This is a genomic window from Sandarakinorhabdus sp. AAP62 (assembly GCF_000331225.1).
In the GTDB taxonomy this organism is placed as follows: domain Bacteria; phylum Pseudomonadota; class Alphaproteobacteria; order Sphingomonadales; family Sphingomonadaceae; genus Sandarakinorhabdus.
This window is the reverse complement of record NZ_ANFY01000011.1, coordinates 108,913-162,981: the sequence shown is the minus strand read 5'-3', so window position 1 is coordinate 162,981 and position 54,069 is coordinate 108,913. Positions and strand designations below refer to the sequence as shown.

At 66.5% G+C, this 54,069-nt stretch carries 58 protein-coding genes, 1 tRNA gene and 1 pseudogene (2 of these 60 cut by a window edge); 40 read left to right on the top strand and 20 right to left on the bottom strand.

The window, feature by feature from the left end; genetic code table 11:
• The 3 genes in view from D619_RS0112425 to D619_RS0112415 are tightly spaced (each overlapping or abutting the next) and all read right to left on the bottom strand, a layout consistent with a single transcriptional unit that may run on beyond the window.
• On the bottom strand, positions 1-945 hold the 5' portion of the coding sequence (locus D619_RS0112425) for a DHA2 family efflux MFS transporter permease subunit (RefSeq protein WP_017668925.1). It extends 600 nt beyond the left edge of the window; only the first 945 of its 1,545 coding nucleotides appear in the window; it begins with the start codon at positions 943-945; its stop codon lies beyond the left edge, outside the window.
• Positions 942-1,973: an HlyD family secretion protein gene (locus D619_RS16600; RefSeq protein ID WP_081587152.1), complete on the bottom strand. Its 1,032-nt coding sequence runs from the start codon at positions 1,971-1,973 to the stop codon at positions 942-944. The genes D619_RS0112425 and D619_RS16600 overlap by 4 nt, the downstream gene beginning before the upstream one ends.
• Positions 1,970-2,452: a MarR family transcriptional regulator gene (locus D619_RS0112415; RefSeq protein ID WP_017668923.1), complete on the bottom strand. Its 483-nt coding sequence runs from the start codon at positions 2,450-2,452 to the stop codon at positions 1,970-1,972. The genes D619_RS16600 and D619_RS0112415 overlap by 4 nt, the downstream gene beginning before the upstream one ends.
• 174 nt (positions 2,453-2,626) lie before the next feature.
• Between D619_RS0112415 and prsK the strand changes: the two genes are divergently transcribed.
• The 4 genes from prsK to D619_RS0112395 all read left to right on the top strand — a co-directional run bounded on the left by prsK (position 2,627) and on the right by D619_RS0112395 (position 6,799).
• Positions 2,627-4,750, top strand: coding sequence for an XrtA/PEP-CTERM system histidine kinase PrsK (gene prsK, locus D619_RS16595; RefSeq protein ID WP_017668922.1), 2,124 nt, complete (start codon positions 2,627-2,629; stop codon positions 4,748-4,750).
• 9 nt (positions 4,751-4,759) lie between these two features.
• The gene (gene prsR, locus D619_RS0112405) at positions 4,760-6,121 is read left to right on the top strand and encodes a PEP-CTERM-box response regulator transcription factor (RefSeq protein WP_017668921.1); all 1,362 of its coding nucleotides are present in this window, start codon (positions 4,760-4,762) and stop codon (positions 6,119-6,121) included.
• 56 nt (positions 6,122-6,177) lie between these two features.
• Positions 6,178-6,254, top strand: a tRNA-Pro gene (locus D619_RS0112400).
• A gap of 131 nt (positions 6,255-6,385) precedes the next feature.
• Positions 6,386-6,799 carry a holin family protein gene (locus D619_RS0112395; protein ID WP_017668920.1) on the top strand — a complete coding sequence of 138 codons (414 nt, stop codon included), beginning with the start codon at positions 6,386-6,388 and terminating at the stop codon, positions 6,797-6,799.
• A gap of 3 nt (positions 6,800-6,802) precedes the next feature.
• Here D619_RS0112395 and D619_RS0112390 read toward each other — a convergent pair whose 3' ends face one another.
• Genes D619_RS0112390 through argC form a run of 3 tightly spaced genes read right to left on the bottom strand, consistent with a single transcriptional unit; the run spans position 6,803 to position 8,873 of the window.
• Positions 6,803-7,318: a gamma carbonic anhydrase family protein gene (locus D619_RS0112390; RefSeq protein WP_017668919.1), complete on the bottom strand. Its 516-nt coding sequence runs from the start codon at positions 7,316-7,318 to the stop codon at positions 6,803-6,805.
• On the bottom strand, positions 7,315-7,839 hold the full coding sequence (locus D619_RS0112385; RefSeq protein ID WP_017668918.1) for a GNAT family N-acetyltransferase: 525 nt from the start codon (positions 7,837-7,839) through the stop codon (positions 7,315-7,317). The genes D619_RS0112390 and D619_RS0112385 overlap by 4 nt, the downstream gene beginning before the upstream one ends.
• Complete coding sequence (gene argC, locus D619_RS0112380) at positions 7,836-8,873, bottom strand: N-acetyl-gamma-glutamyl-phosphate reductase (protein ID WP_017668917.1); 1,038 nt, start codon at positions 8,871-8,873, stop codon at positions 7,836-7,838. Before argC ends, D619_RS0112385 begins: the two co-directional genes overlap by 4 nt.
• Positions 8,874-9,082: 209 nt before the next feature.
• Between argC and D619_RS16590 the strand changes: the two genes are divergently transcribed.
• Both D619_RS16590 and D619_RS16585 read left to right on the top strand, forming a co-directional pair.
• A complete protein-coding gene (locus D619_RS16590) occupies positions 9,083-9,634 on the top strand; it encodes a hypothetical protein (RefSeq protein WP_020480480.1) in 552 nt (183 codons plus the stop codon).
• Between the two features lie 9 nt (positions 9,635-9,643).
• Entirely contained in the window at positions 9,644-10,120 is a 477-nt protein-coding gene (locus D619_RS16585; RefSeq protein ID WP_017668915.1) for a GNAT family N-acetyltransferase, read from the top strand.
• 60 nt (positions 10,121-10,180) lie between these two features.
• On the opposite strand, the gene D619_RS0112365 is transcribed toward D619_RS16585, so the two are convergent.
• The 3 genes and pseudogenes from D619_RS0112365 to hemB all read right to left on the bottom strand — a co-directional run bounded on the left by D619_RS0112365 (position 10,181) and on the right by hemB (position 13,316).
• The gene (locus tag D619_RS0112365; protein WP_017668914.1) at positions 10,181-10,435 is read right to left on the bottom strand and encodes a YjhX family toxin; all 255 of its coding nucleotides are present in this window, start codon (positions 10,433-10,435) and stop codon (positions 10,181-10,183) included.
• 167 nt (positions 10,436-10,602) lie between these two features.
• Positions 10,603-12,264 (bottom strand): annotated as a pseudogene (locus D619_RS18365) (amidohydrolase).
• Positions 12,265-12,320: 56 nt separating this feature from the next.
• A complete protein-coding gene (hemB, locus tag D619_RS0112350; RefSeq protein ID WP_026091015.1) occupies positions 12,321-13,316 on the bottom strand; it encodes a porphobilinogen synthase in 996 nt (331 codons plus the stop codon).
• 100 nt (positions 13,317-13,416) lie between these two features.
• Here hemB and D619_RS17400 point away from each other — a divergent pair, with 100 nt between their 5' ends.
• The 3 genes from D619_RS17400 to D619_RS0112335 all read left to right on the top strand — a co-directional run bounded on the left by D619_RS17400 (position 13,417) and on the right by D619_RS0112335 (position 16,604).
• Positions 13,417-14,241 carry a hypothetical protein gene (locus tag D619_RS17400; RefSeq protein WP_017668910.1) on the top strand — a complete coding sequence of 275 codons (825 nt, stop codon included), beginning with the start codon at positions 13,417-13,419 and terminating at the stop codon, positions 14,239-14,241.
• 69 nt (positions 14,242-14,310) lie between these two features.
• Positions 14,311-15,669 (top strand): NCS2 family permease, encoded by a 1,359-nt coding sequence (locus D619_RS0112340; RefSeq protein ID WP_017668909.1) that lies wholly within the window; start codon positions 14,311-14,313, stop codon positions 15,667-15,669.
• Positions 15,666-16,604 carry a 5'-methylthioadenosine/S-adenosylhomocysteine nucleosidase gene (locus tag D619_RS0112335; protein WP_017668908.1) on the top strand — a complete coding sequence of 313 codons (939 nt, stop codon included), beginning with the start codon at positions 15,666-15,668 and terminating at the stop codon, positions 16,602-16,604. Before D619_RS0112340 ends, D619_RS0112335 begins: the two co-directional genes overlap by 4 nt.
• A 99-nt stretch (positions 16,605-16,703) precedes the next feature.
• Here D619_RS0112335 and D619_RS16575 read toward each other — a convergent pair whose 3' ends face one another.
• The 4 genes from D619_RS16575 to D619_RS0112315 form a co-directional block, all read right to left on the bottom strand.
• Complete coding sequence (locus D619_RS16575; protein ID WP_193743310.1) at positions 16,704-17,423, bottom strand: DUF3047 domain-containing protein; 720 nt, start codon at positions 17,421-17,423, stop codon at positions 16,704-16,706.
• A gap of 153 nt (positions 17,424-17,576) precedes the next feature.
• Positions 17,577-18,902, bottom strand: coding sequence for an MFS transporter (locus tag D619_RS0112325; RefSeq protein ID WP_017668906.1), 1,326 nt, complete (start codon positions 18,900-18,902; stop codon positions 17,577-17,579).
• A gap of 60 nt (positions 18,903-18,962) precedes the next feature.
• On the bottom strand, positions 18,963-19,847 hold the full coding sequence (locus D619_RS16570) for a lysophospholipid acyltransferase family protein (protein WP_017668905.1): 885 nt from the start codon (positions 19,845-19,847) through the stop codon (positions 18,963-18,965).
• Positions 19,848-19,880: 33 nt separating this feature from the next.
• The gene (locus D619_RS0112315) at positions 19,881-20,729 is read right to left on the bottom strand and encodes a PEP-CTERM domain protein (protein WP_026091012.1); all 849 of its coding nucleotides are present in this window, start codon (positions 20,727-20,729) and stop codon (positions 19,881-19,883) included.
• A gap of 222 nt (positions 20,730-20,951) precedes the next feature.
• Here D619_RS0112315 and murI point away from each other — a divergent pair, with 222 nt between their 5' ends.
• The 3 genes from murI to D619_RS0112300 are packed head-to-tail and all read left to right on the top strand — an operon-like array spanning position 20,952 to position 23,210.
• Positions 20,952-21,713 carry a glutamate racemase gene (gene murI, locus D619_RS0112310; protein ID WP_017668904.1) on the top strand — a complete coding sequence of 254 codons (762 nt, stop codon included), beginning with the start codon at positions 20,952-20,954 and terminating at the stop codon, positions 21,711-21,713.
• A gap of 7 nt (positions 21,714-21,720) precedes the next feature.
• A complete protein-coding gene (locus D619_RS0112305; RefSeq protein WP_017668903.1) occupies positions 21,721-22,173 on the top strand; it encodes a PaaI family thioesterase in 453 nt (150 codons plus the stop codon).
• A complete protein-coding gene (locus D619_RS0112300; protein ID WP_017668902.1) occupies positions 22,170-23,210 on the top strand; it encodes an enoyl-CoA hydratase/isomerase family protein in 1,041 nt (346 codons plus the stop codon). The genes D619_RS0112305 and D619_RS0112300 overlap by 4 nt, the downstream gene beginning before the upstream one ends.
• Before the next feature lie 15 nt (positions 23,211-23,225).
• On the opposite strand, the gene D619_RS0112295 is transcribed toward D619_RS0112300, so the two are convergent.
• Together D619_RS0112295 and D619_RS0112290 are read right to left on the bottom strand one after the other, a co-directional pair.
• Positions 23,226-24,047 carry an OmpA family protein gene (locus D619_RS0112295; protein ID WP_017668901.1) on the bottom strand — a complete coding sequence of 274 codons (822 nt, stop codon included), beginning with the start codon at positions 24,045-24,047 and terminating at the stop codon, positions 23,226-23,228.
• A gap of 303 nt (positions 24,048-24,350) precedes the next feature.
• Positions 24,351-24,779: a nuclear transport factor 2 family protein gene (locus D619_RS0112290; protein WP_017668900.1), complete on the bottom strand. Its 429-nt coding sequence runs from the start codon at positions 24,777-24,779 to the stop codon at positions 24,351-24,353.
• A 125-nt stretch (positions 24,780-24,904) separates the two neighbouring features.
• On the opposite strand from D619_RS0112290, the gene D619_RS0112285 reads away from it, so the two are divergent.
• From D619_RS0112285 to D619_RS0112260, 6 genes are read left to right on the top strand one after another with little or no spacing between them, the layout of a single operon-like run.
• On the top strand, positions 24,905-25,597 hold the full coding sequence (locus tag D619_RS0112285) for a VIT family protein (RefSeq protein ID WP_017668899.1): 693 nt from the start codon (positions 24,905-24,907) through the stop codon (positions 25,595-25,597).
• 39 nt (positions 25,598-25,636) lie between these two features.
• On the top strand, positions 25,637-26,065 hold the full coding sequence (gene rpiB, locus D619_RS0112280) for a ribose 5-phosphate isomerase B (protein WP_017668898.1): 429 nt from the start codon (positions 25,637-25,639) through the stop codon (positions 26,063-26,065).
• Positions 26,066-26,076: 11 nt separating this feature from the next.
• Positions 26,077-27,381 carry a serine hydroxymethyltransferase gene (gene glyA, locus D619_RS0112275; RefSeq protein WP_017668897.1) on the top strand — a complete coding sequence of 435 codons (1,305 nt, stop codon included), beginning with the start codon at positions 26,077-26,079 and terminating at the stop codon, positions 27,379-27,381.
• Between the two features lie 31 nt (positions 27,382-27,412).
• Positions 27,413-27,793: a hypothetical protein gene (locus D619_RS0112270; RefSeq protein WP_017668896.1), complete on the top strand. Its 381-nt coding sequence runs from the start codon at positions 27,413-27,415 to the stop codon at positions 27,791-27,793.
• Positions 27,793-28,266, top strand: coding sequence for a transcriptional regulator NrdR (nrdR, locus tag D619_RS0112265; protein WP_017668895.1), 474 nt, complete (start codon positions 27,793-27,795; stop codon positions 28,264-28,266). The genes D619_RS0112270 and nrdR overlap by 1 nt, the downstream gene beginning before the upstream one ends.
• Positions 28,267-28,310: 44 nt before the next feature.
• Entirely contained in the window at positions 28,311-29,081 is a 771-nt protein-coding gene (locus D619_RS0112260) for an RNA methyltransferase (RefSeq protein WP_017668894.1), read from the top strand.
• A gap of 60 nt (positions 29,082-29,141) precedes the next feature.
• Here D619_RS0112260 and D619_RS0112255 read toward each other — a convergent pair whose 3' ends face one another.
• Together D619_RS0112255 and D619_RS16565 are read right to left on the bottom strand one after the other, a co-directional pair.
• Positions 29,142-29,846, bottom strand: a complete 705-nt coding sequence (locus D619_RS0112255) for a response regulator transcription factor (RefSeq protein WP_017668893.1) — start codon at positions 29,844-29,846, stop codon at positions 29,142-29,144.
• Positions 29,847-29,994: 148 nt separating this feature from the next.
• Complete coding sequence (locus D619_RS16565) at positions 29,995-30,276, bottom strand: DUF1153 domain-containing protein (protein ID WP_243442645.1); 282 nt, start codon at positions 30,274-30,276, stop codon at positions 29,995-29,997.
• A 183-nt stretch (positions 30,277-30,459) separates the two neighbouring features.
• Between D619_RS16565 and mnmA the strand changes: the two genes are divergently transcribed.
• The 18 genes from mnmA (at position 30,460) to fliD (ending at position 45,970) form a co-directional block, all read left to right on the top strand.
• A complete protein-coding gene (mnmA, locus tag D619_RS0112245) occupies positions 30,460-31,572 on the top strand; it encodes a tRNA 2-thiouridine(34) synthase MnmA (RefSeq protein WP_026091008.1) in 1,113 nt (370 codons plus the stop codon).
• Positions 31,573-31,738: 166 nt separating this feature from the next.
• A complete protein-coding gene (locus tag D619_RS0112240; protein ID WP_243442644.1) occupies positions 31,739-32,932 on the top strand; it encodes a sigma-54 dependent transcriptional regulator in 1,194 nt (397 codons plus the stop codon).
• Positions 32,932-33,294, top strand: a complete 363-nt coding sequence (gene fliE, locus D619_RS0112235; RefSeq protein ID WP_033373561.1) for a flagellar hook-basal body complex protein FliE — start codon at positions 32,932-32,934, stop codon at positions 33,292-33,294. Before D619_RS0112240 ends, fliE begins: the two co-directional genes overlap by 1 nt.
• A gap of 4 nt (positions 33,295-33,298) precedes the next feature.
• Complete coding sequence (fliF, locus tag D619_RS16560; RefSeq protein ID WP_017668888.1) at positions 33,299-35,029, top strand: flagellar basal-body MS-ring/collar protein FliF; 1,731 nt, start codon at positions 33,299-33,301, stop codon at positions 35,027-35,029.
• Positions 35,026-36,042 (top strand): FliG C-terminal domain-containing protein, encoded by a 1,017-nt coding sequence (locus D619_RS0112225; protein WP_017668887.1) that lies wholly within the window; start codon positions 35,026-35,028, stop codon positions 36,040-36,042. Before fliF ends, D619_RS0112225 begins: the two co-directional genes overlap by 4 nt.
• On the top strand, positions 36,039-36,656 hold the full coding sequence (locus D619_RS17395; protein ID WP_017668886.1) for a FliH/SctL family protein: 618 nt from the start codon (positions 36,039-36,041) through the stop codon (positions 36,654-36,656). The genes D619_RS0112225 and D619_RS17395 overlap by 4 nt, the downstream gene beginning before the upstream one ends.
• Positions 36,653-37,993 carry a FliI/YscN family ATPase gene (locus tag D619_RS16550; protein ID WP_017668885.1) on the top strand — a complete coding sequence of 447 codons (1,341 nt, stop codon included), beginning with the start codon at positions 36,653-36,655 and terminating at the stop codon, positions 37,991-37,993. The genes D619_RS17395 and D619_RS16550 overlap by 4 nt, the downstream gene beginning before the upstream one ends.
• Positions 37,990-38,328: a hypothetical protein gene (locus D619_RS0112210; RefSeq protein ID WP_017668884.1), complete on the top strand. Its 339-nt coding sequence runs from the start codon at positions 37,990-37,992 to the stop codon at positions 38,326-38,328. The genes D619_RS16550 and D619_RS0112210 overlap by 4 nt, the downstream gene beginning before the upstream one ends.
• Positions 38,322-39,905 carry a flagellar hook-length control protein FliK gene (locus D619_RS0112205; RefSeq protein ID WP_026091006.1) on the top strand — a complete coding sequence of 528 codons (1,584 nt, stop codon included), beginning with the start codon at positions 38,322-38,324 and terminating at the stop codon, positions 39,903-39,905. Before D619_RS0112210 ends, D619_RS0112205 begins: the two co-directional genes overlap by 7 nt.
• Before the next feature lie 10 nt (positions 39,906-39,915).
• Positions 39,916-40,440, top strand: coding sequence for a flagellar basal body-associated FliL family protein (locus D619_RS0112200; RefSeq protein ID WP_017668883.1), 525 nt, complete (start codon positions 39,916-39,918; stop codon positions 40,438-40,440).
• On the top strand, positions 40,437-41,168 hold the full coding sequence (locus tag D619_RS0112195) for a hypothetical protein (protein ID WP_017668882.1): 732 nt from the start codon (positions 40,437-40,439) through the stop codon (positions 41,166-41,168). Before D619_RS0112200 ends, D619_RS0112195 begins: the two co-directional genes overlap by 4 nt.
• Positions 41,165-41,476 carry a FliM/FliN family flagellar motor switch protein gene (locus D619_RS16545; RefSeq protein WP_017668881.1) on the top strand — a complete coding sequence of 104 codons (312 nt, stop codon included), beginning with the start codon at positions 41,165-41,167 and terminating at the stop codon, positions 41,474-41,476. Before D619_RS0112195 ends, D619_RS16545 begins: the two co-directional genes overlap by 4 nt.
• 5 nt (positions 41,477-41,481) lie before the next feature.
• Positions 41,482-41,763, top strand: coding sequence for a flagellar biosynthetic protein FliO (locus D619_RS16540; protein ID WP_152417437.1), 282 nt, complete (start codon positions 41,482-41,484; stop codon positions 41,761-41,763).
• The gene (gene fliP, locus D619_RS0112180; protein WP_017668879.1) at positions 41,760-42,413 is read left to right on the top strand and encodes a flagellar type III secretion system pore protein FliP; all 654 of its coding nucleotides are present in this window, start codon (positions 41,760-41,762) and stop codon (positions 42,411-42,413) included. Before D619_RS16540 ends, fliP begins: the two co-directional genes overlap by 4 nt.
• Positions 42,410-42,694, top strand: a complete 285-nt coding sequence (locus D619_RS0112175; RefSeq protein ID WP_017668878.1) for a flagellar biosynthetic protein FliQ — start codon at positions 42,410-42,412, stop codon at positions 42,692-42,694. Before fliP ends, D619_RS0112175 begins: the two co-directional genes overlap by 4 nt.
• The gene (locus D619_RS16535; RefSeq protein WP_017668877.1) at positions 42,691-43,413 is read left to right on the top strand and encodes a flagellar biosynthetic protein FliR; all 723 of its coding nucleotides are present in this window, start codon (positions 42,691-42,693) and stop codon (positions 43,411-43,413) included. Before D619_RS0112175 ends, D619_RS16535 begins: the two co-directional genes overlap by 4 nt.
• Positions 43,413-44,516 (top strand): EscU/YscU/HrcU family type III secretion system export apparatus switch protein, encoded by a 1,104-nt coding sequence (locus tag D619_RS17390; protein WP_017668876.1) that lies wholly within the window; start codon positions 43,413-43,415, stop codon positions 44,514-44,516. Before D619_RS16535 ends, D619_RS17390 begins: the two co-directional genes overlap by 1 nt.
• Positions 44,517-44,533: 17 nt before the next feature.
• On the top strand, positions 44,534-45,970 hold the full coding sequence (gene fliD / locus D619_RS0112155) for a flagellar filament capping protein FliD (protein WP_017668875.1): 1,437 nt from the start codon (positions 44,534-44,536) through the stop codon (positions 45,968-45,970).
• Positions 45,971-45,983: 13 nt separating this feature from the next.
• Here fliD and D619_RS16525 read toward each other — a convergent pair whose 3' ends face one another.
• Positions 45,984-47,000, bottom strand: coding sequence for a sigma-54 dependent transcriptional regulator (locus D619_RS16525; RefSeq protein ID WP_017668874.1), 1,017 nt, complete (start codon positions 46,998-47,000; stop codon positions 45,984-45,986).
• A 220-nt stretch (positions 47,001-47,220) separates the two neighbouring features.
• Between D619_RS16525 and D619_RS17385 the strand changes: the two genes are divergently transcribed.
• A complete protein-coding gene (locus D619_RS17385) occupies positions 47,221-47,982 on the top strand; it encodes a hypothetical protein (RefSeq protein WP_152417436.1) in 762 nt (253 codons plus the stop codon).
• On the opposite strand, the gene D619_RS16515 is transcribed toward D619_RS17385, so the two are convergent.
• Positions 47,983-49,014, bottom strand: coding sequence for an alpha/beta hydrolase (locus D619_RS16515; RefSeq protein WP_017668872.1), 1,032 nt, complete (start codon positions 49,012-49,014; stop codon positions 47,983-47,985).
• Entirely contained in the window at positions 49,014-50,387 is a 1,374-nt protein-coding gene (locus tag D619_RS0112135; RefSeq protein ID WP_017668871.1) for a cytochrome P450, read from the bottom strand. Before D619_RS0112135 ends, D619_RS16515 begins: the two co-directional genes overlap by 1 nt.
• Before the next feature lie 301 nt (positions 50,388-50,688).
• On the opposite strand from D619_RS0112135, the gene crtY reads away from it, so the two are divergent.
• The 3 genes in view from crtY to D619_RS0112120 are tightly spaced (at most 55 nt apart) and all read left to right on the top strand, a layout consistent with a single transcriptional unit that may run on beyond the window.
• Positions 50,689-51,855: a lycopene beta-cyclase CrtY gene (gene crtY, locus D619_RS0112130; protein ID WP_017668870.1), complete on the top strand. Its 1,167-nt coding sequence runs from the start codon at positions 50,689-50,691 to the stop codon at positions 51,853-51,855.
• Positions 51,852-53,345 (top strand): phytoene desaturase, encoded by a 1,494-nt coding sequence (locus D619_RS0112125; protein ID WP_017668869.1) that lies wholly within the window; start codon positions 51,852-51,854, stop codon positions 53,343-53,345. Before crtY ends, D619_RS0112125 begins: the two co-directional genes overlap by 4 nt.
• A 55-nt stretch (positions 53,346-53,400) precedes the next feature.
• Positions 53,401-54,069 carry the 5' portion of a phytoene/squalene synthase family protein gene (locus tag D619_RS0112120; RefSeq protein WP_017668868.1) on the top strand. It continues 264 nt past the right edge of the window, so 669 of the gene's 933 nt are visible here — the first part of the coding sequence; it begins with the start codon at positions 53,401-53,403; the stop codon falls past the right edge of the window.

Genomic DNA, 54,069 nt, shown 5'->3' with positions numbered 1-54,069 from the left:
GCGCGGCATCATCAGCGCGCCTGCCGATACCACGGGATAGCCATAGAGCGTTTGCAGCATCGTTGGCAGCAGCGCGGTGGTGGCCACCAGCAGGAAGCCCACCAGCGTGATGAACACCATGCCGGTGAGCGCGTTGCGATCGGTGAGCAGTTCGCGATCGACGATGCCGCCGGGCGTGGCCAGCGCATGCACGCCAAAGGCCCACAGGCCGGCGATGGCGATGCCGAATTCGGCCCGCACTTCCCAGCTTTCCAGCCAGTCCAGTTGCTGGCCGCGATCCAGCCCCAGTTGCAGCGCCGCCATGCCAACGGCGAGCAGGGCAAAGCCGGTCATGTCGAAGCGCCGTTGTTCAAGCCGGGGCTCCGGCAGCACCGCAGCGGCCCAGGTCAGGCACATGATGCCGAACGGCAGGTTGATCAGGAACACCCAGCGCCAATCGAAACTGTCGGTGAGCCAGCCGCCGATCACCGGGCCCAGGATTGGCCCGACCATGATGCCAACCCCCCACCAGGCCATTGCCGGCCCGTGTTTTTCCGGCGGCCAGACATCCAGCAGATAGGCCTGGCCCAGTGGCGCGATGAAGGCGCCGGCCGCCCCCTGGATCATGCGGAACAGCACCATCTCTTCCAGGCTGGTGGCGACGCCGCACAGCACCGAGGCGGCGGTGAAGGCTGCCACGCTCCACAGAAACAGGGTGCGCCGGCCGATGCGCGCCGAAAGCCAGCCGGTGAGCGGTGTGGCGATGGCGGTGGCGACGATATAGCTGGTCAGCACCCAGGTGATGCTGTCGGCCGCCGCGTTCAGGCTGGGCTGCATGTGCGGCAGCGCCACGTTGGCGATGGTGGAATCGAGGATGGTCATGAAGCTGCCCAGCATCACCACCAGCGTGACGGTGACGGGCGAGGCTCCGGATGCAGGCGCCACAACCGGGGCAGCGCTGCTCACCTGGTGATCACCTTCACTTCGGCCGAAAGCCCGGCGATCAAGGGCACCGATGGCTTGCCGTCCAGCTTGATGCGCACCGGCACGCGCTGCACCACCTTCACCCAGTTGCCGGTGGCATTCTGTGCCGGCAGCACCGAAAATTCGCTGCCGGTGCCGACACCGATCGATTCCACATGGCCGCGCAGCACATGATCGGGGAAGGCATCCAGCTGCACCTCGGCACGCTGGCCCACCCGCATGTCCTTCAGCTCGGTTTCCTTGAAATTGGCTTCGACATAGGCGCTGTCGGTCACCATCACGCTGAAGGCGGCCACACCCTGCACCATCACCTGGCCCGGCAGCACCCGGCTGGTCTGGGTGGCGATGCCGTTGGCGGGCGAGATCAGCTTGGTGCGCGCCAGTTCAAACGCCGCCTTGTCGCGCACCGCAGCGGCGGTCATCACCAGCGGGTGCTGCTCCACGTCCTGCACGCCATTGGCGGCAGTGCGGGCGGCGGCGTCGTCAGACAGGGCACGGTTCAGTTCGGCACGGGCATTGGCCACGGCATATTGTGCCTGTTGCAGCCGGGCACGGGTGGCAAAGCCGCGATCCAGCAAGGTCTGCTGGCGCTCCATCTCGGTGAGCGCATAATCCAGCGCCTCGCGCTTGGCGGCGACATCGGCGGCACTGCCACCAGTATCATTGCGCAGTCCCCGCACCTGGCGGCGCGCATCGGCCAGCCGGGCTTCGGCCTGGGCCAGCGCGATGCGGAACGGCGTATCGACCAGCTCGATCACCACCTGCCCGCGCTTCACTGGTTGATTTTCCGCCACGAACACCCGCCGCACCCGGCTGGTGATGTCACTGGAAATCGCCAGCTTGTCGACCCGCACATAGGCGTTGTCGGTCGTCACCTGGCCCAATCCGGAAAGCCACAGCCACAGCCCGGCTGCCGCCACCAGCAACGGCACCGAAAGCATCGCCACGCGGCTGCGCCAGCGAGAGGAAGATGTTGTGCTCGCCACTGGCGGATCGATGCGCTGGTTCATGTCGCCGATCCTTCGCGACCATCCAGGTTGCCGCGCAGGCGCTGCAGCAGGCCTTGCAGCGCCGCTTCTTCGGCAGCGCTCAAACCCGCCAGCATTTCGGCGCGGACATCCACCGCCACCGCCTGCAGCTCAGCCAGAATCGGATGCGCCCGCGGGGTGAGGAACAGCCGCCAGGCCCGGCGATCGGCGGGATCGGCCCGGCGTTCCACCAGCCCGGCCTCTTCCAGCCGGTCGACCATGCGGCCCACCGTGATGGTTTCCACGTCCAGCCGCTCGGCCAGACCAGCCTGGTTGATGCCTTCCGCCCGGGCCAGTGCGATCAGCACCCGCCATTGCGCGCGCGACACGCCGATGGAGCGGGCCCGGGCATCGAACCGCCGGCGCAGCAGCCGGGTCACGTCAGACACCAGCACGCCGATCGTGTCAGGCGAGGCAAAGGGCGCGATGGCCGGTTCCACTGTGGCGGCAAGCGAGTTCATGGTCCGAATTTAGCATGCATGCTTATTACAAGATAGATGATCACAGCTGTTGCAATGATCAGCGCTGCCGGACGGGGTGGCGCTTTGGCGCGCGTGGCGATAGGTTGCCGTCATGCCGGTGCAGGGACAGATGGCAGTGACGAGAGTAGAGACCCGTTCGCACGGAGCGCCACCATGATCGCGCTCACCGAAGTCGGACTGCTCAGCCATTTGCTGGCGCTGATCGCCTATCTCGGCCTGTTCGTCGCTGCACTCACCAAACAGCGCCGCGGCCTCAATCTGTGGCTGGGCGGCGCGGCGCTGGTCACCGCGCTGTGGGCCGCCAGCTTTGTCGCCAGCATCCTGATCGATCAGAGCCTGCAACCCTGGATCTCGCGGCTGCAAACCGTGAAGGTGGGGGTGTGGATCAGCGTGCTGCTCTACCTGCTGCGGCCAACCTGGCTGGGCGGCGAGGGCGAAGGGCGTTCATCCTTCTGGGTGGGCGGCATTCTCGGGTTTGTGCTCACCCTGCAATTCTTCATCGATGTCGCCGGGGCCGGCCAGGGCGCGCTGATCGGCAAGGGCGATGTGGCGGCCAGCCTGTTTCTGGTGATCCGCATCGCGGTGTCGGTCACCGGGCTGGTGCTCAGCCACAATCTCTACATTGCCTCGCGCAGTGGCCAGCTTTCGGGCATCCGCCTGCTCGCCATCGGCCTTGCTGGCCTGTTCCTCTATGATCTCAATTTCTACACGCTGGCGTTCCTGCTGCCGCCGGCCTCGATTGATCTCTACAATATCCGTGGCGCCGTGAATGCGCTGCTGGTGCTGCTGTTCCTGTTTGCCACCCGCGACGCCTGGGTGACCGGTGCGCGGGTGTCGCGCAATGTCGCCTTCCAGACCGTGGCCTTTTCCGGGGTCGGTTTCTACCTGATCGCCATGTCGCTGCTGGCCTATGCGCTCAAGCTGATGGGGGGCAACTGGGGCACGCTGCTGCAGGTCAGCTTCATGTTTGCCACCATCATGCTGGGCGCGGTGGTGCTGGTGTCTGATCGTTTCCGGGCCTGGCTGCGGGTGGCGATCGCGCGCAATTTCTACCGATATCGTTACGATTACCGTAGTGAATGGCTGCGCTTCATCGCCACTGTCTCGGCGCCGGGGGATGCACAGGGCCTGCCCGAACGCGTGGTGCAGGCCGTGGCCAGCGTGCTGGAAGCGCGCGGCGGCTGGCTGCTGGTGCCCGACGATGACCGGCTGAGCCCCGGTGCAACCTGGCAGATGGCCGATCGCCCACCCGAAGTGCTGGCCATGGATAGTCCGCTGGTGGACTGGCTGCGGCAGGATCGGCTGCTCGATCTTGAAATGGTGCGCGATGGCGAGCTGCCCGATGCGCCGGAACTGCCGACCTGGCTGGCGGCAGACCGCCGCTATTGGCTGGTGCTGCCGGCCTTCAACCGCGATGCGCTGGCCGGTGTGCTGCTGATCGGCCGCAGCCTGGTGCCGCGCCGGCTGGGCTGGGAAGACGAGGAACTGCTGAAAACACTGGGCCGGCAGGTGGGCAGCTATGTCGCCGAAAGCCGCGGCCAGTCCGCGCTGGATGAAGCGCGCCGGTTCGAGGAGTTCAACCGCCGCTTTGCCTTCATCCTGCATGATATCAAGAATCTGGTCAGCCAGCTCAGCCTGCTGGCCCGCAATGCCGAACGCCATGCCGATAATCCGGAATTCCGCGCCGACATGGTGGCAACGCTGAAGGAATCGGTGGGCAAGATGAACGCCCTGCTGTCGTGGTTGTCGCAGCGCGCCACCGGGATGCCGGCCGCCGATGCGCCCGTGCCCGTGGCCAGCCTGCTGGGCCTGCTGGTCAAGTCCCGCGCCGGAGCCTGGCCCGCCCTGAGCCTCAATCTCGGCCTGAAGGCGGATCAGGCCATGGTCTCCGGCGATGCGGCCCGGCTGGAACAGATGTTCGCACATCTGCTGCAAAATGCCATCGATGCCTCCCCGGCCGGCGCGCCGATCCGGTTTGACGTGGCGGTGGCAGGCAATGACCTGGTGGTCACCCTTTCCGATCGCGGCCAGGGCATGTCGGCCCGCTTCATCCGGCAGGAATTGTTCCAGCCGTTCACATCAACCAAGCCGGGCGGCTTCGGCATCGGCGCCTATGAAGCGCGCGAGATTGCCCGCGCGCACGGCGGCCGGCTTGACGTGGCCAGCCGTGAAGGCGAAGGCACAAGCTTCAGCATCACCCTGCCGCTTGCCGGAACTGGCGCCGGCGGGGTCGCAGCCGGGGAGCCCGCGCTGCTGGTGCAAGGGGGACAAAAGTGAGGGTCTGGCGTGAGTGAGAAGCCAAAGCTGCTGGTTGTGGAAGACGATACCGGCCTGCAGCGCCAGTTGAAGTGGAGCTACGAGGATCATGAGGTGATCCTCGCCGGCGATCGCGAGACCGCGCTGGAAGCGTTGCGCACGCACCAGCCGGCGGTAGTGACGCTCGATCTGGGCCTGCCGCCTGATCCCGATGGCGTGACCGAAGGCTTTGCCACACTGGAAGCCATATTGGCGACGCGGCCCAACACCAAGGTGATCGTCGCTTCCGGGCATGGTGCGCGCGACAGCGCGCGGCGCGCCATCGCCATGGGGGCCTTTGATTTCTATCACAAGCCGGTCGACATCGACGAACTCGGCCTGATCGTGCGCCGCGCTTATCACGTGGCCAGCCTTGAAGCGGAGAATCGCCGCCTTGCTGAAGCCGGCAACGGCGGGGACAAGGTGCTGGGCGGCATCGTCACGGCCGCGCCTGAGATGATCAAGGTGGCCCGCATGGTCGAACGGGTCGCTACGGCCAATGTGTCGGTGATGCTCCTGGGTGCCTCGGGCACCGGCAAGGAACTGCTCGCCAAGGGGCTGCACAATGCCTCGGCGCGGGCAGATGCGGCCTTTGTCGCCATCAACTGCGCGGCGATTCCGGAAAATCTGCTCGAATCCGAACTGTTCGGCTATGAAAAAGGCGCCTTCACCGGCGCGGTGAAAACCCAGCCCGGCAAGATCGAGATGGCCGAAGGCGGCACCTTGTTCCTCGATGAAGTCGGCGATATCCCGCTGCCGCTGCAGGTGAAATTGCTGCGCTTCCTGCAGGAACGGGTGATCGAACGGGTCGGCGGACGCAGGTCCATCCCGGTGGATGTGCGGATCGTGTGCGCCACCCATCAGGATCTGGATGCGATGATTGCCGCCGGCCGCTTCCGCGAGGATCTGTTTTACCGGCTGGCCGAAATCGTGGTGCGCATCCCTGGCCTGAAGGAGCGGCCGGGTGACGCCGTGTTGCTGGCGCAATATTTCCTCACCCGTTTTGCGCGTGAGAATGGCCGCGATTTCAAAGGGCTTACCCCGGATGCCATCGCCGCCATCTCGGATTGGCCGTGGCCGGGCAATGTGCGCGAACTGGAAAACCGCATGAAGCGCGCGGTCATCATGGCGGAAGGCAGCCGGCTTACCGCGACCGATCTTGATCTGGTCAACAGTGGCGACGAAGCCGCGCTCACCTTGAAGGTTGCGCGCGAGAATGCCGATCGCCAGGCCATTCGCCGGGCGATGCTGCGCGCCGATGGCAATGTCAGCACCGCCGCCAAGTTCCTGGGGGTGAGCCGGCCCACGCTCTATGATCTGCTCAAGCAATATGGGCTGGAAAACGCGGCCTGAGCGGCGAGAGAGGGGGTTGCATCGCGCCGGATTAGCCCCTAAGCCCCGCATCGGCTCGGAGCGTAGCGCAGCCTGGTAGCGCATCAGACTGGGGGTCTGGAGGTCGCAGGTTCGAATCCTGTCGCTCCGACCATTTTTCTCGGACATTCAGTCAATCCTGCACCTCTCCCCTTGGGGGGAGAGGCGGCGCGCAATCCTGCGTCTGTCCTACACTATCCCATTTGGTTATAAAGTCGGCCTCTCTGTCACCAGAAAGGCTGTTCAATGTCCGTTCTCAATGCGCTGATTGCCCCGGTTGCCGGCCTGCTCGACAAGATCATTCCTGATCCCAAGGCCCGCGATGCCGCCAAGATCGAGCTTCTGAAGCTGCAGAACAGCCAGGAACTCGATCTGCTCTCCACCCAACTTTCCGCCATCGTGGCCGAAGCCGGCAGCAACGACCCGTGGACCAGCCGCGCCCGCCCGAGCTTCCTCTACGTGATGTATGCGCTGCTGCTGTGGTCGATCCCGATGGGTGTCATTGCCGCCGTGCAGCCGCAGATGGCGCAGGATATCGCCACCGGCATGAACCGTTATCTCGGCGGCCTGCCCGAACCGCTCTATGCGCTGTTCGGCACCGGCTATCTTGGCTACACGGCCGCCCGCCAATGGGGCAAGGTCAAGGGCGTTGACAAATAAGCCCTATTCGGCGCGGCGATAACGCTGGGCGAGCGCGGCATAGCCTGTCGCGCCTGCCCGGTTGCCGGCGATTTCCTCGGGCTTCAGCATCCGCAGCAACGTCGCCGGCCGCCCGGCCCACAATTCGCCCGATTTCACCACCTTGCCCGGTGTCAACAGCGCGCCGGCAGCGAGCATGGCGTCGGTTTCCACCACAGCGCCATCGAGCACGACAGCGCCCATGCCGATGAAGCCGTGATTTTCGATGCGGCAGCCGTGGATGATGCAGCCATGGCCGATCAGCACATCATCGCCAATCTCCGTGTCGTGGCGGCCGCCCGAGATATGGACGATGGTGCCATCCTGCAGATTGCTGCGCTGCCCCACTGTGATCCGCCCGACATCGCCGCGCAGCACGCAGTTGAACCAGATCGAACTGCCGGCGCCGATGCGCACCTTGCCGATGATCCGGGCGCCGGCGGCGATGAACACATCATCGGCAATCTGCGGCCAATCCGAACCAAATGGGTGAATGCTCACCGCAGCGCCTCATAGACGATGTGGCGCCTGAGCGGGCTGCCCGCGGCGATGCGCGGATGATCGAAATCCAGATCGGCCCGGCGCCTGAGGCCCAGTCGCTCCATCAACCCCCAGCTGCGGCGGTTGCCTGGCACGGTGAAGCTGACGATGCGCGTGATGCCGCTTGCGAAGCCCCAATCAAGGCTGGCCTGTGCCGCCTCGCGCGCCAGCCCCTGGCCCCAATGTTCCCGCGCCAGCCGCCAGCCAATCTCGATCTCGCCTTCGACCGGGCAGGCAAACCGCACCGGGATGAGGCCGCAGAAGCCAATGAATTCGGCCGTGTCGCGCCGTTCCAGCGCCCAGAAACAATGGCCAAGCTCGGTTTGCAGGGCCATCTGGCGGTCAACGCCGGCATCACTTTCGGCCCGGCTGAGCAGCGCCGGAAAATGCGCCATCACCTGGGCGTCGGCTCCCATTGCCGCAAACGGGGCGCGGTCGGCATCGCGCCACGGCCGCAGCAGCAGGCGCGCTGTTTCGATCACGGGAAGAGGGGGGCCTGTTCCAGCCCCATGGTTTCGGGCAGGCCGAACATCAGGTTGAAATTCTGGATGGCCTGGCCGGATGAGCCCTTCACCAGATTGTCGATGGCGGCAATGACGATGGCGCGACCCGGCACGCGATCGGCAAAGACGTTCAGCACGACATGGTTCGATCCGCGCACCATGCGGGTGGCGGGCGCGACGCCAGCCGGCAGCAGATGCACAAAGGGTTCGTCGGTGTAGGCATCAGCCAGCACTTCGCGCAGATAGTCGGGCCCGTGTGCAGTTTCGACGATGCAGGTCACCAGTTCGCCGCGATTCATCGGAATCAGGTGCGGCGTGAAGCTGATCGTCACCGGCCGGCCAGCGCGCCGCGACAATTCCTGCTCCATCTCCGGCATGTGGCGGTGATGGCCGATCCCATAAGGGTGCACGGCCTCTGCCATCTCACCAAAAAGGTTCGCTTCCTTCAGGCTGCGCCCGGCGCCGGACACGCCGGACAGGGCGTTGACGGTGATCTTGTCGGCCGAAATCGCGTGGCTCTTCACCAGCGGCAGCAGCGCCAGCAATACGGCGGTGGGATAGCAGCCGGGGCAGGCGGCAATCCGCGCGCCGGGCAGCGCCTCGCGCGCAAATTCGGTCAGGCCGTAGACCGCTTCCGGCAGCAGCCCGGGCGCCGGATGGGCGCCGCCATACCAGTGCGCATAGGTGCCAGCATCCTTCAGCCGGAAATCGGCCGAAAGATCGATGATGCGCGACCCCGTGATGGTGGAGAGCAGTTCCGCCGAGGCGGCATGCGGCAGGCAGCCAAACACCGCGTCGATCGCGCTGAAATCAATGGCATCGGCCTTCACCAGCGTTGGCAGCGCCGGGTACATCGCGAAATGCGGCCAGATCTGCGCCATCGTCTGCCCGGCCTTGGCATTGGCGGCCAGCGCCGCAATCTCGATGCGGGGATGGGTCAGCGCCAGTCGCACCAGATCAGCCCCGGTATAGCCCGAAGCCCCCAATACCGCGATGCGCAGCCGTTCCGTCATGTGCGTCGGTTACGCCCAGTGGCCGGGCGGCGCAAGCTGTGGGGTGCTTGACGCGGTGCCGTGGCAAGAGCAGCCTTGTACCAATAACGGGGGAGGAAGATCAGATGGACATCACGAGGCGGCGTCTTTTGGGGCAGGCAGGTTTGTTGGTGGCGGGCGGTGGGCTGGCTGGTTCGGCCCTGGCACAATCGCGGCGCCCGACACGCCCGATGCAGATCGGTCCCTTCTATCCGGTGCAGCAGCCGGCCGACAGCGATGCGGATCTCACCCGCATTGCCGGTCGCGATGGCCGCGCCATTGGCAAGATCATCGAGGTGTCCGGCCGTGTCATGGGCCGCAACGGCCAGCCGGTCCCCGGGGCCCGCATCGAGATGTGGCAGGCCAATTCCGTGGGCCGATACGCCCACAAGAGCGATGATGCTGCGCCGCCGCTTGATCCCAATTTCGATGGCTTTGCCAGGCTGGTGGCCGACAAGGATGGCGCGTACCGATTTCTCACCGTTGAACCCGGGGCTTACAAGGCGGGTTCCACATGGCGGGCAAAGCATCTGCACTATCTTGTCGATGGCGACATCAACCGCCTGATTACCCAGATGTATTTCGCCGGCGATCCTTTGCTGGGCCAGGATCGCACGCTGGCGCAGGACCTGAATCAGCCCGTGGGGGGCCAATTCCCGCCAGCCATTTTCGGCCAGTCGCTGGGCAAGCGCGCCGATGGTGTGGAGAGGCTGGGCTTCGACATCATCCTGATCGACGGCTGAGCCCCGGCCATGGTGGTGCGGCTGATTCCGGCCAGCCCGGCCGATCTTGCCAATCCGCCGCCGGCGCTGCTGCGCGGCGTGGAGGATTTCTATCCTTCAGCCGAGATTGGCCTGACCACGCTGGACGCCATCATGGCCATCATGGGCGCGACGCCGCGGCCGCCGCCGTGGGCGGATTGGTGGGCATTGGACAGCAGTGGCGCCATGGTGGGCCTGTGTGGCTTCAAGGCGCCGCCGGATCCCGAAGGCACGGTGGAAATCGCCTATGGCAGCTTCCCGCTGGTGGAAGGGCGTGGGATCGCAACCGCGATGGCGCGCGATCTGGTGGCTATCGCTGCCGCCAATGGAGCCTGCACTGTCATCGCTCACACGCTGTTGCCGGATAACGCCTCTGCTGTTGTGCTGCGCCGCAATGGTTTTGTCACTGCCGGTACGGTCGTAGATCCAGAGGATGGCGAGGTCTGGGCCTGGCGCCGGCCGCTGTGATGAGGTCGCTTCGCCGCCGATGGCCCCGGTCCGGCATTGGGTCGCACCGGGGCCTGACGTCTAACGATTGTCGAGCTGGCTTCTGACCAGCGCCAGTCCCAGCCTGGAGATGCGGTAGGGTGCGCCGCCCTTTGACTCGATGTAACCACGCCGTTTCAGCCGGGCGAACAGATCGAGGCTCATCCCGGCCAGGCAGGCGCCATCACGGGTGAAGCATTTGACGTCGACGATATGGCCGTTTTCCCGGCGATGGTGAATGCTGCCGCCTTGCGCCAGCAGGTGCAGTATGCGCTGTTCGTTGCGCGAAATATCCATGTCTCTGGCTCTTCTGCAAAATCTGCAGGGCGCCGCACCGCTGCCGGTGAGGCGTGGCGAACCAACAGCTGCGGTGCAGCTATCGGTCAGCAGCCAGGAACAATCTCGCGCATATCCACTCCGAAAGAGGCCGGCATGTTACCACGCCGACCTGTCGCCGCAAGCCGCTATGGCCGGCGCCGTTCAAAGGCAAGCTTGCCGTCTAGGATCGTCATGTCGACCGGGATGGCGGCAAGCTGGCTGGCCGGCACCGCGCGGGGATCGGCGCCCAGCACCACCAGATCGGCAATCTTGCCGACCTCGATGCTGCCGAAATCCCTTTCGAGGAAATTGGCCTCGGCCGCCCAGATGGTGAACATCCTGATGGCCTCGATCACGCTGATCGCCTGGCCCGGCTGGACGATGCTGCCGAACTTGCTGTCGCGGTGCACGGCGCGCTGGATGGAGAACATCGGATAGGTGGCGAAATTCTGGGTTCCGATCGTGTCCACACCGCCGGCGGGGTGAAAGCCGGCGTCGATCAGGGTGTGCAGGGCGAAGAAATCGACGTCGGGTTCCCGGATGTTGGTGTCGGTCAACCGCCACAGGAAGGCGATCTGCGGCGAGGGGATGCCGCCAAGCCGGCGCAGGCGCGCCAGCCGTTCGGGGGTTCGCGCTGGGTCGCGCACCAGGAAATGCCCGAAATGTTCGATGCGCCAGCGCGCATCAGCGGCGGGCACGGCGGCGTTTGCAGCCTCATAGGCGGTCAGCACCTAGTCCTGCGCGCGATCACCGTTGGCGTGGATCTGCACCTGCCAGCCGGCCTGCCGCGCCTTCAGCACCAGCGCCGAGAGCGTCGGCTGGTCAAAACTGGTGCCGCCCCGGTTGTTGGGCACGAAGCTGGTCGCCGAACCCTCCCAGAACGGGCGATAGACGGCAGCCGTCGTGCCCCATACCCCGTCCTGGATGAACTTCACCGCGCCGGTGCGCAGCCAGTCATCGCCGCGGCCGGTGGCAAGGCCGCTGGCGATCAGGCGGTCAAGCTCGGCGGGCGTGCGCAGCAGGTAATTCAGGCGCACGCGGGTGGGCAGGCGGCCTTCGGCCCGCAACTCGTCATAGGCCTTGTAGGCCGCCGGCTCCGACATGTCGGACACGGTGGTGACACCGCGCTGCAGGTAGAAATCGCGCAATATGGCCTGCACGCCCTGCTTCAGTTGCGCTTCTGTCAGCGTTGGCAGCGGCACCTTGATCGGTGCATCGCGGCTGATCATCACCTCGCCATCGGCGGTGCGCTCATAGCGCCCGGTGCTGCCGGCCGGCGGATCGGGAAAATCCCGGCCCATGCCCAGCGCCACGGCCGCGGCGTGGTTGATCAGATGGTCGTGCACGCTCCATTGCAGATCGACCGGCGTGTCGGGAAAGGCCGCATCCAGTTCCGCCCGAGTCGGCATGATCTGGTTGTAGGTGCCCTGGCCGATCAGCCATGCCCCCTTGGGCCGGCTGGCCTGCGCCGCCTTCAGGCGGGCGATGATGGCCTGCCCGTTGGCCAGCGGCGGCGCCTGGATATTGATGTAATTGGCCTCGACATTGGCCATGCCCGACACGTGGCTGTGGGAATCGATGAAGCCTGGCAGCAGCGCCCGGCCCTTCAGGTTGATCACCCTGGTCTTCGGCCCGCGCCACGCCGCCACGTCGCCCACCGCGACGATGCGATTGCCCTCCACCGCTACACCGTTTGCAATCCGGTTGCCGGCGTCCGCCGTGATGACAGGGCCACCGATGAACAACAGATCGGCAGGGCGGGCAGCCAGTGCCGGGCCATTCAGCGCCAGTGCGATCAGCAGGGCCATCATCCGGCGCAATGCGGCCATCTTCCCTCTCCCGCAGCCGGCGCGCCGGCCTGAGTTCACGCCCCCAGCAGCCGCGCCGCCAACGGCGCGTGATAGGTCAGCACGCCGTTGCAGCCCGCCCGCCGGAAGCTCATCAGCGCTTCCAGCACGCCCTTGTTGCGATCGAGCACGCCGGCGGCGATGGCGGCTTCCAGCATCGCATATTCGCCCGACACCTGGTAGGCGAACACCGGCACGTCGAAGGCGTCGCGGATGGCCCGGATGATGTCGAGATAGGGCATCCCCGGCTTCACCATCACGGAATCCGCGCCCTCGGCAATGTCCAGCGCCACTTCGCGCAGCGCTTCGCGGGCATTGGCCGGGTCCATCTGATAGGTCTTCTTGTCGCCCTTCAGCACGCCGCCGCTGCCCACCGCATCGCGATAGGGGCCATAGAAGGCCGAGGCATATTTGGCCGAATAGGCCATGATCTGGGTGTTGTGGAACCCGTCAGCCTCCAGCCCGGCACGGATGGCGGCGACGCGGCCATCCATCATGTCGGACGGGGCGATGATATCGCAGCCGGCGCGGGCCTGGTTCAACGACTGGCCAACCAGCATCTCCACCGTGGCGTCGTTCAAGATCTCGCCGGCGTCGCTCAACAGGCCATCGTGGCCATGGCTGGTGTAAAGATCGAGCGCCACATCGGTGAGCACGCCCACTTCCGGCGCCGCATCCTTGATGGCGCGGATGGCCCGGCAGATGAGGTTATCGGGGTTAAGCGCTTCCCTGGCATCCTCGCTGCGGCGATCGGCCGAGGTGTGCGGGAACAGCGCCACTGCCGGAATGCCCAGGCTTGCAGCTTCCTTCGCGGCCTTGGCCAGCCGGTCGACCGACAGGCGCGACACGCCGGGCATGGTGCCCACCGGCACCTCCTGGTCATGGCCTTCGGTGGGGAACAGCGGCCAGATCAGATTGGCCGGGCTGAGCGACGTTTCGCGGTGCAGATCGCGGCTCCAGGCGGTCATTCGGGTGCGGCGCAGGCGGGCGGCGGGGAAGGCGGCATGAGTCATGATGGTGGATTAGCCCGCTGCAGGGTCGCTGTCACCCTCTGCCCTTGTCATCAGGTGCGGCGTACCGCATCATTCAAATGGAACAGGCAGGGGGGGAAACATGCTGTTTCGTTGGGGACTGCCGTATCTGGCATTCATGGTGCTCGTCACCTTCGTCGGCTTCTGGCCAACCTATTTCGGCAAGATCGACCGGGTGCCGCTGCCGTTCCATGTTCATGCCATCTCGGCGATGATCTGGCTCAGCCTGCTTGCCGTGCAGACCTGGTCCATCCAGCAACGCCGCAACGCGCTGCACAAGCAGGTGGGCAAGGCGAGTTTCCTGCTGTTCCCGCTGCTGATCATGGGCCTGGTCGCCATCGTCAATCTCACGGCGACCCGCTATGCCGCCGGTGATCAGGGCAAGATGGTTTTCGAACCCGCCATCGGCATCATCACTTTCGTGGCGATCCTTGGCTATCTCACGCTGTTCCATCTCGCCATCAAGCATCGCCGCAATGCCAGACTGCACGGCGCCTATTTGCTGGCGACGCCGCTGATCCTGTTTGAATCACCGGCCAGCCGCGCCACCGGCAACTTGTTCAATTGGCCGGATTTCGCCAACCGCACGCCCCTGCAACAGTTTGGGGACAGTGTTGCAGTCCCGGACGCGATGTGCATCGCCTTTGCCCTGCTGGTCTATGCCAGCGACCGCAAGCATGGGAAGCCATGGTTGGTCGCCGTGTTCTTCCTCGCGGTGCAAGCGCTGGTTGTTTATGTTCCCGATGCCATTCCCGGTTTCAACCGCTTCCTGGCCGCCTTTGGCACGCTGCCCGCCGCAGTCACCCTGGGCGGCGGCCTGCTCGCTGGCGCATTGGCTGGCTGGCTGGGCTGGGAGCAAGGCAAGCCACCCTCCCGACGCGTGCCATCGCCACAACTGGCCGAATGAAGTGCGCTGCCATCGCCGGCTTTGCCTTCTTCGCCATTTCGTGCAGTGAGGCCGCCAGCAGGAGGCAGGATGACAAGCGATTCAGCGCCGGATGCAGGCGGCGATACCGGCTGGCTCGCCCGTCAGTTCAAGCTGGCGGAGCGTGGCACCACGGCCCGCACCGAGACGCTGGCCGGGGCCACCACTTTCCTGACAATGGCCTATATCATCCTCGTCAATCCGGTGATCCTGGGCCAGGCCGGGATGCCGGTGGCGGCGGTGGCGGCGGCGACCTGCCTGGCGGCGGCCATTGGCTCGATCCTGATGGGCCTGTTTGCCAATGTGCCGATCGCGCTGGCGCCCGGCATGGGCATCAACGCCTATTTCACCTTCACCGTCGTGCTGCAGATGGGCGTGCCGTGGCCGGTGGCGCTGGCCTGCGTGTTCCTGTCGGGCGTCGCCTTCCTGGTGCTCACGCTGACCGGCGCGCGCCAGCTGATCATCGCGGTGATGCCGCCCAGCCTGCTGGCGGCGGTGGCGGGCGGCATCGGCCTGTTCCTCGGCTTCATCGGCCTGAAGGAGGCCGGGCTGGTGGTGGCCAATCCGGCGACCTTCGTGGCGCTCGGCGATCTCACGGCACCGGGCCCGGCACTGGCGCTGCTGGGGCTGGCCATCATTGCCGTGCTGTCGGCGTGGAAAGTGCGGGCGGCAATCCTGATCGGCATCGTCGCCACCAGCATCGTCGCGGCGCTGACCGGCCAGGTGTCGGCCTCGACCCAGCCCTATAGCCTGACCGCCATTGCCGATACGGCGTTCAAGCTCGATTTCGCCGGCGTCTTCGGCCTGTCCGGCCAGCAGGGCCTGGGCCTGATCGAGATATTGTTCGTGTTCCTGTTCGTCGATCTGTTCGACAATGTCGGCACGCTGGTCGCTGTCACCAAGCGCGCGAAGCTGATGGACGCGGCGGGCAACATCCCGGGCCTCAATCGCATTCTCACCGTCGATGCCGTGGCGGCGATGGCAGGCGCGGTCGCGGGCACCAGCACGGTCACATCCTATGTCGAAAGCGCGGCTGGCGTGCAGGCGGGCGGGCGCACCGGGCTCACCGCGCTGGTTACCGGGCTGCTGTTCCTCGCTGCCATGCTGGTCGCGCCCTATGCCGGGCTGGTACCGCTCGCCGCTGCCGCTCCGGCGCTGATCGTGGTCGGCGCTTTGATGCTGGCACCGCTGGCGGAAGTGGACTGGGATGATGCCCTCACCGCGATCCCGGCCTTTCTCACCGTCATCCTGATCCCGCTTACCTTCTCCATCGCCAATGGCCTCGCCTTTGGGCTCGTCGCTCATGCCCTGCTCAAATTGGGGCGCGGGCAGGCTTCAGCCAAGGACTGGTTCCTCTTCACCCTCGGTGCGCTGTTCGTCGCCCGTTTTGTCTGGATGTCTGCTGCATGATTCGCCTGATCCTTGCTGCCCTGCTTGCGCTGCTGGCTCTGCCTGCCCAGGCGCAAAAACTCGACGACACCCCGCGCACCGTGGTGATGACCGCCTTCAAGCCGGAGTGGGACGCGCTGGTGCCGCTGATCGCCGATCCGAAGGAACATGCCATCAATGGCCGCATCTTCCTCACCGGCCGCTTTGCCGGAAAGCCCGTGATCCTGATGCAGAGCGGCGTCAGCGTGGTCAACGCCGCGATGAACACGCAGCTGGTGCTGGATCGTTTCACCGTCAGCCGCATCGTGTTTTCCGGCATCGCCGGCGGCGTTGATCCGCAGCTTGGCGTGGGCGACGTGGTGGTGCCGGCCGATTGGGGCCAGTATCTGGAATCCGCCTTTGCCCGCAAAGCCGGAAAGGGAGCCAATGGGGGTTGGGCCCCGCCACCGCTGGCGCTGGACGGCGCGCCGGCCAACTGGTTCTTCATCTTCCCACGCGGCACAATGGTGACCAACGCCGCCACCCCGCCCCGGCGCCTGTTTCGCATCCCCGTCGATCCCGGCCTGCTCACACTCGCCCGCAGCGTGGTGCAGGGCATGACACTGGAACGCTGCGTGCCGAAATCAGCGCAGATGCGGGCTGAATCGCAGCTCTGCCTGCAGCGCCCACCCCGCCTCGACGTCGGCGGCACTGGCGTGACCGCCGGCGTCTTCGCCGACAACAGGGAATTCCGCCTCTATCTGCAAAAGGCCTGGTCCGCCCGCGTGCTCGACATGGAAAGCGCCGCGGTCATGCAGGTCGCCTACAGCAACATGGTGCCGGCCATCGTGTTCCGCAGCATCTCCGATCTGGCGGGAGCCGACCGGCACAAGAATGTCGAAGAGACATTCGCGCACCTGGCCTCGGTCAATTCGGCCAAGGTCGTGCAGGCCTTTGTGGCGGCGCTGCCGGATTAAGGGTGAAAGTAAAGCCTCCGGCGGGCAGGGTCGCAGACCCTGCACCCATTGGTTTTCGGGCGGTCAGCCGGGCCAGTGAGGCTTGTTGTTTTGGGAAATTCAGAACACGGCCAGCTTCTTGCCCGCGTTTCCGGGGGTGAGCACGATGTCGCCAAAATGCGCCGTCGCCTCACCCTGCTGGATGATGGTGTTGGCGATGAACCACACCTGCACGATACGGCCGGGCTGTTCCGGGCCGACATGTTTGGCATAGTCGGCAGCGATATTGCGGCTTTCGGCCAGCCATTTGCCCACATCGCCGCCGCCGGAACGGACGACGACATGATATTCGCGCCCGGTCCAGCCGGGCAGCGGGCAATCGAAGCCGAACTCCTTGTCGAGGCTGGAACTCCACATGTAGGTGAGATCCTTGCCGTTCTCGAACTTCACGGCGATACTGAAATAGTCGTGGTTGGCTGCGGCCGTTTCCGGCAGTTTCGACGGGATCTGGTCGATCTTCCAGCGCCATTGCAGCTGCGTCGCTGCCGTCAGCGGCACATCGACATCGCGGGTAAGGATACCGGCATTCTTTTTGCTATGCACATGCATCCGGGTTCTGGGGCCACCTTCGCCGTTCTGGCGCTGCACGATTCGATAGATGTCGGCCGGGCCCAGCACCGCGAGTTCGGGCAGATAGGCCCAGCCTTCCGGTGGAGTCGCGAGGCCGGGCTTGGCGGCCGGCACGACATTTGGCACGGCGTCTGCGGCGGGTTGGCCGGTTGCGGCCAGGGCCATCAGGCCAGCCAGGAGCGGCGCGGCCACGCGGATTGCTGAATTCATCTGATCGTCCCCCTGGATCATGGTGGAAGCACGCTGCGCGACACGCCGCCCTGAGGTCGCTGGGGCTGGTGCGAGCTTACGCCTCCAACGGCAGAAGGCAACTGCCGTCGGCCGCTCATGGCGGACCGCCCCATCACAAGGGGGTGCAGGGGCTCAGCCTTTGCCCGCCGCCGGCCCGATTTCGGCCTTCGCTTGTCGCCGCAACATGTTGAGCAGGACGATCCCGATCACGATGCAGGCAGCGATGGCCGCCAGTCCCGAATCATAGCTGCCGGTGGCATCGCGGGAGACCCCCAGCGCGCTGGTGCTGAAGAACGACCCGAACTGGCCCATGGTGTTCACCGCCGCAATGCCAACCGCGCGATAGCGTTCGTGCAGCGTTTCCGACAGTGCTGCAAAGAAGACCGGCTGCGACGGCAGCCACAGCGCAAAGATCAGCACGACCGCGATGATGGCCGGCGTCGCTGATGTCGCCAGCGCGAGCAGGGCAAAGGCGGCGGCAACAAGCGTCCACGGCACGATCATGTGCCAGTAACGTTCCTGCCGGCGATCACTGTGCCAGCCCAGGCTGAGCAGCATGATCACCCCGATCACCCCGCCAGCAACGGTGAGATTGCCGATGCTGCTGATATCCATGCCGGTTTTGGCGGCGATGATCGTCGGCATGGAATTATAATAGGCGTTGACCGTACCGACGTAGAACAGCCAGACGAAGCCGGCTGTGAGCACCCGTCGGTCGGTAATCGCCTTGAACAGGCTTTCATGGGCGCTGCCGTTGGTGGCGGCAGCATCGGCGGCCAGCGCGCCGGTCAGCCAGCGGCGTTCGTCGTCCGCGAGCCAGCCGACCTTGTCGGGCGAATCCGGCAGATAGCGGAAGATGATCAGCCCCATCAGCAGCGCCGGCCCGCCTTCGATCAGGAACAGCCATTGCCAGCCATGCAGGCCCATTGCGCCATCCAGGCCCAGGATCGGCGGCGATACCAGCCCCATCACGATCGATGTGATTGGCTGTGCCACATAGAAGCGGCTCACCACCCGGCCACGCCATTGGGCCGGAAACCAGATGCTGGCATAGTAGAGGATGGCCGGGAAGAAGCCGGCTTCGGCGGCACCAAGCAGGAAGCGCAGGATGTAGAAGTGCATCGGCGTCGTCACGAACATCTGCGCGGCCGACAAGATCCCCCAGCTGATCATGATCCGTGTGACCCAAACGCGCGTGCCGAACCGCATCATCGCCATGTTCGACGGCACTTCCAGCAAGGCGTAGCTCACAAAGAAAATGCCACCGGCAAAGCCGTAGACCGTGGCCGTGAAGCCCAGATCGCGATTCATCGTTTCGGCGGCAAAGCTGATGTTGATGCGATCGACGATGGCGATGAGATAGGCGATCAGCAGGAACGGCAGCAGCCGCAGCTGCGCCTTCTTCATCACGCGATCGGGCAAGGCGGGGTCAGCATTGCCAGTCGTATGATCGATCATGCCACTCGCCCCCGCTGGATTGGGTTTAGGCGATTGTTCGGTCTTGTCCAGCCGGCGGCCTCACGCCACCGCCCGCCCGCCCAAGGTTTCCGACAGTTTCGCGGCGATGGCCGTGCGGGCCCGGGCGGAAAGCGCCTTGCGGTCGGGCAGGTCGGCGGGGCTGAAGGGTTCCAGGAAATGCACGCGGACTTCCCAGGTGCCAGGGCGTGACAGCAGGCGCCAGGCATTGGCCGCACCGGTTTCCATGCCGACCCAGGCCAGGTTGCGCCCGGCTTCGTCGCAGTCGATGACGACCGGCTGCAGCGTGGCACCCGGCGGCGGCGGGATCAGCATGGCAAACAGCGGCGCCTTGAATGGCAGCAGGCGGCGGCCGTCGCTGCAGGTGGCTTCGGGGAACATGGCGATGCGGCTGTGGCGCATGAATTGCGTGCGCATGGCGGCGATCTGCGCCGGCACGCCCATGCGGTCACTGCGGTTGACGAAGATGGTGTCGTTCAGCCGGCAGATGAAGGCGAGGCCAGGCCATATGGCGATACCGTCCTGCGCCACGAACACGGTGCCGGTTTGCCCACCAAGGATGAGCGCGTCGGTCCAGCTCAGGTGATTGGCGATGTAGAAGACGTTGCGACTGACTGGCTGGCCGATGCTGCGGACGCTGATGCCGCAGGCGCGGGCGGACCAGCCAAGGAAGCGACGGGCCCAGGGGGAGGGGATACCCAGCCGGCGGTGCAGGCTGTGGGCTGGCACGCACACGGCAGCGATGGCCAGCAGCCACAGCGATCGGGCAATCACGCGCAGCGCGCCGGCCGGATCACGTGCGCAGGCGCCGGCAAAGCCGCCCAGCGCGCCGCCAAGGCCCGGCACCGGCGGCGCGACGAAGCCGCTGGCATCAGGCAGCGGCGGCGGCCAGGTTTCGGCAGTGGGGGAAGAAACCGGATCGGCCATGCCGCCTGCATAGAAGCAGGCGGTGCCGGCAGGTCAAGCCCTGCGGTGCCGCCGCCGCTTGCGCCGCGCCGCGCTGCCCGCCATGGCAAAGCCGGCCAGCATCTGGGCCCAACCCGCCGGTTCGGGCACCGGATCGCCGGCGCTGTCGATGAATTCCGAAAGCGACTGGCCCACCGTGATGGTGCCCGACAGGCTGCGGCCGTCGAGCAGATAATTTGAGAAACTGATGCCGATCGCATTGGTGATCAGCGTGCGGGTGTCGCCAAAGTTGCTGGCAAACTGTTGATTCAGTGTTACTTTCAAGCCGCCCTGATCATAGGCGACGAAGTTGACGGCGGTTTGCGCGTTGCTGCCCGTGCTGAACACGTTGCTGCCATTGATGCTGAGCGCCAGATTGTCGAACAGCGACTGGCCGGTGTTGGTGGTGACCAGGCCTGCCTTGGTGACGGTGGTGACCGATTGCACCTGGTCGGCCGTGAGGCTGAGGACGTTGGGGATCGCGCCGCCGATGGTGAACAGGCTGATGGCGAGATTGTTGATCTCGGAACTGGCACTGCCCGATGTCGTGTTGGCTGGTGTGGTGCCATTGGCGCTGGCCGCCGTCGCGATGGCGCCGCTGTTGAGGGAGAGGGTGGCGGTCACGAGATTCTGATTCCCCAGCCCCACGATCGCCGCCAAGCTCGGCACGCTGTTGTTGAGCGAATAGCCGGGCGAGGTTCGGCCGGTGACGATGGCGTTTGGGCCCACGAGAAAGGCGGATTGCCCGACAACTCGCACGTTGCTGAACACGCCGCGGGCCGTGGTGGAAATTTCCACCGTCGCGTTGGCCGCGTTGGCCAGCCCGAAGGCGGCGACTGCGCCAATGATGACATGCCTGAACATCTGTCTGGTCCTTCGTCGTCCACCCAGCAGCCGGCGGTCGTGCTGAACCCCGGCTACTGCTGTTCACGGCCACATCGCGGGAAAATGCAGGGGCTGAGAACCCGTTTCATTTCTTGTTGAGGATGATTCCTGGCGGCGCTTTGCCTTTTGCCGCCTGCCATGACATGAGGCGGAGGACGCACCGCGAACGACTTTGGGGAGGCGACGATCACTCACATCCTGATGCTTGATTCCGGCGTTGGTGGCTTGTCGGTGCTGGATGATGTGCGTGCGCGCCTGCCGGCAGTGGATATCAGCTACATCGCTGATAATGCGGGTTTTCCTTATGGCACCAAGACCGAGATGGAGGTTGCCACCCGGGTGTGCGCGCTGCTCGGCCGGCTGACCGAGCGGCTGAAGCCCGACCTGCTGGTGATCGCCTGCAACACCGCCTCCACCATCGCGCTGGCCCACGCCCGCGCCGTGCTGGATGTGCCGGTGGTGGGCACGGTGCCCGCCATCAAGCCGGCGGCCGAAGCCAGCCGCAGCCGGGTGATCGGCGTGCTCGGCACGATGGCAACGGTGCGCCAACCCTATGTGGCGCGGCTTTCGGCTGATCATGCCGCCGATTGCACGGTGCTGCTGCACGGATCGGCGCGGCTGGTCGAACTGGCCGAGGCGCGGTTGCGGGGGGAGGCGGTGACGGCAGAAGATGTCGCGCCCGAATTGGCCGGCCTGACCAGCCAGCCCGGCGGTGATCGCCTCGATCAGGTCGTGCTGGCCTGCACCCATTTTCCGCTGCTGCTGCCGCAGCTACAGACAGCAGCGCCGGATATGGGCTTTGTCGACGGCGGCCCCGGCATTGCGCGGCGTGTGGCCTATCTGCTGGGCGAACGTGGGACGCAAGGCGATGGGCTGGGCCGGGCGCTGTTCACTCGGCATGACGAACAGGTTGACGCGCTGGCACCGGCGCTGCACCGCTATGGTCTGACCATCAAGCACTGAGGCACGCATGGCCCTGAACGATGAAGACCTCAAAGCCCGGATGAACCGCTTCGTGCCGCCCACGGCGGCGATCCTGGGCCAGGAAATCCTGGAAATCGACAGTGAAGCCGGCTGGGTGAAGATGAAATTCCTGCCCATCGATGCCTGCCGCAACCCGATGGGCAATGTGCAGGGCGGCATCATCGTCGCCATGCTCGACGATGCCGCGGCCTTTGCCGCCATCATCAAGAGCGGCAAGCGCATCGGCATCCCGACCATCGAGCTGAAAACCAGCTTCTTCGCCCCGGCCAAGGCCGGCGTGCCGCTTTTCGCCGAAGGCCGCTGCCTGAAACTCGGCAAGCGCATCGCCTTCATGGAGGCGGACCTTTATGATGAAGCCGGCACCCACATCGCCCGCCTCACCACCTCGGCCATCCCCATCGACATGGAAGGCCCCAGCAAATTGGTAGACCGCGCATGACGCACGCTCCCGAAGTCCTTGTTGAACGGCGCGGCCATGCGCTGTGGATCACGCTCAACCGGCCGCAGGCGCTGAATGCGCTCAACCATCCGATGGCGGTGACCATCCACCGTGCGGTGATCGACGCGATGGGCGAGCACCAGGTGCAGCATATCGTGATCGATGGCGCCGGGGATCGCGCCTTCTGCGCCGGCGGCGATGTGGCGCTGCTCGGCCGCGAAGGCCGGCAGGATCGGGCGCTGTGGGAGAATTTCTTCCACGACGAATATCGCATGAACCAGGCCATCGCGCGCTGCGGCAAGCCGTGGGTGGCGCTGATCGACGGCATCACCATGGGCGGCGGCGTTGGCCTTTCGATCCACGGCCCCTACAGCATCGCCACCGAACGCACGCTGTTTGCCATGCCCGAAACCGGCATCGGACTGATCCCCGATGTGGGCGGCACCCACGCGCTGGCGAAGCTGCCCGGCGAGATCGGGACCTGGCTGGCATTGACCGGGGCGCGGCTGAAGGCGGCAGACCTGCGCTATTGCGGGATCGCCAGCCATTATGTGCCGTCCGCCCATCTGCCAACGCTGTGCGATCTGCTCGCCACCAGCCACGAACCGCTGCCCGAGGTGCTGGCGACGTTCGACGAAGACGCCGGCGAGGCCCCGCTGGCCGCGTATCGCGACGCCATCGATTATCATTTCGGGCATGACCGGATGGAAGACATCATGGCCAGCCTCGATGCCGGCGATGATTGGGCGCAGGCGCAGGCCGCCACCATCCGCAAGATGAGCCCGATCAGTTGCAAACTCAGCCTCGCCGGCCTGCGCGCCGCACGCGGGCTGGAGATCGAGGAGGCGCTGATCACCGAATATCGCATGGTGTGCGAAATCCGGAACGGTCATGATTTCTTCGAAGGCATTCGGGCACAATTGATCGACAAGGATCGCAATCCCAAGTGGCAGCCGGCCACGCTGGAGGCGATCAGCGACGACGATGTGGCGCGGCATTTCGAAGTGCCGGAAACGGGGGATCTCAGCTTCGAATAAGCCGCGCCTGTTCGATCAAAGCCCGTCGACGGCCTTGCTCACCAGCACGTTGACAGCAACGCGGCGGTTCTGGGCCTTGCCTTCTTCCGTGCTGTTGTCGGCAGCCGGATCGGATTCGGCCATGCCGCTGGGCGTGAGGGTGCGGAATTGTTTCCAGCGGCACACCTGCTGCAGATGCGCCAACACCCGGCTGGCCCGCTTCTCGCTCAGTTCCTGATTATAGTCCTCGTCGCCCACGCTGTCGGTATAGCCAACCACCAGCAGCAGCGAATTGGGGGTCTTTTCCGCTTCGGCTGCCGTCGCGCACAGCTCGGCCTTGGCCTGATCCGACAGCGTCCATTTCGCCGTGTCGAAATAGACATTCGCGGTGCGCTTGATGTTGTAATTGTCGATATCGGCAACGCGGCCGCGCAGGGCAGCGGTGGCAGCCGACTGTTCCTCGAACCCCTGCGCCGTGCCGCTGCGGATCATGCTGGCGGTCTTGAAATCGCTGCTGCGAAAGGTGACGACACTTGCCACCAGTGCATCGCCGGCCGCCCAGGTCTTCACCGTCACCGGCAGGCCGTTCATCAGGGCGCTCACCCCGAACTTGCCCTTGCCGCCAAACAGCCCGCTCTTGCCCTTCACCTGCGTCGCGTCGTCCAGCGTGATGATGGTCTTGGTGCCATCCTCGGCGGTCACCGCCATGCGATCGCCGCTGCGTGCGGTGATATAGCCCCTGATCTCCGGGCCGGGCTGCGGGCGCTCGCCGGTCACGATCTGGGTGTTGGGGGCGTCGGGCGTGGCGGCAGGATTCTGCGCCGCCAATGGGGCTGCGGCGGCCAAGGCCAGCATCATTGCTGCGGCTCCGGCTGTTCTGGTCAAAATCGTCATACACTTCATCCCTTGAACTCTGGTTGCGGCGTGGCTGCCGGTGCCCCTGGTGGCAAGCCGAACCCTGACTCACGACAGGCCGATCACGGACCAGCGCTGCCGGTGCCCACATCCGGCTCCGGGCCCTTGCTGCCAAATGAACATGCCTGGCGCCAGCGGTGAAAGCCCGGCCGAGTTGTGCGATCACCGCGACAAGCCGCGCTGAAGCGGCAGGGGAAGCGCGACGTTGGGCCTTGGCGATTCCCCAGGCCGCGACTCCAGCGGAGCCTAGAAACAGGCCTTCCACTGCACTGTATCGACGAACCAGCGCTCTTCGCTGATCTTGTCCCCCACGAAGCGGAACAGCACGGCCAGTTGGCTGCCGTCCGGGCATTTCGTGCTTTGCCAGTGCAGGATCGAAACGACCTCGTCGCCATCGGAAATCTGCCGCAGGCCGGTGATCTCGAAGCCCGGCGGCAGGGCAGCGCCCAGGTTTTCCAGTGCGCCGCGAAACGCTGCCGTGCCATGCAGCATGTCGGTCTGGCCCGGCATCACGAACAGCATGTCGGGCAGATAATCGGCAATCAGCGTGTCCCAATCGCCGCGGCCCACGGCCTCCCATCCCCGTTGCACGATTTCGGCGTGGCTGGTGGTGTTGGTCATGACGGGTTCGATCCATGTCTGTTGCGTACGCGCCGTGCGCACCAGCGGGATCATGCCGCATTTTGGCCCCTCGTCGCTACCCGGCAAATGGCCCGGTGCTCGAGTCAACCCGGCAGCGCCCGCGATTGCGCTGTTGGCTGCGGTGGCCGATAACCAAAGTTCATAAAGCCGGAGGACCCATGCGCAGCCACCGCGAAACCCATCTCGTCGCCCGAGCCGGCTGGCTGCGGGCGGCCGTGCTGGGGGCGAACGACGGGATTGTCTCCACGGCCAGCCTCATTCTCGGCGTGGCTGCAGCAGGGGCGGATCGGCCGGCGCTGCTGGTGACGGGCGTGGCCGGGCTCGTGGCTGGCGCGATGTCGATGGCGGCGGGGGAGTATGTCTCGGTCAGCAGCCAGGCCGATACCGAAGCGGCCGATCTGGCGCGTGAACGGGCGGAATTGGCTGCCAATCCCGAGCATGAGCATGAAGAACTCGCCGCGGTCTATGTGTCGCGCGGCGTCGATGTGGAAACTGCCGGCAAGGTGGCCAGCCAGATGATGGCGCACGATGCATTGGGCGCCCACGCCCGTGACGAGTTGAACATCACCGATATCACCACCGCCCGCCCTGTGGTGGCCGCACTGGCATCGGCCGGCACCTTCATGGTGGGGGCGGCGCTGCCGCTGCTGCTCGCCGTGCTGCTGCCGATGAAGATGATGGCGGTCGGGCAGGGCGGTGGTTCGATCCTGTTCCTGGCGTTGCTCGGTTATGTCGGCGCGCGCGCTGGCGGGGCGCCGCCGCTGCAGCCAGTGGTGCGCGTGGTGTTCTGGGGCGCGCTGGCGATGGCGCTGACAGCAGGCATCGGCGGGCTGGTTGGCACGGCGGTGTGATGCGTCTAGAGAGCGGGCACTCTCCCGGAGTCGCGCTACATGCTCACGATTGCCCTTGCTTCCGACCATGCCGGATACGCTCTGAAGGCGCAGCTGGTCGATGAATTGCGTGCGGCGGGCCACACGGTTCTTGATCTTGGTCCCGACAGCGAAGCCAGCGTGGACTATCCCGATTTTGGCCGCGCCTTGGGCGAAGCCGTGGCGCAGGGCCGTGCCGAGCGGGGCATCGCCGTTTGCGGCACCGGCATCGGCATTTCGATCGCGGTCAATCGCATCGCCGGGGTGCGCTGCGCGCTGGTGACCAGCGGCTTGATGGCGCGCTTTGCCCGTGATCACAATGATGCCAATTGCATCGCGCTGGGCAGCCGGATAATCGGCGTCGAAACCGCCCGCGATTGCGTGGCCGAATTTCTGAGCACGCCCTTTGGCGGCGGCCGTCACACCGGCCGCGTCGCCAAACTCGGTTGAGGAGAGTATCGATGAGCAGCCGCCCCGTTACCGAGATCCGGCCTGACGGCTTCTTCGAGACGCCGCTGGCCGGCAGCGATCCGGCTGTTGCTGCTGCTGTCGCTGCCGAGCTTGATCGTCAGCAAAACCAGATTGAGCTGATCGCGTCGGAAAACATCGTTTCCCGCGCCGTGCTGGAAGCGCAAGGCAGCGTGTTCACCAACAAATATGCCGAAGGCTATCCCGGCAAACGCTATTATCAGGGCTGCCATCCCTCTGATATCGTGGAACAACTGGCCATCGATCGCGCCAAGGAGCTGTTTGGCGCCGCCTATGCCAACGTGCAGCCGCATTCGGGGGCGCAGGCCAATGGCGCGGTGATGCTGGCGCTCACCAAGCCGGGCGACACCATCCTGGGCATGAGCCTCGATGCCGGTGGCCACCTCACCCACGGTGCCAAGGCAGCGATGAGCGGCAAATGGTTCAACGCCATCCAATATGGCGTGCGCCGCGAAGATCATCTGATCGACTATGACGAGGTTGAGCGGCTGGCGGTGGAGCACAAGCCGGTGCTCATCATCGCCGGTGGTTCGGCTTACCCGCGCATCATCGATTTCGCCCGGTTCCGCGCCATTGCCGACAAGGTGGGTGCGCGCCTGCTGGTGGATATGGCGCATTTCTCCGGGTTGGTGGCCGCCGGCGTCCATCCGTCGCCGATCCCGCACGCCGATGTGGTGACGACGACCACGCACAAGACTCTGCGCGGTCCCCGGGGTGGCATGATCCTGTCCCGCGATGCCGAGCTGGGCAAGAAATTCAACAGCGCCGTGTTCCCCGGCCTGCAGGGCGGCCCGCTGATGCACGTGATCGCCGGCAAGGCGGTGGCCTTTGGCGAAGCGCTGCAACCGGGATACAAGGATTATTGCCGCGCCGTGATCGCCAACGCCCAGGCGCTGGCCGCCCGGCTGGTGGAGCGCGGCTGTGCCGTGGTGGCGGGCGGCACCGATACCCACCTGGCGCTGATCGATCTCAGCCCCAAGGGCATCACCGGCAAGGACGCCGATGAAGCACTGGAACGCGCCGGCATCACCTGCAACAAGAATGGCGTGCCCTTCGATCCACTGCCGCCGACGAAGACCAGCGGCATCCGCGTCGGCTCGCCGGCCGGCACCACCCGCGGCTTTGGCATTGCCGAGTTCCAGGCCATTGGCGACATGATCGCCGACGTGCTGGACGGGCTGGCCGCCAATGGGCATGATGGCAACGCCGAAGTGGAAAAGGCGGTGAACGTGCGGGTACGGGCGCTGTGCGCACGCTTCCCAATCTATCCGGCCTGATCCGCTTTGCCATTGGCAAAGGGGAGCGCGGATGCAGGGGGATGAAGGGCCAAGGCCGGAGCCGGACAGGCTGACGCAGATGGCCGAAGACGCTGCTGCCGCCGGCAAGCGCGCGCTCGACAGCGAGACGGGCAAGCAGATTGCCGAGATCGCCGATGCCGGCTTCACCAAGGCCGGGCGGGTAGTGGACGATCTGCTCGACAACCCGACCGGCGAGAAATTGAAGCAGGGCGCCAACGATCTGCTCGACAAGGCTGGCCCGGTGGCCGGCACCGATGTGGGCCGCAACCTGTTGGCCGGCGCGGCGGTCGGCTTCTTTGTCGGCCTGCTCTTTTCTTCCATCGGATTGTTCTGGGGCACGCTGATCGGCGCCGGCCTCGGCTTCCTGCGCACCATTACCCGGCGGCCCTGATGCGCTGTCCCTTCTGCGGCAACGATGATACCCAGGTGAAGGACAGCCGTCCCACCGAGGACGGATCGGCCATCCGGCGGCGGCGGCAGTGCCCGGCCTGCGGCGGCCGCTTCACCACCTTTGAACGGGTGCAATTGCGCGAGCTGACACTGATCAAGAAGAGCGGCAAGCGCGAGCCGTTCGACCGTGACAAGCTGGCGCGATCGATCGAGATCGCCTGCCGCAAGCGCCCGGTGGAACAGGACCGCATCGAACGGCTGGTCAACGGCGTCGTGCGCCAGCTGGAATCGCTGGGCGAGGCCGAGATTGAAGCCGATGTGGTTGGCGAAATGGTGATGGTGGCGCTGAAGGCGCTTGATCCGGTCGCCTATATCCGCTTTGCGTCCGTCTATCGCGATTTCCGCGAAGCGAGGGATTTCGAGACGTTCGTGGGCGGCCTGTCGGAAGCGGTGAAGGGCGTGAAGGGCGACTGACAAGCGGCGCTGACAAGCTGGGCCAAAGCCGCTAGGGCCACCACATGACGACACTGCCGCCCAATCCCCCCGCCATCATCCTGGTGCGCCCGCAATTGGGCATGAACATCGGTGCGGTGGCGCGGGCCATGCTGAACTTCGGCCTGACCGAACTGCGCCTCGTGCAGCCACGTGATGGCTGGCCCAACCCCGAAGCCGGGCCGTCGGCGGCCGGGGCCGATAGCGTGATCGAGGGCGCGCGGCTGTTCGACAGCCTCGCCGACGCCATTGCCGATTGCACGTTCACCATCGGCACCGCGCAAACCACGCGCGACATGGTGCGCCGTGTCACCTCACCGGCCGGTGCAACGGCTGAAATGCAGGCGCTGCCGGGCAAGACGGCGCTGCTGTTCGGGCCGGAACGCACCGGGTTGGTCCGCGATGATCTGCTGCATTGCCACGCCATCTGCACCATTCCCAGCAATCCCGATTTCGGCAGCCTCAATCTGGCACAGGCGGTGGCAGTGCTGGGCTATGCCTGGGTGACGGCCATGCAATCGCCGCCGCCAAGCTGGATGGTCAATCACGACGGCCCGGCGGCGCAGCATGAATTGGCCGGGTTGATCGCGGCAGTGGAAACGCAACTGGCAAACAATGGCTTTTTCAATCCCGCTCCCGGCAAGACCGAAACCGCACTCTCCATGCTGCGCAACGTGTTGACGCGTCCCGGATTTACCGGCGCAGAAGTGCAGTTCCTGCGCGGCGTCGTGCGCAGTCTTGCAGAGCCACGGAACACGGGTTCGCGCCAACTGGTGCAGCCGCCTCGGCCATCCTGACAATGAAAAGGGCCGCCGGTTGCCCGGCGGCCCTTTTGATGCCCTTGCCGTGACCTGGGATCAGGCCACGGCAGGATATTCACTGGGTTCCGGGTCGCGCAGCGCATAGCCGCGGCCCCAGACGGTTTCGATGCAGCCCGACGACGGGGCGCCGGCGATGTGCAGCTTCTTGCGCAGCTTGCACACGAACACGTCGATGATCTTCAGTTCCGGCTCGTCGCGGCCACCATAAAGATGGGTCAGGAACATTTCCTTGGTCAACGTCATCCCCTTGCGGAGCGACAGCATTTCCAGGATCGCATATTCCTTGCCGGTCAGCGCCACGCGCTTGCCTTCCACGCTGACGGAACGTGCCGCCAGGTCAACCGCCACCGGGCCGGTGACGATGACCGACTGGCCATGGCCCTGGCTGCGCCGCACCAGCGCGTGCAGGCGGGCCATCAGTTCCTGACGGTCAAAAGGCTTGGTGACATAATCATCGGCGCCCGCACCAAAGCCGGTCACCTTGCTGGTGGTTTCGGCATCGCCCGACAGGATCAGCACCGGCGTGTTGATGCGCAGTTGCCGCAGCTGGCGCAGCACCTCATGCCCGCTCATGTCGGGCAGGGTCAGGTCCAGCATGACCACATCGAACTCATAGGTGCGCGCATATTCCAGGGCCAGTTCGCCTGTGCCCGCAGTTTCATGCTCGATGCTTGCTTCGTCGAGCATGCGCTCAACGCTGCGAGACATGGCACGATCGTCTTCAATCAAAAGAACGCGCATGCGTACCTCTCCGGATTCCGATTAAGCCCTCAATTAAGCCCCGTCAGGCGCAACTCGCCCGGCACATACCCCAGTCACAGTTAACCTGATTTATGAGCATCCGTAAATACCCCTTTAGATTTTTCTGCAAGCGATTCAGTCTGTTCACCTATTTTTTACGGAGTTGTTCATCCGATTCGAACAGCGGACGATAGATCTGGACCCGGGTCACGCGCAGACCCGGCGTGCCCACCTTGTCCACGGCGCGCTGCCAAAGCTGAATCTCTTCAATGCTTAAGCGCCAACGCTTGCAAGCGTCTTCCAAGCTGATGCGGCCTTCGCGAATGGCATTGAGCACGGCGGCCTTGCGGCTGGGCACCCAACGCACAGTGTCATCCGGCGGCAACACATCTTTACCAAATCCCGGCGGGGGTGGAGACATGAACGACATTTGACTTGCCTCCTTGCGGGCCGCTTGGGCCGGCTGAATGAGATGATATGTTCACCATGACGGCGGCAGGCGGCCGGGCTTTACCCGCAGCCGGTCGTGCACCGGCACTTGACGACAACCGGTCGCATCCCCATTGCCGCAGCCGTGACGGACGCTGCCGCCTTTCCCCTTGATCTGGCCCGCATGCCGGACAGTGCGCGCGCCGTGCTGGCGCCGCTGGCGGGCCGCCGCGTGGCCGTTGCCATGTCGGGCGGGGTTGATTCATCGGTGGTGGCGGCGCTGGCGGCGGCGGCCGGCTGCGCCGCGGTGGGCATTACCCTGCAGCTTTATGATCAGGGGGCCGCGGCGCGCCGGCCCGGCGCCTGCTGTGCCGGCGCCGATATCCGCGATGCGCGTGCCGTCGCCGAACGCCTGGGCATCGCCCATTATGTCATCGACATGGAAAGCCGCTTCCGCGAGGCGGTGATCGACAATTTCGTCGAATCCTATGCCAAGGGCCTGACCCCGGTGCCGTGCGTGGAGTGCAACCGCACGGTGAAGTTCACCGATCTGATCGCCCTGGCCCGCGATCTGGGGGCAGAAGCGCTGCTGACTGGCCATTATGTCCAGCGCCTGGGCGGCGCGGCTGGCGCCGAACTGCATCGCGGCGCCGATCCCGCGAAGGACCAGAGCTATTTCCTGTGGACCACCAGCCAGAACCAGCTGGATTATCTGCGCTTTCCGCTGGGTGGCCTGGCCAAGGCCGAAACCCGCGCAATGGCCGAAGCCTTTGGGCTGATCGTCGCCGCCAAGCCCGACAGCCAGGATATCTGCTTCGTGCCTGGCGGCGATTATGCCGCGGTGGTGGAGAAGATCCGTCCCGAACTGGCAGCGCCCGGCGAAATCGTGGACGCCGCCGGCCATGTGCTTGGCCGGCACAACGGCATCCATCGCTTCACGGTTGGTCAGCGCCGCGGCCTGGAATTGGGCGGCCAGGCCGAGCCGCTCTATGTCGTCGGCATCGATGCTGGCCGCAACCGGGTGATCGCCGGCCCGCGCCGGGCACTGGCGGTCAGCGCCGTGCGGCTGGAGGGCGCCAATCATCTGGGCCCGGTCGATGGCCCGCTGATGGTCAAGGTCCGCTCGATGGCACCGCTGGCCAGCGCCTGGCTGGAGGGCGACCGGCTGCGCTTTGCCGAGCCGCAATATGGCGTGGCTCCGGGCCAGGCCGCGGTCGCCTATGTGGGCGATCGGCTGGTGGCCGGCGGCACCATGGTGGAGACGATTGCGGCCGATCCACAGTTGATTCCGGCCTGAACCGCAGCGTCAAGAAATTGACAGCGTCAAGAATCTGACGCTCGCCGCGTCGACCTTCTGACACTTCGCCTGTCGGTTTTCTGACGCGTCACGAAATATTAACCACAAGTCATCTGAACAGTCGTTCATAATGGCGAATTGGCACGCGCCTTGCTTTGGAATGGGCATGAGCACGCCTGTCCCAGTCCCGTCGCCCTTGCCCTGGATCCCCGGTCTTGCCGAATGGGACCGCACCGATCTTGAACTTGTCATTGGCCAGCAACGGCTTCCCGGTGCCGGGGTTAAATCACGCCGCCTGGTGCTGACCGAAGCCAGCGCCGGCAGCGCCCGGCTGGATGGCGACACGCTGCACATTGCCGTGGCCCCGGGCGATGCCGAATGGGCGCTGGCGCTGGCGGCGGCCTTTGATGCCCCGCAGCATCCGGCGGCGGCCGACCCGGCGTCGCGCGATCTGCTGGCGTTGGCCGCCCGGGTTGGTGCCAGCCCGACCAGCGTGCTGATCGAAGGCCCCACCGGTACCGGCAAGGAGGGGCTGGCCCGGCTTGTGCATCATTCTTCCCCCCGCCGCGATTTCCCCCTCGTCGCGGTGAACTGCGCCGCGCTCGCCGAACAGATGGTGGAAGCCACGCTGTTCGGGCACGAGCGCGGCGCCTTTACCGGTGCTGTCGGGGCGTCGCCAGGCCTGATCCGCAGCGCCGATGGCGGCACCCTGTTCCTTGATGAAGTCGCCGAGTTGCCGCTGGCTGCGCAGGCCAAGCTGCTGCGCGTCTTGCAGGAACGCGAAGTGCTGGCCGTGGGTGCGACCCGGCCGGTGGCGGTGGATGTGCGCATCATCGCGGCGGGCAATCGCGATCTGGCTGCCGATGTCGCTGCCGGCCGCTTCCGGGCTGATCTTTACTGGCGGCTGGCCGTGTTTCCGCTGCGCACCACACCGCTGGCGACACGCCCGGCTGATATCCTGGCCATCGCCGCCCATTGGCTGCTGGGCCGCGCGGGCGGTGACGGCCTGATCCCGTGGCTCAAGCCCTGTGCCCGCGCCCGGCTGCTGGCGCACGGCTGGCCCGGCAATGTGCGTGAGCTGGGCAATGTGCTCGATCGCGCGCTGGTGCTGTGCGACGGGCCCGATATCAGCGCCCGCCACCTGCTGATCGACACGCGCACCCCGCCGCCGCCCTCCAGCATTGGTCTGCCGCTCCCCGGCCAGATGCGGCTGGCCGAACAGGAAAGCATCGCCCGCGCGCTCGCCACCAGCCCCAGTCGCCGCGACGCGGCCCGCCGGCTCGGCATTTCGGAACGTACGCTGCGTTACAAGCTGGCTGCGCAGCGGGGCAGCCGGCCTGAAGCCAACATGGTGCAATGATGCTGCCTGCGGTTGATACCTCGGCGATCCTGAAGCTGCGCCAGCAGATATTGGCGCGCAACGAAGGACTGCAGGGTTTTGGCCAATCGCAGGGCCTGCATCAGGGTCTTCGGGGCATCGGCGCGCCGGCTGCGCCGGAACAGCCGCAGTTCGGCACGGCGCTGAACGAGGCGCTGCGCAGCGTTTCCAGCATCCAGGATCAGGCCAGCGCTGCCACCAACAGCTATGAAACCGGGCAGACCCACGATCTCGCCAGCGTGATGATCGCCCGCCAGAAAGCCGCCATCGCCTTTGAAGCCACCTTGCAGGCCCGCAACCGCCTCGTCGGTGCCTACAAGGACGTGATGAACATGCCGCTGTGAGCTGATGAGCGAGGCCGCTGCCATTCCCGCTGATCCGCCGCCATCGGGCCTGGCCGTGCCGCCCGCGCTGGCGCCCATCGCCGGCCGCGCCCGCAGCCTGTGGGCCAGCCCGGCCGTTCAGCAGGCGCGCCCGGCGCTGCTGGTGATTGCGCTGCTGGCGGTGGCCGCACTGGCCTGGTTCACGCTGCGCCAGCCCAATTGGCGGCCGCTCTATCCCGGCCTTGCCGAAGCCGATGCTGCCGCCGTGAGTGACGCGCTGGCCGCCGCCAATTTCGAATATCGCATCAATCAGGACAGCGGCACCGTGGAAGTGCCCGCTGGCGACGCCGCCCGCGCCCGCATCCTGCTCGCCGGCCAGGGCCTGCCGAAAGCCAGTGCCGCCGCCGGACAGGCGCTGGCCGACATGCCGCTGGGCGCCTCGCGTTCGGTGGAGGCTGCCCGGCTGAAGCAGGCGCTGGAGCGCGAACTGGCCGCCAGTGTGGAGGCCATCGATGGCGTGAAGTCTGCCCGCGTGCATGTGGCGACGCCGGAGCCTTCGGTGTTCATCCGTGATCGCGCCGCGCCGTCGGCCAGCGTGTTCGTTACCCTGGCACCGGGCCGCAGCCTGGCCGAAGCGCAGGTGCGCGCCGTGATCTGGCTGGTGGCCACATCGGTGCCCGGCCTCGCCAGCGACCGGGTGAGCGTGGTCGATCAATCCGGCGCGCTGCTTTCGGCCGGGGTGTCGGGCGATGCCCAGCATCTGGCCTATCAGCAGCGGCTGGAAGGCCTGGTGCGCGAACGGCTGGTGAAATTGCTCACCCCAATGCTCGGCCCCGGCCGCTTCACCGCCGAAGTCGCTGCCGACGTTGATTTCAGCGAGAATGAAGCCGCCAGCGAGCGCTTCCAGCCGGCCGGCACCGTGCGCAGCGAGCAGACCAGCCGCAACATGGATGGCACGCCGCCCGCTGCTGCTGGCATCCCCGGCGCGCTGACCAACACCGTGCCGCAGGCGGCGCAGGTGACCGGCAATCCGCCGGCCGCCCCTGCGCCGGCCGCGGCGGGCGGCACTGTCACCGCGGAAACCGCGGCGCGCAATTACGAGATCGGCAAGGATGTCTCCGTCACCCGGGCCGGTGCGCCGCGCCTGAAGCGCCTGTCGGTCGCAGTCGTGCTGGACGCGGCGGCGTTGGGGAAGGACGGAGCGAAGGAACTGGCCAATATCCAGCGGCTGGTGCGCGGCGCCATGGGCTTTGACGCGGCGCGCGGCGACCTGGTGGAGGTGCAGACCCGCAGCTTTGCCAGCGAAACCGATGCGCCGGCGGCCTGGTATGAAACGCCTGTCGTCAAGGATTATGGCCTCTACATCGTCGCTGCGGCCGGCGTGCTGATCCTGGGGCTGGGCGCAGGCTTCTTCCTGTGGCGCCGCCGCACCGTACTGGCCGCTGCCGCCACAGCCACGGCCGAAGCCGCCTCCGCCGCCCTGTCCCGGGGTGGCACGCCCAGCGCGCCCAGCCTGTTTGCCGAAGGCACCGCCGACAAGGCCGCCGTGGAAGCCATGATCGACGGCGGTGAACTCCTGCGCCCGGCCGCCGCGCGCGATTACAGCGGCAAGCTCGACATCGCGCGCACGCTGGTGACCGGCGATCGCGACCGCGCGATGGCAGTGGCGCGGCAGATGCTGCTTGCCGATCTCACTGCGCCGACTGCGCCGGCCTCCGCCGCCGCGCCGCCGCCGGACGAGGAGGCGGAGGCATGAGCACCATCGACCTCGCCAGCCCTGCCGCGTCCTTAACCGGCGCGCAGAAATGCGCCATCCTGCTGCTGGTGCTGGAAGAGGCGCAGGCTGCCGAGATGCTGTCCGGCATGAGCCCGGCCGAAGTGCAGCAGGTGGGCGAAGCCATGCTGACGGTGGCCGAAATCGATCCGCTGGCCATCGATCATGTGCTGGACGAATTTCTGGCCCGCACCGCGCAGGTGGCGGCGCTCGACAGCCAGGGCCGGCAGCTGCGGCAACGGCTGGGCATGGCGCTGGGCACGCCGCGCGCCGAGACGATGATCGAAAAGATCGGCCCGCCCGCAGCCGGCCGGCGCTTTGCCGTGCTCGATTGGGTCGATGGGCCGGCGCTGGCCAAGCTGATCGCCGATGAACATCCGCAGGCCATCGCCGTGATCCTGGCGCACCTGCCCGAAGCCCGTGCCGCGCAGACGCTCGATGCCCTGCCCGAAACGCTGCAGCCCGATGTGGCCGCCCGGCTGGCGACGCTGACCCCGGTCAACATTCACGATCTGGCCGCGCTGGAAGCCGATATCGAAACCAAGCTGCGCGGCATCGGCACCAGGCGCGATCATACCCAGCTCGCCGGCACCGATTTCACCGCTGCGGTCATCAAGAAGGCGCGCGGGCGCGGCGCCTTGCTGGAAACGCTGATGGCGCTGAATGCCGAACTGGCTGCCGAGCTGGAGGCCCAGCAGTTCATCTTTGCCGATCTCATCGGCCTGTCCCAGAAAGACATGCAGCTTGTGCTGCGCGAGGTTGATCCGGGCCAGCTGGCGATTGCCATGAAGGGCGCCGATGGCCCGCTGAAGGCGTTCATCTTTGGCGCCATGTCGAAGCGTGCCGCGTCGCAATTGCAGGACGAACTGGCCGAACGCGGGCCGATGAAGCGCTCCGAGGTGGAAGCCGCCCAGCGCGAATTGTGCCGTACCGTACGCCGCCTGGGGGACAGCGGCGCCCTGACCCTGCCCACATCCACGGAGGCGATGTTGTGACCGCCCATGATCCCCGCCTGGCGGCGCTGCTGGCCGGCGTTTCGCCCGAAATGCGTGAAGGCGCACCGGGGCTGGCTCGCCTGCTCAGCAGTCTGATGCCAACGCAGGCGCCGCCTCCGCGCACGGAAATGGACGTGGCGGTGCTGCTGGCCGAGGCCCGCACCGAAGGCCGCGCGCAGGGCCTCGCCGATGGCGAAGCGGCCGGCCGGGCGGCGGCCGATGCCGAACTGGCGCCGCTGCGGGCGGCCCTGGCCAATGCCGCCGCAGCCGCCCGCGCGGCCACCGCGATCGATGAAGCTGCCCTGCGGCCGATGCTGGTCACCCTGGTGGAAGCCGTGGCGCGCACCGTGCTGATGGCGGAACTGACCGGCGGCCGCCGCGTGCTCGCCCCGCTGGTGGAGGCGGCGCTGGCCGAAGTTGGTGAAGGCGCGCTGCCCACCCTGATGGCCAACCCCGAAACGCTGGCGCTGCTCGGCCCCGAGCTGCCGCCGGGCCTTGCCACCGCACCCGATGCCACCCTGCCGCCCGCGCATGTCGTGCTGGCCGCGCCCGACTATCGCATCGAAGCCGGGATCGAGGAACGGCTTGCCCGCATCGTGAAGGCGCTGGCATGAGCGTGACCGCCAGCCTTGCCCGCCAGCTCGCCGCCATGGCCGTGCCGGCGCTGCCGATCCGGCGCGGCGGCTGCGTGGTGGCGGCTGACGGCAATATATTGGAAGCAGTCGGCGTGCGCGCCGGCATCGGCCACCGCGTCACGCTGGGCCCGGCCGGACTGAGCGGTGAGATCATCGGCTTCCGGGATGGCCGCGCCCTGCTCATGGGCCTCAGCCCGCTGCCGGGAATCGCTCCGGGGGCACTGGTGCTGGCAGACGTGGGCGGCAACGGCGTGGCGGTGGGTGAAGCCCTGCTGGGCCGGGTCATCGACGGCCTTGGCCGGCCGCTCGATGGGCTGGGCCCGATCGAGGCCAGCGCTGCCGTGTCGCCATCGCCGCCGCCCTTGCTGCCGCAGGCGCGGGCGCGGGTGACGCAGCCGCTGGCGACCGGGGTGCGGGCGATCGACGCGCTGCTCAGCTTTGGCATTGGCCAGCGCATCGGCATCATGGCGGGCACAGGCGTGGGCAAATCGGTGCTGCTCGGCCAGATCACCCGCTGGGCGCAGGCCGATGTGGTGGTGATGGCGCTGATCGGCGAACGCAGCCGCGAAATCAGCGATTTCATCGATACCGAACTGGCAGGCCCGGCGCGGGCGCGCACCGTCACCATCGCAGTGCCAGCGTCGGACGCGATGCTGTGCCGGGTGCGCGGCGCGCAACGCGCCTTTGCCATTGCCGAATGGTTCCGCAGCCAGGGCCGGCAGGTGCTGCTCATTCTCGACAGCCTGAGCCGGGTGGTGCACGGCGCCCGCGAAGTGGCGATGGCGCGCGGCGAACCCACGGGCGCACGCGGCTTTCCGCCCTCGGCGCTGCAACTAGTGGCCGATCTGGCCGAGCGCGCCGGCGGGGATCGCCGCAGCGGCGGCAGCATCACCCTGGTCGCCACGGTGCTGGCCGAGAATGACGATCGCAGCGACCCGGTGGTGGATGCGGCGCGCGGCGTGATGGATGGCCACGTGCTGCTTTCGCGGCGCCTCGCCGGGCGCGGCCAGTTTCCGGCCATCGATCTGGTCAGCAGTGCCAGCCGGGTGATGATCGACATTGCCAGCGAAGATCATGTGCGCGCCGCCCAGCGCTTCCGCCGCATGGTGGCGCTGATCGAGGAAAATCGCGATCTGGTGCTGATGGGTGCCTATGCCCCCGGCCAGGATGCGGAACTGGATCTGGCCCTGGCGCTGCAGCCGGTGCTGGCGGCCTTCATGGCGCAGGATCGTGCAATCCAGGCCGATTGGGCTGACAGTATCGCCACCCTGGCGCAGATCGTGGCAGATGACTCAGGGCTGGGGTCTGCAGCATGAGGGCGCTCGACCGCCTGATCCGCGTGCGCCGCATCCGCGAGCGGTTGGCGCTGGCCGATCTGGCGCGTGCACAAGGCCAGGCAGCCGCCGATGCGGCGCTGCTGGAACGGGTGCGGGCGCTGGTTGGCGGACAGGCTGAGGGCGTGGCGAGCGCCGCGGTGCGCTCGGCCCGCGCCCGCATCGATGCCCAGGTGCAGGATATTGCCGTGGAAATCGCCCTGCGCCGCGACCGTTCGGCCAGCAGCCGCGATGAAGCCAGCCGCAAGCTGGCCGCCGCCCGCGCTGCCGTGGATGCCGCGCTGACCCGCCGTGCCGAACAGGAGGATGCATGTTGAACCTGCCCAGCCCGCAAACCGCGCTGCCGTTTGATCTGGCCGCGCCGGTTGCCCTGCCGGTCCTGATGCCGGCCGACTGGCTTTTGCCACCAGTTGTGCCGCCGGATGAAGGCGCACTGCAGCCGGTCTTTGCCGGTCTGCTGGCGGCACAGGGGCCGCAGCCGCCGGTTGCGGCCGACCCGCTGGAAACCGCGCCCGAGGCACTGGAATCAGCGGAGCCCGCCGCCATCACGCAGGCCTGGGCGCTGGTGCTGGTGCCGGAACTGGCCAATCTGCCGGCCGAACTTGCCCCGCCGGCCAGTCCGCTCCCTGCCGCGCCTGTCGCATTGTCAGAACCGGCGCCCGAAACCAGCGCTGTTGCCGGCGATGCGGCGAGCCGCAGCGCAGCCGTCTTGAACGACAGCGGCGCCAGCGCCTGGCCCAAGCGGGCTTTCACCAGCCCGCGCCTGGCCGGCTTGCCGCTGGCCGCCGATCCCGGACGGGTCCGGGGCTGGCAGAATGGCCTGCCCTCCGGCCCGGCACCGGCAGCCGCGACGGCAACCCCGTCGCCGGCGCTGCCGTTCATCCTGCGCAATGTCACCGGCCAGCCGATCCCCTTTCCCACCGCCGATCAGCCGCCTTGGTATGATCCGCACGTGCCGCCGCCCTGGTTTGATCCGGCCAATCCGCCGCCGGCCTGGAGCGATCCGACCCAGCCCGCGCCGCTCTGGTATGATCCCACCAAGCTGCCGCCAGCCTGGCTTGATCCGGCGCGGGTGCCGGCGGCCTGGTTTGATGCACTGCGTCCGCCCTCCACGCCCGGCAATGCGGTGGTGGTCGTGCCGCCAGCACCGTCTTCGCCGGCGGTCACGCTGCCAGCCTTGCCCGCGCCCGCAGCGCCGTCGCCGGTTGCGGCCATCACGCCGCCGCCGGTGCCAGCTACGGTCACCGACGGGGCTGCTCCACCGGTGCTGGCCTCGGTTGCAGCGCCCGTGCCAACGCCGGCGCCCGCATTGACGCCCGGCCAGGCGGAACCGGCGTTGCCGCCCATTACCCGTCGCGCAGTCGTGGCAGCGCCGATCCGGGCCGAAGGCAGCCGACGCGCGGCGATCGATGAACAACCTGCGCTGGTCGAACGGCCGCAGCCCAGCGCCAGTCTGCCGGCCTTCGCCCTGGCTCTGCCACCAACGCCGGCTCAGCCTGCAAATCCGGCCTTTGTGGCCGCCGCCCCAGCGCCGGCTGCGACGCACGCGGCCGAGACCAATCCCGCCCTCACCATCGCCAGCGACCGCCTGGGCGATGTCGCCGTGCGGCTGAGCGGTGGGCCGGAGCAATTGCAGGTGACGATGCAGGCCCAGCCTGCCGCCGCCGCGCTGATCGGTGCCGATGCGCCGCGGCTGAGCCAGGATCTGGCCGCAGCCGGCGTCGCGCTGGCGGGCCTGTCGGTCAATGGCCAGCGCGCCGATCTGTCCGGCGGCGGGCGCGAGCGTCAGCGCCAGCCGTCCCGCCGCAACGAAGACGCGCCGATCGCCGCCGCGCGCCGGCTGGTGGCGCGTCCCGCCCTGAATCGCCCCGTCACCGTTGACCGTTTTGCCTGAGGAACCCGCCATGGCCGAAGCTGATCCCAAAGTGAAAGAACAGCCCAAGAAGAAGAAGGGTTTGCCGGCGGTGCTGGTGCCGCTGCTGGCCTGTGTGCTGGGCGCCGGTGCCGGCGGTGCCGGGGCGGCGATCGCGCTGATCAAGTTTGCGCCCGCCCTGCTGGGGGGCGGTGCGGCCCATGCCCCGGCTGCCGCGCCGCACGATCCGGTGCCGGAAGGGCCGCTGGAATATGTCGAGGTCGATAACGCCTTCACCTCCAACCTGGCCGACAGTGGCCGTTATCTGCAGATCAAGATTTCGCTTTCCACCTTTGGCGGGCCCACCGCCGTCGAGTCGATCGAGAAGCACAAGCCGGCGATCGTTTCGGCCGTGCTGGCGGCGCTGGGCGAAGTGCGGGAGCCCGATCTGGAAAGCGCCAAGGCCAAGGATGATCTGCGCGAGCGGCTGAAGGGCGTGATCAACAGTGCGCTCAAATCCAAGGGCGAACCCGGCGGGGTGGAAGAAGTGTTCTTCACGTCGCTGGTGGTGCAATGAGCAATCTGCTCATCCGCACCGAAGCGCCGCCGGAGCCGGATTTCGTCGACAGGTGGCGGCCGCGGCCAGCCGAAGCGCCGCCTGATGATGGCGATGACACGCCGTTCGAACCGCTGATCATGGCGCTGGAAGATGAACTGACCCGCACGCTGGGCGTGGCGGTGAGCGTCCATCCCGGGCGCGGCCTTGCGCCGGGTGCGCCCGATTTCGCCCCGGAACTGGGCGCGCTGCTCGCCACCATCCGTCTGGGCGGCGATGTCAGCCGGCCGGTGGGGCAGATTTCCGGCGTCGTCACCACCCGCCACGCCAGGGTATTGGGTGAACAATTGCTGGGCCTGGCGCACCGCCTGTGGCCGCCGGGGCGGCGGCGTCCGTCGATCACGCTGGATGTGCTGGCCACCGTTGCCGACGATGTGAGCGTGGTGGGCAGTATCCGCCTGACCGCGCCGCCCGATCCGGTGCCGGTGCAGCCGGCCGTGCCGCTGGGCGCCGCGCTGTTCGGCCTGCCGGTGCGGCTGGCAGTGCGCATCGCCGATGAAGACGTGCCGTTGGCCTGCCTGCTGCCGCTGCAGCCCGGCCTGGTCATTCCGTTCAACGCCTGCCCCGAAATGCCGGTGCTGCTGGGCGATCATCAGATCGCATGCGCCAGCCTGACGCCGCTGCCCGATGGCCGCCAGCAGGCCAGCATCACCGCCACCTTCTTGAAACCGCTTGGAGACCGCGCATGACCATCGAACCCGGCAATTTGAATGGCAGCCCCACCGATGCCCCCGCCGACGTCGCCCGGAACCTCGGCACTCTGGGCGGCTTTGGCGCCATCAGCGTGCGGCTGGCCATCGAAGTGGGCGGTATCCGGCTGAAGCTGGCCGATGTGCTCGGCATGGCGCCGGGGCAGGTGCATGTGCTCGATCGGCGGGTGGATCAGCCGGTGGATGTGCTGATTTCCGAACGTCTGGTGGCGCGCGGCGAGATCGTGAGCGTGGGCGACAAGTTCGGCGTGCGCTTGACCGAGGTGCTGCCGGGGAGCGGACTGTGAGTCTGGTGTCCACTCTTTCCCGTCGCCCCGGACTTGATCCGGGGCCCCGGATCAAGTCCGGGGCGACGAAGGATGGGAAGGGGCAACTCACCCTTGGCGGCATGATCGAGGCATTGCGCCGCCGCGCACCGGGATGGAGCCTGCCGGCCCGCCATGCCGCTGTGGTGCAATCACTCCCCCTTGGCCCCGGCAGCCGGCTGTTGGTGGTGGAGTTCGCCGGCCGCCGCTTGCTGGTGGGCCAGTCACGCGCCGGGCTGAGCCTGCTTGGCGAGGCCGCACCCGAATGACCGAGGTGCTGAACCTGCCGCCGCTGTCGGCGTCTCTGCAAATATTGCTGCTGATGACGGCGCTGACGCTGCTGCCGGCCGCGCTGTTGATGATGACCGCCTTTACCCGCATCGCCATCGTGCTGGCGATCCTGCGGCAGGCGCTGGGGCTGGGGCAGAGCCCGCCCAACCAGTTGCTGGTCGGCACCGCCTTGCTGCTGACCATCTTCGTGATGAAGCCGCAACTCGATCGGATCCACGACGGCGCCTGGAAACCCATGGTGGCCGGCAGCCTGCCCGCCGAATCCGCGCTGGCGCGCACGGGCGCGGAACTGAAGTCGTTCATGCTCACCCAGACGCGCCAGAAAGATCTGACGCGCTTTGCCGAAATAGCCGGCGGCGGGCCCTATGCGCGGCCCAGCGATGTGCCGCTGCCGGTGGTGATGCCGGCCTTTGTTTCGAGCGAATTGAAGACGGCGCTGGAAATCGGGCTGGTCATCTATCTGCCGTTCCTGATCATCGATCTGATCGTCGCGTCGATCCTGATGGCGATGGGGATGATGATGGTCTCCCCCGCCACGGTGAGCCTGCCGCTGAAGATCGCATTGTTCGTGATCGTTGACGGCTGGAGCCTGGTTCTGGGCGCGTTGGCCAAGAGCTTCGGTACATGACCGGCGACGCCCCTGATGATGTGATGCTCGGCGATCTGGCGCGCGAGGCAGTGCTGCTGTTTGCCGGCAGCGCCGCGCTGTTCCTGGTGCCGCTGCTGGTGGTCGCCGTGGTGGTGGGCCTGATCCAGACCATCTTTTCAGTGCAGGAAAGCAGCATCAGCTTCCTGCCCAAGCTGGCGGCGCTGGTGATGGTGACGGCGATTGCCGGGGAAGGCCTGATGCTGGGCCTGGCGGATTATCTCGAAACCGGCCTCACCGACATGGTGGGGGCGATCCATTGAACATCGCACTGCCTGGCTTTGACGGCCTGGAATGGCTGATGCGGTTCATGCTGGCGGCCGTGCGACCGCTGGCGATGGTGGTGCTGCTGCCCAACATTGCCGGCGCCGATCTGCCATGGCGCGGGCGGCTGGCGCTGGTCGCAGCGCTGGCCGTGTTTGCTGCCTTCCGGCCCGGTGCGCCGGCGCTGACGGGGGCGGATGTGCCCGCGGAAATGCTGGCGGGGCTGGTGGCGGGTCTGGCGCTGGCGCTGGCTTTTGGCGCGGCGGGGTTGGCAGGCGAAATGCTGGCGCAGATGGTCGGGCTGGGCTTTGCGACGATCCGCGCGGCTGATGGCAATGTTGGCGCCTTGTCGGCGCTGTTCACCACCCTGGCCTGGGTGGCGCTGCTGGCGACGGATGTGCATCTCGATCTGTTTGCCTTGCTGGCCAGCGGCGCGGCGCTGGTGCCGGCGGGCGGGCAGGGGCTTGGTGACATTGCGGCCTTTGGTGGCCTGATGTTCCTGTGGGGACTGAAGGTGGCGCTGCCGATCCTGGCGGTGCTGCTGCTGGCCAATGCCGTCGTGGCGATCACCACGCGCGCGGCGCCGCAATTGTCGGCAATGGCGGTGGGGCCGGCGGCGCTGCTGCTTGGTTTCGTCACCTTGCTGCCGATGTTGTTCGGCCATCTGTTTGGCCGGCTGGCGGAAGCGCTGGCGTCCGGCGTGGGGCTGCTTGGCTGATGGCGGGTGAGAAGACCGAAAAGCCAACACCGCGCCGGCGCGAGAAGGCGCTGGAGGAGGGCAATGTCTTTGCTCCGCGCGAACTGGCGCCGGCCGCCAGCATCGCGGTGGCGACCCTGTTCCTCAGCCTCGCCGGCCCGGCGCTGTGGCAGGATCTGGCCGGGTTCCTGGCCGACAGCCTGGCCCGCGCCGCCGCTGCCGATCCGCGCGCCCTGCTGCGCCGTTTGCCGATTGCATGGCCGCTGGCCCTGTTCGTGATGGTGGCGGTGGCGGCCTTTGGCGTGCAGATCGCAACAACCCGCCATGTCAGCGCGAAACTTGCCGCCCCGAAACTGTCGCGCCTGTCGCCGATGAATGGCCTGAAGCGGCTGTTTGGCTGGCAGGGCGTGGCCGGGGCAGCATCGGCGCTGCTGAAGATCGGCGGCATGGCGGCGCTGGCGGTGATGGTGCTGCAGCCGCTGTTGCCGGGCCTGGTCGGGCTGGAGGAAGGCGGGCTGCCGATGATCGGTGCGGCGCTGCTGCGGCTGGCGATGGCCGCGACGCTGCTGCTGGCGGTGGTGGCCGCCGTTGATGCCGGCTTCACCTGGTGGCGGCGCGAGCAGCAACTGATGATGAGTCGCGAGGAAGTGAAACGCGAATCCCGGGAGAATGAAGGCGCGCCGGAACTGAAAGCGGCGGTGCGCCGTGCCCAGATGATCGCGGCGCAGGGCCGCATGAAGAAGGGGCTGGCCACGGCATCGGTGGTGGTGGTCAACCCGACGCACTTTGCCGTGGCGCTGCGCTACCGTGCCGGGGAGGATGAAGCGCCGGTGGTGGTGGAGAAGGGCCGGCTCGACATGGCGCATGCGTTGATCGCGGCGGCGCGGGAGCTGAAGCTGCCGATCGTCCGCACGCCGCGGCTGGCGCGCGCGCTGTTCTGGTCGGCCCGGCGCGGCGAGATGGTGCGGCCGGAACTGTTTCAGGCAGTGGCCACCATCCTCGCCTTCGTCATGCGCTTTGATGATCCTGAAGGCGAGGCGGTGCCCGATGTGTTCGTGCCGCCCATCCTGGATTTCGACGAGAACGGACAGCCGCGCAAGCCCGGTGCGCCGCTGCCGTTATGACGCGTTAAGGAACCGCCATGGCCACCAATCCGCTCACCACTTTCAATGCCGGCTCCGGGTTGGACAGCCGACTACTGGTCGATGGCCTGGTGAATGCCGAACGCGAGGCCCGCTCGGCGCCGCTCACGCGCCGGGTGGAAATGCTCACCGCCCGCATTTCGGCGCTGGGCCAGCTGCGCTCGGCGCTCAGCGGCATTGCCACCTCGCTCGACAGCCGGGTGCGGACCGGCGAACTGGGCGTGCAATTGGCCAGCAGCGATGCCGCCATCAGCGTGGAGCGCGTCGGGCTTGGCCCCACCAGTGCCGTGGCATCGGCGGTGGTGGTGAACAAGCTGGCGGCCGGGCAGCGGCTGAACAGCCCGGTGTTCACCAGTGGCACCGATCCGGTGGGGCTGGGTACGCTCAGCTTTGTCTTTGGCCGCAAATCACCCGATCCCAATTCCACCAGCTTCCTGTTTGCGGCGGGCACGCGGCCATCGCTGAACGTCACCATCACCGCCGAGAACAACAGTCTGACCGGGCTGGCCAAGGCCATCAACGATGCCAGCACGGCCGCGGGGGCGGGAGTAACCGCCAGCATCGTTGCCAGCACCGGCAGTGCCACGCTGGTGCTGCGCGGGGCGGAAGGGGCGGAAAATGCCTTCATCATCAGCGCGGCGGCCACCGGCGGCCCAAATCTGGGGACTCCGGGCCTGGAACGGTTCAACCACACGCCCGGCGCTGAAACCATCGTGCAGGGCGAAGCGGCGCAGGATGCCGAGCTGGTGCTGGACGGCGTCGCCATTACGCGCAGCAGCAACCGGATCGAGGATGCGATCGGCGGCGCCCGCCTGACCTTGCGGCGCACCACCACGGCCGGCGTCGCCATCACCGCGGCACGCGACGGCCAGGCCGTTTCCGGCGCGCTCGCCGATTTCGTTGGCACATTGCAGGCCATGCGCCAGCTGATCGGAGATTTCCGCCGTCCATCGCAGGATGGCGAGGAACCCGGCCCGCTGGCCAATGATCCCACCGCGCGCGCCCTCGATCAGCGCATCACCCGGCTGGTGACCGAGCCGGTGGCGCAGGCGAATGGCCTGCGCCTGGCTGATCTGGGCGTAAGCATCCAGCGCGACGGCAGTATCACGGTGGACAGCGCCCGGCTGGCCAATCTGCCGCCAACCCGGCTGGCCGATGCCGAAGCCCTGCTGCGCGAATTGTCGGGCCCGGCCAGCCCGACCCGGCCCGGCCGACTGCAGAGCATCGCGCAGCTGGCGGTGACGGCCAGCGACGGCCTCACCCGCCAGCGCGACCGTGCCAATCAGGATCTGGAAAAGGTGCAACGCGCGTCAGACGTGCAGCGCACCCTGCTCACCCGCCAGTTTGCCGCGATGGATCGCGCCGTGGCGCTGTCGCGCGCGACGCAGGTGCAACTGGATCAGCAGATCGCCTTCTGGACCCAGCGGGACAATTGAGGCGGCAAACGGCCTATTCCGCCACCGCGATCTGCATCCGCCGCATCTTCTCGATCAGGGTGGTGCGCTGCAGGCCCAGCAGGCGGGCGCAGCGGGCGATGGTGCCGCCCGACAAGGCCAGGGCTTCGCGGATATAGGCCTGCTCCAGATCCGTGAGCAGCTGTTTCAGATCAACACCGTCAGGGCCAAGCAGGCTGGCCGTGCCGTGATCGGGCGTTTTCACCCCCGGCGGCGGTGCAATTTCGTTGGGCCGCGGCGCGGCTTTCGGTTGCGGCGGTGAGGTGGCACCACGCAGCAACTGTGCCAGCGCTTCGCGGCCGATGGTCTCGTCACCATGATGGATGCAGGCGCGTTCGACGAAATTCTTCAGTTCGCGCACATTGCCCGGCCAGGGCAGGCCCGCCAGCGCCTCCAGAGCGGCCGGCGTGAAGCGCGCCGGCCGGGCCGCAGCCGAGAGGAAATGCTGCACCAGACACGGCACATCTTCCGGCCGTTCGTTCAGCGGCGGCATGGCGATGTGGATGACATCAAGGCGATAGAGAAGATCGGCGCGGAACCGCCCGGCGGCGATGGCGGCGGTGAGGTCCACGCTGGTCGCCGCCACCACCCGCACATCGACGCCGATTGGCAGCATGCCGCCCACCCGTTCGATCACCCGCGTTTCCAGCGTGCGCAGCAATTTGGCCTGCATTGCCGCTGGCATGTCGCCCACTTCGTCGAGGAACAATGTGCCGCCGTGCGCCGCCTCGAACCGGCCGGCGCGGGCCTTCACGGCGCCGGTGAAGGCGCCCAGTTCATGGCCGAACATTTCGGATTCCAGCAGGTCGGCCGGCACCGCGGCGCAGTTCAGCGCCACGAAGGGCCGGGCGGCGCGGCGGCTTTTCTGGTGCAGCAGGCGGGCGACGACATCCTTGCCACTGCCCGATGGCCCGGTGATCAGCACCGACGCATCGGCATCGGCGATCTTTTCGATTTCGCTGCGAATGGCGGCAATGGTCGGGCTGATGCCGACCAGTGCGGCCAGTTGCAAATCCGTACGCCCCGAAACTGGTGAACCAAGCCTGGATTTGCTCCGCATTTCCGCTGTCCTTAACGCAAATCTAATCAAATCGACACTTTTTATCCACAGGCGAACCATGGCCTTATCCACAGCGTTATCCTGTTGTTGCGTGAGGTTGAGGCGCGATTGCTTCCAGTATGACGCGGCTTGTGTCATTCAATGCTGACGTCTTCTCCATTCCGGACCTGTCATGAGCGAATGTCGCATCCTTGCCCTTGGTGGAGACTGGCCACAGGCTGGCCCGGGCTGGCGTTTGGTCGCATCTGGCGACAATCCGTTCGCGGTAATGGCCGATCTGGCACTCGTACCGGCCGATTCGGCACTGGATGATCCGTTCATTGATCGACTGGCGCTGCCGCTGCTGGTGGCCGTGGGCGAGGCGGCGCTGCCGCACTGGCTGGACCGGGCCGATGGCTTCGTGCTGGCCGGCGATGATGCAGACACGATCGCCACTGTGGCGGCCAGTGTGCGCAATGCCGGCACCGGCTGGCGCGTGGCCGAACAGGCCGGCACGGCCCAGCATATCTCGGCGCTGTCGGCCGAAGCCCAGCGCATTGCCGATGCGCTGGCGCAGCTGGCACGCGAGGCCGAAGGGGAAAGCGAGGCGCAGGTTTCCGCCGCGATGGTGCGCCGCCTGATCCGCCTGCGCCGCGACCGCGATCGGCATTTCCCGGCGGATCTGTTTGGCGATCCGGCGTGGGACATGCTGCTCGATCTGGTGGCGGCGCGCATGGAGGGGGTGGATGTCGCCGTCTCCAGCCTGTGCGTGGCTGCCGCCGTGCCCACCACCACGGCGCTGCGCTGGGTGCGCAGCCTGAGTGAGGCCGGCATCTTCGTGCGCCGCACCGATCCGGGTGACGCCCGCCGCGCCTTCATCACCCTTTCGGATTCGGCGCATGAGGCGATGATTGGCTGGCTCAGGCGCTTTGCGACGGTGTTTGTGTTGCGCTGATCAGCTGACCCCGCCGACCGGCACGACCGCGACTCCGGCGCCGATGGGGAAGGGCTGGCCTGTCCGTTCGAGCAATTCCAGCACTGGCGCCAGGCTGCGATCCGGCGCTTCCTCCATCGGGATATGGCCGATGCCATCGAGGATGGTGACGCGGCTGCCCGGAATCTGCTGGTTGAACCATTGCGCCACCGAAACCGGGATGAGCTTGTCGTCCCGGCCCCACAGGATCAGCGTTGGCACGGTGAGGGACTTGAGCTTGTCTGCAGCGCCATCATCGCCGCTATACTGGCCAAAGCGCTGCACCGTGGCGCGGCGGTTGCCGGGATAAAGATGCAGTTCCCAATAACGATCGATCATCGCCGGCGTGGCGATCGCCTGGTTCGATATTGATTGGGCAAAGGATTTTTCGAAGATCACGCGCGGGGTGACGGTGGCGAGAATATCGCGCGCCACGGGTATCCGGGCCAATCGAAAGCCGAGCGGCGGGGAGGAGCCCTTGCGGCTGGGTTTGCCGCTGGCATCAACCAGGATCAGCGCCGAGAGCCGTTCCGGATGCGCGACGGCGTAGCGCCAGGCAACGCCGCCCCCCATCGAATTGCCACCCAGCGCAAAGCGCTTCAGGCCCAGCCTGTCCACCAATTGCGCCACAACGCCGGCATAGGCCGCACCGGTATAGAGGCCCTGCGGCGTTGGGCCGGACAGGCCATGGGCTGGCAGATCGAGCGTGATGACGCGATAGCCCTTGGCGGTCAGCCGCTGCACCCACGGTTCCCACGTGTGCAGCGAGGCGTCGCTGCCATGCACGAGCACCACCGGGTGTCCATCGCGCGGGCCTTCATCGCGGAAATGGATGGTGGTGCCGGGCGACAGTTCGACGAACTGGCTGGCTTCGTTGGCATATTTGGCGCGCAGTGTGGCGACTGGAATGTCGGGCGTGGCGAACACTGCCCACAACACCGCGATCAGGCCGGTGAACACCGCCAGCCCATAACCCAACCCGCGCCACCAATTGCGCCGCTTGCCACCCGCCATCAGATGGCCTCGATGCGGACGGGCAGGCCGTCCTTGGGCTTGGGGATCGGGAACATGCGGAAATCGCTCTCGACATCGCCCAGCGGCTTTTCGGCGACGATGCGATGGCCTTCCAGCAGGGCGAAGAAGAACATCTTCACCTGCATGTAGGCGAAATGCTGGCCCAGGCACATGTGGGCGCCGCCGCCGAACGGCACCCAGGCATATTTGTGGCGGCCGCGGCTGTTTTCGGGGCTGAAGCGGGTCGGGTCGAAATGCTCCGGGTTCGGCCAATATTCCGGCAGCCTGTGGCTGATCATCTGGTTGATCCCCACATGCGCACCGGCCGGCACGACATGGTTCTGGAAGGTGAAGCTCTTCACCGCCCGGCGCGGCATGGAGGGGACGGGCGGGATCAGCCGCAGCGCTTCCTTGAACACCATGTCGGTCAATTCCATCTCGCCCAGCGTCTGGTAGGTCAGCTTGCCGTGGCGTTCGCGGATGGACTTGATCTCTTCGCGCAGCCTGTCCTGCCATTCCGGCCATTTCGCCAGGCACCAGACGATGGAGGTGATCGACGAGGTGGTGGTGTCGTGCGCCGCCATCATCAGGAAGTTCATGTGGTCGATGATGTCCTGCTCGCCCAGCAGCTGGTCATTTTCGTCGCGGGCGTTGCACACCTGGGTGAAGATGTCGTTGGCTTGCGTGCCACGCCGCTTGGGGATTTCGCGGGCGAAATACTGGCTCATGAAGGCGCGGCCATCGACGCCGCGCTTCATGGCGGTGAAGGGCAGGGGCTTGCGGATCACGGCCACCGAAGCCGCGACCATGTCCTGGAAGGCCTTGTTGATCTTGTCGGCCTCGCCGCCCCACGGCACGCCCAGGAAGCTGGTGGCGGCGAGATCGAGGGTGAGCGCCTTGATCGACGGGTAGAATTTGAGGCGCGTCGGCCATTTCGCCAGCCCGCGGGTGATGCCCTCGTCAAGCTGGGTGAAATAATGCTGCATCGGCTCGGTCTTGAAGGCGACCGACAGGGTCTTGCGGTGGATGCGATGTTCCTCGAAATCCATCAGCATCAGCCCGCGCGGGAACAGCAGTTCCAGCACCGGGTTCCAGCCCAGTTCACTCGAAAAAATCTTGTCCTTGTTGAACAGCACCAGCTCGTTGGCTTCGGGGCCGATCAGCGAGACGCCCCAGCCGCCGAAATCCTGCCGGCGCACGATGCTGCCATATTGTTCGAACAGCTCGCGGCTGCGGCCCAGCGGGTTGGCGAGAAACTTCAGCGTGCGCAGCATCTTGAAGCGCGCCGGTTCCATGCCGGGAATATGCTTGAGCTCATCATAGGTCGGCTCGGGCAGATCGGCCGGGATGAACTCGCTGTTGTGGGCATTCATGGCGCAGACCTCTCCCTTGGTGCGGAGTGTGGATACGCATTTGCGCGGCAAGGGGCAATGGCGGGGGTGTCGCGGTGGGAGACGTCTGGCAGCAAATGACCCTCCCCCGTCCCCTCCCTGCAAGGGAGGGGGCAGAAGGACAACTCCCCTCCCTTCAAGCAGGGAGCAGGGAGGGGGGCAGAAGGGCAACTCCCCTCCCTGCTTGCAGGGAGGGGCCGGGGGAGGGTGCGAGCGCAGCGAGCCGGCCAAGCGACATTCAATCCCCTTCCCCCCGCGCGCCCACCCGTCTAACACGCCAGCCGTGAACCCGGATTTTGATCTGATCCTCGCCGGCGGGGGCCTGGCCAATGGCCTGATCGCGCTGCGACTGGCGCAGCTGCGCCCGGATGTGCGCGTGGCGATCGTGGAGGCCGGGCCGTCGATTGGTGGCGATCACACCTGGTCTTCGTTCGGTCTCGACATCAACGAGGAGCAGCGCCGCTGGACCCAGCCACTGTTTGCCCATCGCTGGGATTGCTATTCGGTGCGCTTCCCGCGCCACAGCCGCACGCTGAACGTGGGTTATGGCAGCAGCAACAGCGCGCGACTGGCGGCGGAGGTGGCCAAGGCGTTGCCGCCGGAGCGCATCATCACCGGCGTGCCGGTGGTGGCGCTGAGCCCGACAGCCGTGACATTGGCCGATCAGCGCGTGCTGACCTGCAGCGCCGTGATCGACGGCCGCGGCCAGAGCAAATCGACCGCGCTCGATCTCAGGTGGCAGAAATTCCTCGGGCAAGAGGTGGAACTGGCCGAACCGCATGGCCTCGCCGGGCCGATCATCATGGATGCCACCGTGCCGCAACAGGATGGCTATCGCTTCATCTACACGCTGCCGTTCGGCCCCCGGCATGTGCTGATCGAAGACACCTATTTTTCCGACGGCCGCGATCTGGCGCCCGATCTGCTGCGCCGGCATATCGCCGATTATGCCGTGGCGCAGGGCTGGCAGATCACCGCCGTCACCCGCGAGGAGGCCGGCATCCTGCCGCTGGCCATTGGCGGCGATATCGAGAAATTCCTGGATGAAGGTGTGCCCGGTGTGGCGCGCGTCGGCCTGGGCGCCGGCCTGTTCCATCCGGTGACCGGCTACTCGTTTCCCGATGCGGTGCGCATGGCTGACATGGTGGCGGCGCTGCCGGCCTTTGATGCTGCGACCATCCACCGCGCGGCCCGCGACCATGCGATACGTGTGTGGAACAACCGCGGCATGTATCGCATCCTCAATCGCATGTTGTTCCTGGCCGCGCACGACGAGGAACGACGCACGATCCTGGAACGTTTCTATGAGCATCCAGACGATCTGGTTGGCCGGCTCTATGCCGCCGACAATCGCTGGAATGATTGGCCGAAGGTGTTTTCCGGCCGGCCGCCCATCCCGCCGTTGCGGGCGCTGGGCACGCTGGTCAAATATGAATTGGGGATCAAATGACGACTGCTGCAGTGATTGGTTCGGGTTTCGGAGGCTTGGCGCTGGCCATCCGCCTGCAGAGCGCGGGCATCCAGACCACCCTGATCGAGGCCCGCGACAAGCCGGGTGGCCGTGCCTATGTGTTTGAAGATGATGGCTTCAAGTTCGATGCCGGCCCCACGGTCATCACCGATCCGACCTGCCTTGAGGAATTGTTCGAACTGTCGGGCCGCAAGCTGTCCGATTATGTCGAGCTGATCTCGGTCGCACCCTTCTATCGCCTGCTGTGGGAAGATGGCACGGTGTTCGATTATTCGAACGATGAAGAAGCCCTGTTTGCGGAAATCGCCAAGCTGAGCCCGGATGACGTGGCCGGCTACAGGAAATTCCTCGAATTTTCCGACAATGTGTTCCGCGAAGGCTATCAGAAGCTCGGCCACGAAGCCTTCCTCGATTTCAAGTCGATGCTGAAGGCGGCGCCGCAGCTGATGCGTTATGAAGCGTTCCGTTCGGTCTATGCGATGGTCTCGCGCCACATCAAGGATGATCGCCTGCGCCAGGCGTTCAGCTTCCACACGCTGCTGGTGGGCGGCAACCCGTTCAAGACCAGCTCCGTCTACGCCCTCATCCATGCGCTCGAAAAGAAGTGGGGCGTCTGGTTCCCGCGTGGCGGCACCCATGCGCTGGTGCGTGGCATGGTGAAGCTGTTCGAGGATATCGGCGGCCAGGTCCGCATGGGCAGCAAGGTCGAAGCCATCATGGCCGACAGCGGCCGCGTGACCGGCGTGCGCTGCGCCGATGGCTGGTCGGGCCGTTTCGATGCGGTCGTTTCCAATGGCGACGTGGTCAACACCTACAAGGAGCTCTTGTCGGCCCACCCGCGCGGTGCCGAAATGGCCACCAAGATGATGCGCCGCAGCTTCTCCCCGTCGCTGTTCGTGACCTACTTCGGCCTGAAGGGCGAACGCCCCGATGTGAAGCATCACACCATCCTGTTCGGCCACCGCTACAAGGGCCTGCTCGATGAAATCTACAAGGGCGGCGCGCTGCCCGATGATTTCTCGCTCTACCTGCACCACCCGACTGCGACCGATCCGGAAATGGCGCCGGCGGGCCACAGCGCCTTCTATGTGCTGTCCCCGGTGCCGCATCTGGGCAAGCTCGACATCGATTGGGAAAAGGAAGCGCCGCGCTATGCCGATTCCATCCTCGATGCGCTGGAACGCCGCTGCATCCCCAACCTGAAGCGCGACCTGGTGACGATGCGTACCTGGACGCCGAAGGATTTCGAGACGGTGCTGGGCGCCCACAATGGCAGCGCCTTCAGCCTGGAACCGGTGCTGTGGCAGAGCGCCTATTTCCGCACCCACAACCGTGATGACGTGCTGTCCAACCTCTATTTCGTTGGTGCCGGCACGCACCCCGGCGCCGGCATCCCCGGCGTGGTGGGCAGCGCCAAGGCCACCGGCAAGCTGATGGTGGAAGACTTGCTGGGCAAGAAGGCGGCCTGATCTCCGCCATTCAGCCCGCTTGCGCCGCGCGGCGCAGGCGGGCAGAAGCCCATCCGTGTCTGTCGTTCTCGATAATGCCCGCACCGCCATCGCGCGCGGTTCCAAAAGCTTCGCACTGGCGAGCCGCCTGTTCGATGCGCCGACGCGCGATCGCGCCATGCTGCTTTATGCCTGGTGCCGCCACACCGATGACGTGATCGATGGCCAGGTGCTGGGTGAGGGCCGCAACGATGATCGCCGCCCGCCGGCCGAGCGTTTGGCCGAAGTGCATTGGGAAACCGAACGCGCGCTGGCCGGCAATCCCACGCCCGGCACGCCTTACGAGGCGCTGGCGATGGTGGTTGAGCAGACGGGCATGCCGGCGCGTTACCCGCGCGATCTGATCCAGGGCTTCCGCATCGACATGGAGGAACGGCCGTTCCGCACCTTCGATGATACGCTCACCTATTGCTATCACGTCGCCGGCTGTGTGGGCGTGATGATGGCAATCGTGATGGGCGTGAAGCCCGATGAGCGTGCCGTGCTGGAACGCGCCTGCGATCTGGGGATGAGCTTTCAGCTCAACAACATCGCGCGCGACGTGGTGGAAGACGCGCTGATCGGCCGCCGCTACATTCCTGATGATTGGCTGGCCAGCGTGCGGCTGGAGCCGGAGACATTCGTGCTGGAAAAGAATCGCCGGCAACTCTCCCGCCTTGTCGCCCGGCTGGTGTTCAAGGCCGAG

What these genes read in the sequence shown, in the direction of transcription:
- D619_RS0112340 (WP_017668909.1), top strand. Translation starts at nt 14,311, where the DNA reads ATGACAAGCGATTCAGCGCCGGATGCAGGCGGCGATACCGGCTGGCTC.
- D619_RS0112210 (WP_017668884.1), top strand. Translation starts at nt 37,990, where the DNA reads ATGAGGGCGCTCGACCGCCTGATCCGCGTGCGCCGCATCCGCGAGCGG.
- D619_RS0112300 (WP_017668902.1), top strand. Translation starts at nt 22,170, where the DNA reads ATGACGCACGCTCCCGAAGTCCTTGTTGAACGGCGCGGCCATGCGCTG.
- D619_RS16590 (WP_020480480.1), top strand. Translation starts at nt 9,083, where the DNA reads ATGCAGATCGGTCCCTTCTATCCGGTGCAGCAGCCGGCCGACAGCGAT.
- mnmA (WP_026091008.1), top strand. Translation starts at nt 30,460, where the DNA reads ATGCCGGACAGTGCGCGCGCCGTGCTGGCGCCGCTGGCGGGCCGCCGC.
- D619_RS0112325 (WP_017668906.1), bottom strand. Translation starts at nt 18,902, where the DNA reads ATGATCGATCATACGACTGGCAATGCTGACCCCGCCTTGCCCGATCGC.
- D619_RS0112290 (WP_017668900.1), bottom strand. Translation starts at nt 24,779, where the DNA reads ATGATCCCGCTGGTGCGCACGGCGCGTACGCAACAGACATGGATCGAA.
- D619_RS0112125 (WP_017668869.1), top strand. Translation starts at nt 51,852, where the DNA reads ATGACGACTGCTGCAGTGATTGGTTCGGGTTTCGGAGGCTTGGCGCTG.
- fliP (WP_017668879.1), top strand. Translation starts at nt 41,760, where the DNA reads ATGACCGAGGTGCTGAACCTGCCGCCGCTGTCGGCGTCTCTGCAAATA.
- D619_RS0112260 (WP_017668894.1), top strand. Translation starts at nt 28,311, where the DNA reads ATGACGACACTGCCGCCCAATCCCCCCGCCATCATCCTGGTGCGCCCG.
- D619_RS0112295 (WP_017668901.1), bottom strand. Translation starts at nt 24,047, where the DNA reads ATGATGCTGGCCTTGGCCGCCGCAGCCCCATTGGCGGCGCAGAATCCT.
- D619_RS0112365 (WP_017668914.1), bottom strand. Translation starts at nt 10,435, where the DNA reads ATGGATATTTCGCGCAACGAACAGCGCATACTGCACCTGCTGGCGCAA.
- D619_RS16585 (WP_017668915.1), top strand. Translation starts at nt 9,644, where the DNA reads ATGGTGGTGCGGCTGATTCCGGCCAGCCCGGCCGATCTTGCCAATCCG.
- D619_RS16550 (WP_017668885.1), top strand. Translation starts at nt 36,653, where the DNA reads ATGAGCGTGACCGCCAGCCTTGCCCGCCAGCTCGCCGCCATGGCCGTG.
- D619_RS17385 (WP_152417436.1), top strand. Translation starts at nt 47,221, where the DNA reads ATGAGCGAATGTCGCATCCTTGCCCTTGGTGGAGACTGGCCACAGGCT.
- D619_RS16515 (WP_017668872.1), bottom strand. Translation starts at nt 49,014, where the DNA reads ATGGCGGGTGGCAAGCGGCGCAATTGGTGGCGCGGGTTGGGTTATGGG.
- D619_RS0112195 (WP_017668882.1), top strand. Translation starts at nt 40,437, where the DNA reads ATGAGCAATCTGCTCATCCGCACCGAAGCGCCGCCGGAGCCGGATTTC.
- glyA (WP_017668897.1), top strand. Translation starts at nt 26,077, where the DNA reads ATGAGCAGCCGCCCCGTTACCGAGATCCGGCCTGACGGCTTCTTCGAG.
- D619_RS17390 (WP_017668876.1), top strand. Translation starts at nt 43,413, where the DNA reads ATGGCGGGTGAGAAGACCGAAAAGCCAACACCGCGCCGGCGCGAGAAG.
- D619_RS0112240 (WP_243442644.1), top strand. Translation starts at nt 31,739, where the DNA reads ATGAGCACGCCTGTCCCAGTCCCGTCGCCCTTGCCCTGGATCCCCGGT.
- fliE (WP_033373561.1), top strand. Translation starts at nt 32,932, where the DNA reads ATGCTGCCTGCGGTTGATACCTCGGCGATCCTGAAGCTGCGCCAGCAG.
- D619_RS0112135 (WP_017668871.1), bottom strand. Translation starts at nt 50,387, where the DNA reads ATGAATGCCCACAACAGCGAGTTCATCCCGGCCGATCTGCCCGAGCCG.
- D619_RS16600 (WP_081587152.1), bottom strand. Translation starts at nt 1,973, where the DNA reads ATGAACCAGCGCATCGATCCGCCAGTGGCGAGCACAACATCTTCCTCT.
- D619_RS0112285 (WP_017668899.1), top strand. Translation starts at nt 24,905, where the DNA reads ATGCGCAGCCACCGCGAAACCCATCTCGTCGCCCGAGCCGGCTGGCTG.
- D619_RS0112305 (WP_017668903.1), top strand. Translation starts at nt 21,721, where the DNA reads ATGGCCCTGAACGATGAAGACCTCAAAGCCCGGATGAACCGCTTCGTG.
- D619_RS0112225 (WP_017668887.1), top strand. Translation starts at nt 35,026, where the DNA reads ATGAGCACCATCGACCTCGCCAGCCCTGCCGCGTCCTTAACCGGCGCG.
- hemB (WP_026091015.1), bottom strand. Translation starts at nt 13,316, where the DNA reads ATGACTCATGCCGCCTTCCCCGCCGCCCGCCTGCGCCGCACCCGAATG.
- D619_RS0112315 (WP_026091012.1), bottom strand. Translation starts at nt 20,729, where the DNA reads ATGTTCAGGCATGTCATCATTGGCGCAGTCGCCGCCTTCGGGCTGGCC.
- D619_RS0112335 (WP_017668908.1), top strand. Translation starts at nt 15,666, where the DNA reads ATGATTCGCCTGATCCTTGCTGCCCTGCTTGCGCTGCTGGCTCTGCCT.
- D619_RS16575 (WP_193743310.1), bottom strand. Translation starts at nt 17,423, where the DNA reads ATGAATTCAGCAATCCGCGTGGCCGCGCCGCTCCTGGCTGGCCTGATG.
- prsK (WP_017668922.1), top strand. Translation starts at nt 2,627, where the DNA reads ATGATCGCGCTCACCGAAGTCGGACTGCTCAGCCATTTGCTGGCGCTG.
- D619_RS0112255 (WP_017668893.1), bottom strand. Translation starts at nt 29,846, where the DNA reads ATGCGCGTTCTTTTGATTGAAGACGATCGTGCCATGTCTCGCAGCGTT.
- D619_RS0112270 (WP_017668896.1), top strand. Translation starts at nt 27,413, where the DNA reads ATGCAGGGGGATGAAGGGCCAAGGCCGGAGCCGGACAGGCTGACGCAG.
- D619_RS0112415 (WP_017668923.1), bottom strand. Translation starts at nt 2,452, where the DNA reads ATGAACTCGCTTGCCGCCACAGTGGAACCGGCCATCGCGCCCTTTGCC.
- argC (WP_017668917.1), bottom strand. Translation starts at nt 8,873, where the DNA reads ATGACGGAACGGCTGCGCATCGCGGTATTGGGGGCTTCGGGCTATACC.
- fliF (WP_017668888.1), top strand. Translation starts at nt 33,299, where the DNA reads ATGAGCGAGGCCGCTGCCATTCCCGCTGATCCGCCGCCATCGGGCCTG.
- D619_RS16565 (WP_243442645.1), bottom strand. Translation starts at nt 30,276, where the DNA reads ATGTCGTTCATGTCTCCACCCCCGCCGGGATTTGGTAAAGATGTGTTG.
- rpiB (WP_017668898.1), top strand. Translation starts at nt 25,637, where the DNA reads ATGCTCACGATTGCCCTTGCTTCCGACCATGCCGGATACGCTCTGAAG.
- D619_RS16570 (WP_017668905.1), bottom strand. Translation starts at nt 19,847, where the DNA reads ATGGCCGATCCGGTTTCTTCCCCCACTGCCGAAACCTGGCCGCCGCCG.
- D619_RS0112175 (WP_017668878.1), top strand. Translation starts at nt 42,410, where the DNA reads ATGACCGGCGACGCCCCTGATGATGTGATGCTCGGCGATCTGGCGCGC.
- D619_RS0112395 (WP_017668920.1), top strand. Translation starts at nt 6,386, where the DNA reads ATGTCCGTTCTCAATGCGCTGATTGCCCCGGTTGCCGGCCTGCTCGAC.
- fliD (WP_017668875.1), top strand. Translation starts at nt 44,534, where the DNA reads ATGGCCACCAATCCGCTCACCACTTTCAATGCCGGCTCCGGGTTGGAC.
- D619_RS0112205 (WP_026091006.1), top strand. Translation starts at nt 38,322, where the DNA reads ATGTTGAACCTGCCCAGCCCGCAAACCGCGCTGCCGTTTGATCTGGCC.
- murI (WP_017668904.1), top strand. Translation starts at nt 20,952, where the DNA reads ATGCTTGATTCCGGCGTTGGTGGCTTGTCGGTGCTGGATGATGTGCGT.
- D619_RS0112200 (WP_017668883.1), top strand. Translation starts at nt 39,916, where the DNA reads ATGGCCGAAGCTGATCCCAAAGTGAAAGAACAGCCCAAGAAGAAGAAG.
- nrdR (WP_017668895.1), top strand. Translation starts at nt 27,793, where the DNA reads ATGCGCTGTCCCTTCTGCGGCAACGATGATACCCAGGTGAAGGACAGC.
- D619_RS16545 (WP_017668881.1), top strand. Translation starts at nt 41,165, where the DNA reads ATGACCATCGAACCCGGCAATTTGAATGGCAGCCCCACCGATGCCCCC.
- D619_RS17400 (WP_017668910.1), top strand. Translation starts at nt 13,417, where the DNA reads ATGCTGTTTCGTTGGGGACTGCCGTATCTGGCATTCATGGTGCTCGTC.